Source organism: Bacteroides sp. ET225, assembly GCF_024733745.1.
Taxonomy (GTDB): Bacteria; Bacteroidota; Bacteroidia; order Bacteroidales; family Bacteroidaceae; genus Phocaeicola; species Phocaeicola excrementipullorum.
Genome location: NZ_JANRHN010000004.1, coordinates 114777 through 172447, shown reverse-complemented (window position 1 = coordinate 172447; position 57671 = coordinate 114777). Strand labels below are relative to the sequence as shown.

General features: G+C 48.6%; 43 protein-coding genes and 1 tRNA gene (2 of these 44 cut by a window edge). 18 read left to right on the top strand and 26 right to left on the bottom strand.

Translation table 11 applies throughout. The features are described from left to right. Together NW212_RS03390 and NW212_RS03385 are read right to left on the bottom strand one after the other, a co-directional pair. Nucleotides 1-1681, bottom strand: partial view of a TonB-dependent receptor gene (locus tag NW212_RS03390; RefSeq protein WP_258337230.1) — the 5' portion only. 1310 nt of this gene lie to the left of the window's left edge; the window shows 1681 of its 2991 coding nt (coding positions 1-1681); it begins with the start codon at nt 1679-1681; the stop codon falls past the left edge of the window. Between the two features lie 194 nt (nt 1682-1875). Next, nucleotides 1876-4056, bottom strand: coding sequence for a glycoside hydrolase family 97 protein (locus NW212_RS03385; RefSeq protein WP_258337229.1), 2181 nt, complete (start codon nt 4054-4056; stop codon nt 1876-1878). 372 nt (nt 4057-4428) lie between these two features. Here NW212_RS03385 and NW212_RS03380 point away from each other — a divergent pair, with 372 nt between their 5' ends. Genes NW212_RS03380 through NW212_RS03370 form a run of 3 tightly spaced genes read left to right on the top strand, consistent with a single transcriptional unit; the run spans nt 4429 to nt 7752 of the window. Beyond that, the gene (locus NW212_RS03380; RefSeq protein WP_375337940.1) at nt 4429-6024 is read left to right on the top strand and encodes a DUF6377 domain-containing protein; all 1596 of its coding nucleotides are present in this window, start codon (nt 4429-4431) and stop codon (nt 6022-6024) included. 32 nt (nt 6025-6056) lie between these two features. Next, nucleotides 6057-7424: an MFS transporter gene (locus NW212_RS03375; protein ID WP_258337228.1), complete on the top strand. Its 1368-nt coding sequence runs from the start codon at nt 6057-6059 to the stop codon at nt 7422-7424. A gap of 16 nt (nt 7425-7440) precedes the next feature. Continuing rightward, complete coding sequence (locus NW212_RS03370; protein ID WP_258337227.1) at nt 7441-7752, top strand: hypothetical protein; 312 nt, start codon at nt 7441-7443, stop codon at nt 7750-7752. On the opposite strand, the gene NW212_RS03365 is transcribed toward NW212_RS03370, so the two are convergent. The 4 genes from NW212_RS03365 to NW212_RS03350 form a co-directional block, all read right to left on the bottom strand. After that, nucleotides 7718-10399 carry a 4-alpha-glucanotransferase gene (locus NW212_RS03365; protein WP_258337226.1) on the bottom strand — a complete coding sequence of 894 codons (2682 nt, stop codon included), beginning with the start codon at nt 10397-10399 and terminating at the stop codon, nt 7718-7720. The two genes, NW212_RS03370 and NW212_RS03365, sit on opposite strands and share 35 nt — an antisense overlap. 274 nt (nt 10400-10673) lie before the next feature. Then, on the bottom strand, nt 10674-12638 hold the full coding sequence (gene gyrB, locus NW212_RS03360; RefSeq protein WP_258337225.1) for a DNA topoisomerase (ATP-hydrolyzing) subunit B: 1965 nt from the start codon (nt 12636-12638) through the stop codon (nt 10674-10676). A 171-nt stretch (nt 12639-12809) separates the two neighbouring features. Further along, entirely contained in the window at nt 12810-13064 is a 255-nt protein-coding gene (gene rpsT, locus NW212_RS03355) for a 30S ribosomal protein S20 (protein WP_258337224.1), read from the bottom strand. A gap of 43 nt (nt 13065-13107) precedes the next feature. Further along, nucleotides 13108-13179: transfer RNA gene (locus NW212_RS03350), tRNA-Glu, on the bottom strand. Between the two features lie 422 nt (nt 13180-13601). Here NW212_RS03350 and recO point away from each other — a divergent pair. Beyond that, nucleotides 13602-14330 carry a DNA repair protein RecO gene (gene recO / locus NW212_RS03345; RefSeq protein WP_258337223.1) on the top strand — a complete coding sequence of 243 codons (729 nt, stop codon included), beginning with the start codon at nt 13602-13604 and terminating at the stop codon, nt 14328-14330. A 72-nt stretch (nt 14331-14402) separates the two neighbouring features. On the opposite strand, the gene NW212_RS03340 is transcribed toward recO, so the two are convergent. The 13 genes from NW212_RS03340 to rsmH form a co-directional block, all read right to left on the bottom strand. Continuing rightward, nucleotides 14403-14852 carry a GatB/YqeY domain-containing protein gene (locus NW212_RS03340; protein WP_258337222.1) on the bottom strand — a complete coding sequence of 150 codons (450 nt, stop codon included), beginning with the start codon at nt 14850-14852 and terminating at the stop codon, nt 14403-14405. Between the two features lie 17 nt (nt 14853-14869). Next, nucleotides 14870-16180, bottom strand: a complete 1311-nt coding sequence (gene ftsZ / locus NW212_RS03335) for a cell division protein FtsZ (protein ID WP_258337221.1) — start codon at nt 16178-16180, stop codon at nt 14870-14872. Nucleotides 16181-16217: 37 nt separating this feature from the next. Beyond that, a complete protein-coding gene (gene ftsA / locus NW212_RS03330) occupies nt 16218-17786 on the bottom strand; it encodes a cell division protein FtsA (protein WP_258337220.1) in 1569 nt (522 codons plus the stop codon). Nucleotides 17787-17789: 3 nt separating this feature from the next. Beyond that, on the bottom strand, nt 17790-18527 hold the full coding sequence (locus tag NW212_RS03325) for a cell division protein FtsQ/DivIB (RefSeq protein WP_258337219.1): 738 nt from the start codon (nt 18525-18527) through the stop codon (nt 17790-17792). Next, entirely contained in the window at nt 18524-19897 is a 1374-nt protein-coding gene (gene murC, locus NW212_RS03320; RefSeq protein ID WP_258337218.1) for a UDP-N-acetylmuramate--L-alanine ligase, read from the bottom strand. The genes NW212_RS03325 and murC overlap by 4 nt, the downstream gene beginning before the upstream one ends. Continuing rightward, nucleotides 19887-21020, bottom strand: coding sequence for an undecaprenyldiphospho-muramoylpentapeptide beta-N-acetylglucosaminyltransferase (gene murG, locus NW212_RS03315; protein ID WP_258337217.1), 1134 nt, complete (start codon nt 21018-21020; stop codon nt 19887-19889). The genes murC and murG overlap by 11 nt, the downstream gene beginning before the upstream one ends. Nucleotides 21021-21093: 73 nt before the next feature. Continuing rightward, nucleotides 21094-22350, bottom strand: a complete 1257-nt coding sequence (locus NW212_RS03310) for an FtsW/RodA/SpoVE family cell cycle protein (RefSeq protein WP_258337216.1) — start codon at nt 22348-22350, stop codon at nt 21094-21096. Nucleotides 22351-22367: 17 nt separating this feature from the next. Then, entirely contained in the window at nt 22368-23702 is a 1335-nt protein-coding gene (gene murD / locus NW212_RS03305; protein ID WP_258337215.1) for a UDP-N-acetylmuramoyl-L-alanine--D-glutamate ligase, read from the bottom strand. A 6-nt stretch (nt 23703-23708) separates the two neighbouring features. Next, the gene (gene mraY, locus NW212_RS03300) at nt 23709-24977 is read right to left on the bottom strand and encodes a phospho-N-acetylmuramoyl-pentapeptide-transferase (protein ID WP_258337214.1); all 1269 of its coding nucleotides are present in this window, start codon (nt 24975-24977) and stop codon (nt 23709-23711) included. A gap of 24 nt (nt 24978-25001) precedes the next feature. After that, on the bottom strand, nt 25002-26462 hold the full coding sequence (locus tag NW212_RS03295) for a UDP-N-acetylmuramoyl-L-alanyl-D-glutamate--2,6-diaminopimelate ligase (protein ID WP_258337213.1): 1461 nt from the start codon (nt 26460-26462) through the stop codon (nt 25002-25004). 4 nt (nt 26463-26466) lie between these two features. Next, a complete protein-coding gene (locus NW212_RS03290; RefSeq protein WP_258337212.1) occupies nt 26467-28599 on the bottom strand; it encodes a penicillin-binding transpeptidase domain-containing protein in 2133 nt (710 codons plus the stop codon). After that, a complete protein-coding gene (locus NW212_RS03285) occupies nt 28596-28952 on the bottom strand; it encodes an FtsL-like putative cell division protein (RefSeq protein WP_258337211.1) in 357 nt (118 codons plus the stop codon). Before NW212_RS03285 ends, NW212_RS03290 begins: the two co-directional genes overlap by 4 nt. Nucleotides 28953-28955: 3 nt before the next feature. Further along, nucleotides 28956-29870 carry a 16S rRNA (cytosine(1402)-N(4))-methyltransferase RsmH gene (gene rsmH, locus NW212_RS03280; protein WP_258337210.1) on the bottom strand — a complete coding sequence of 305 codons (915 nt, stop codon included), beginning with the start codon at nt 29868-29870 and terminating at the stop codon, nt 28956-28958. 357 nt (nt 29871-30227) lie between these two features. Here rsmH and NW212_RS03275 point away from each other — a divergent pair, with 357 nt between their 5' ends. From NW212_RS03275 to NW212_RS03265, 3 genes are all read left to right on the top strand, one after another. Then, the gene (locus tag NW212_RS03275; protein WP_258337209.1) at nt 30228-31046 is read left to right on the top strand and encodes a 1-acyl-sn-glycerol-3-phosphate acyltransferase; all 819 of its coding nucleotides are present in this window, start codon (nt 30228-30230) and stop codon (nt 31044-31046) included. Between the two features lie 21 nt (nt 31047-31067). Next, complete coding sequence (locus NW212_RS03270; protein ID WP_258337208.1) at nt 31068-32057, top strand: GNAT family N-acetyltransferase; 990 nt, start codon at nt 31068-31070, stop codon at nt 32055-32057. Between the two features lie 373 nt (nt 32058-32430). After that, nucleotides 32431-35460, top strand: coding sequence for a chondroitinase family polysaccharide lyase (locus NW212_RS03265; protein WP_258337242.1), 3030 nt, complete (start codon nt 32431-32433; stop codon nt 35458-35460). 91 nt (nt 35461-35551) lie between these two features. Here NW212_RS03265 and NW212_RS03260 read toward each other — a convergent pair whose 3' ends face one another. From NW212_RS03260 to dnaE, 3 genes are read right to left on the bottom strand one after another with little or no spacing between them, the layout of a single operon-like run. After that, on the bottom strand, nt 35552-35887 hold the full coding sequence (locus tag NW212_RS03260) for a hypothetical protein (RefSeq protein ID WP_258337207.1): 336 nt from the start codon (nt 35885-35887) through the stop codon (nt 35552-35554). Between the two features lie 36 nt (nt 35888-35923). Then, nucleotides 35924-36238 (bottom strand): thioredoxin, encoded by a 315-nt coding sequence (gene trxA / locus NW212_RS03255; RefSeq protein ID WP_258337206.1) that lies wholly within the window; start codon nt 36236-36238, stop codon nt 35924-35926. Nucleotides 36239-36278: 40 nt separating this feature from the next. Further along, entirely contained in the window at nt 36279-40076 is a 3798-nt protein-coding gene (gene dnaE, locus NW212_RS03250; RefSeq protein ID WP_258337205.1) for a DNA polymerase III subunit alpha, read from the bottom strand. A 279-nt stretch (nt 40077-40355) separates the two neighbouring features. On the opposite strand from dnaE, the gene NW212_RS03245 reads away from it, so the two are divergent. Beyond that, nucleotides 40356-41018, top strand: coding sequence for a DUF4627 domain-containing protein (locus tag NW212_RS03245; RefSeq protein WP_258337204.1), 663 nt, complete (start codon nt 40356-40358; stop codon nt 41016-41018). Between the two features lie 86 nt (nt 41019-41104). Here the strand turns inward: NW212_RS03245 and NW212_RS03240 are convergent, their stop codons facing one another. Then, nucleotides 41105-42652 (bottom strand): sulfatase, encoded by a 1548-nt coding sequence (locus tag NW212_RS03240; protein ID WP_258337203.1) that lies wholly within the window; start codon nt 42650-42652, stop codon nt 41105-41107. A gap of 117 nt (nt 42653-42769) precedes the next feature. Beyond that, entirely contained in the window at nt 42770-44017 is a 1248-nt protein-coding gene (locus NW212_RS03235; RefSeq protein ID WP_258337202.1) for a glycoside hydrolase family 88 protein, read from the bottom strand. A 94-nt stretch (nt 44018-44111) separates the two neighbouring features. On the opposite strand from NW212_RS03235, the gene NW212_RS03230 reads away from it, so the two are divergent. From NW212_RS03230 to NW212_RS03220, 3 genes are read left to right on the top strand one after another with little or no spacing between them, the layout of a single operon-like run. Further along, entirely contained in the window at nt 44112-44522 is a 411-nt protein-coding gene (locus tag NW212_RS03230; protein ID WP_258337201.1) for a hypothetical protein, read from the top strand. An 8-nt stretch (nt 44523-44530) separates the two neighbouring features. Beyond that, a complete protein-coding gene (locus NW212_RS03225; protein WP_375337939.1) occupies nt 44531-48553 on the top strand; it encodes a two-component regulator propeller domain-containing protein in 4023 nt (1340 codons plus the stop codon). A 49-nt stretch (nt 48554-48602) separates the two neighbouring features. Further along, the gene (locus NW212_RS03220) at nt 48603-50144 is read left to right on the top strand and encodes an arylsulfatase (protein ID WP_258337199.1); all 1542 of its coding nucleotides are present in this window, start codon (nt 48603-48605) and stop codon (nt 50142-50144) included. Between the two features lie 76 nt (nt 50145-50220). On the opposite strand, the gene NW212_RS03215 is transcribed toward NW212_RS03220, so the two are convergent. Further along, nucleotides 50221-50559 (bottom strand): translation initiation factor, encoded by a 339-nt coding sequence (locus NW212_RS03215; protein WP_258337198.1) that lies wholly within the window; start codon nt 50557-50559, stop codon nt 50221-50223. Nucleotides 50560-50672: 113 nt separating this feature from the next. Between NW212_RS03215 and NW212_RS03210 the strand changes: the two genes are divergently transcribed. From NW212_RS03210 to NW212_RS03195, 4 genes are read left to right on the top strand one after another with little or no spacing between them, the layout of a single operon-like run. After that, nucleotides 50673-51326, top strand: a complete 654-nt coding sequence (locus NW212_RS03210) for a redox-sensing transcriptional repressor Rex (protein WP_258337197.1) — start codon at nt 50673-50675, stop codon at nt 51324-51326. A gap of 4 nt (nt 51327-51330) precedes the next feature. Beyond that, a complete protein-coding gene (locus NW212_RS03205; protein ID WP_258337196.1) occupies nt 51331-51948 on the top strand; it encodes a fumarylacetoacetate hydrolase family protein in 618 nt (205 codons plus the stop codon). Beyond that, the gene (gene ispF, locus NW212_RS03200) at nt 51945-52424 is read left to right on the top strand and encodes a 2-C-methyl-D-erythritol 2,4-cyclodiphosphate synthase (protein ID WP_258337195.1); all 480 of its coding nucleotides are present in this window, start codon (nt 51945-51947) and stop codon (nt 52422-52424) included. The genes NW212_RS03205 and ispF overlap by 4 nt, the downstream gene beginning before the upstream one ends. Before the next feature lie 4 nt (nt 52425-52428). Further along, on the top strand, nt 52429-53424 hold the full coding sequence (locus NW212_RS03195) for a glycosyltransferase family 2 protein (RefSeq protein ID WP_258337194.1): 996 nt from the start codon (nt 52429-52431) through the stop codon (nt 53422-53424). Nucleotides 53425-53577: 153 nt separating this feature from the next. On the opposite strand, the gene NW212_RS03190 is transcribed toward NW212_RS03195, so the two are convergent. After that, on the bottom strand, nt 53578-55203 hold the full coding sequence (locus NW212_RS03190; protein ID WP_258337193.1) for a sialidase family protein: 1626 nt from the start codon (nt 55201-55203) through the stop codon (nt 53578-53580). A gap of 247 nt (nt 55204-55450) precedes the next feature. On the opposite strand from NW212_RS03190, the gene NW212_RS03185 reads away from it, so the two are divergent. From NW212_RS03185 to NW212_RS03175, 3 genes are all read left to right on the top strand, one after another. Then, complete coding sequence (locus NW212_RS03185; RefSeq protein ID WP_258337192.1) at nt 55451-56272, top strand: AraC family transcriptional regulator; 822 nt, start codon at nt 55451-55453, stop codon at nt 56270-56272. A 74-nt stretch (nt 56273-56346) separates the two neighbouring features. Then, nucleotides 56347-56967 carry a CatA-like O-acetyltransferase, family 2 gene (locus tag NW212_RS03180; RefSeq protein WP_258337191.1) on the top strand — a complete coding sequence of 207 codons (621 nt, stop codon included), beginning with the start codon at nt 56347-56349 and terminating at the stop codon, nt 56965-56967. A 244-nt stretch (nt 56968-57211) separates the two neighbouring features. Continuing rightward, on the top strand, nt 57212-57671 hold the beginning of the coding sequence (locus tag NW212_RS03175; RefSeq protein WP_258337190.1) for an MATE family efflux transporter. The gene runs 830 nt beyond the window's last position; only the first 460 of its 1290 coding nucleotides appear in the window; the start codon lies at nt 57212-57214; its stop codon lies beyond the right edge, outside the window.

Sequence of the window (57671 nt, the reverse complement as noted above, 5' to 3'; positions counted from 1 at the left end):
AGTAGCGCTGTTCTTCTTCGTTATATTCATATCCGCTTACGGCAGTATCCCGTTCAGGCATGACATTTGAGCGGTTCGTGTTCAGATCGGCAAAATAGAAATGCTGGTAAGAGTAGCCGGCCGTTACGTCTACATGGCTCTTGATAGCATCAATCTGCTTTTGATAGTTCAGATAAAAATCCAGAAGCTGGTTGCGGCGCAAGTTGTGCCATGTTGCACCGCCGCCGTAATTGGGGAAGTTGGTGTTGGTGGATGTGCGGTATGAATTAGGAACGTCATAATTGTCGCCGTCTGTCATTGCCACGTCATAGCCCAGATTCAAGTTGACGCGCAGGTCCTCCAGACCATGAATCTTATAGTCCAGCTGGATGTTTCCAAGGCTGCGTTTTGTTGTTCCTGCATTGTTAACGTCGTATAATAAAGAGAGCGGGTTGTGTCCGGCCAGCGTTGTACCTGTCCACTGCCACCAGCCGTTATATGAGCCGTCTGTGCTGTTTACCGGCTTGGTAGGGTCGAAATAAGCTGCTCCGCCCACAGCACCCGAGTCGGCGAAGGTGTTGTTGTTTATAGTTCCCTTTACGTTGATGTCAACGCTCAGATGTTCATCAAAGAATTTCGGACTCAAGCTGATGGAGCCGGTGTAACGTTCGTAGTCTGAGGTTTTCAGCGTACCACGTTCTTTGTTGTATCCGAAAGAAACGCGGAAAGGAAGGAATCCTGCTTTTCCCGACACGCTGATGTTCTGGTCGGTAGCTAAACCGTTCTGAAATATTTCGTCCTGCCAGTCGGTAGCTTGGTCGGGATATTGATTCAGCAAGTTATATACTGATGATTCGGTTCCCCAGAAGTTGGTCATTACTTCACGGTATGTGGCGGCATCCATCGTGTTCATTCTGTTATAGGGATTACGCAAGGTGTAAGTGCTTGAGTAAGTCACTTTCAGCTTGTCTTGCGTGCCTTTTTTGGTTGTAATGATGATGACGCCGTTGGATGCGCGCGAACCGTAGATAGCTGTGGCGGAGGCATCTTTTAACACGGTGAAGGTTTCAATGTCATTCGGGTTGATGGTACCTAATGCCGAAGGAGTTCCTGGGGCTGCATCATTGGCTACAGGAATACCATCGATTACAATCAGCGGGTCGTTGCTGGCATTCAGTGAAGAGCCTTGGCGGATACGGATGGTAGAACCGCCGCCCGGCTGGCCGTCTGGTTGCGAAATGGAGAGGCCCGGTACTTTTCCCATAAGCAATTCCTGAGGAGAAGTAACCGCACCGCGGTTCATTTCTTCTGCTTTGATGGCCACGACGGAACCGCTCAGGTCACTCTTTTTAACAGAACCGTAACCGATAACCACTACGTCATCCAGCAGCTGGCTGTCATCTTGCAGAACCACGCTCATATTGGCAGCAGCAGGAAGTTCCTGTGTCTTGTAGCCGATGAACGAGATTACAATGATGTCGCCTTTCTTTGCTTTGAGAGAGAAGTTTCCGTCGAAGTCGGTGATTGTGCCGTTGGTAGTGCCTTTTATCACTACGCTGGCTCCGATGACGGTTTCGCCAAGATTGTCTTTCACATTACCGTTTACGGTAATCTCTTGTGCAAAAGCCTGCACTGTCAGCAGCATTCCTGCAAGCCATAGCAGGAAGAATCTGCCTGATTGTTTGATTGCTTTTGTTTTCATGTTATTAAATTAAGTTAGAGTTAATGTTTTATACCTCCTGAAGAGAAAAAATGTTCAGCCTATTGAAAATTTTCGTGCTGCCGGTGAAAAAGGATTCTACTTCCAGCCAGAAGCGATGCATCCGCCTTCTGACCGGAAGTAATGGCATTTCCTGAGAATCAATCTTTACCCTAAATCAGTAATTGTATCTGTTTTTATTTGATTTCTTTGATAGAGATGGCATATCCGCCTCCAACCGCAGCTTTCAGTGTCAGCTTGGTCTTGCTGGTCACTTTCTTCTTTGTGATGGTGTAGGCTTGGGGATTTTTGTCCCAGCTTGCATCTTTTGCATCAGCATAGATGGTTGCTTCATATTTCTTGTCCGGATCAAGGAAGTCGAAGGACAGTTTGGACGTATGTCCGTTATAGCCTGCTGAGCATCCAACGAACCAGTCGCCTGAATTTTTCGCGTGCCGTGCGATGGTGATGTATTCACCCGGTTCAGCTTCCAGGTATTTCGTTTCCTGCCAGTCAACGGCCACATCCTTGATGAACTGGAAGGCATCCATGAAGCGTTCGTAATTCTCCGGAATATCGGCTGCCATCTGTAGCGGACTGTACATTGTCACGTACAGTGCAAGCTGGCGTGCCAGTGTGGAGCGTACGCGTGAATGGTTGGTCGGATTCATTTTGCTGCAGTCTGTTTCGAAAATTCCCGGTGTATAGTCCATCGGGCCTCCGATCAGCCGGGTGAACGGAAGGATGGTGGTATGGTTCACATTGTTTCCTCCGAACGACTCGTATTCAGTTCCCCTTGCCGATTCATTGCCGATGAGGTTGGGATACGTGCGGCATAGTCCGGTAGGACGTACAGCTTCGTGTGCATTTACCATAATCTTGTGGTCGGCTGCCTTCTTTACGGCATACATGTAATGGTTTACCATCCATTGTCCGTAGTGGTGTTCTCCTCGCGGGATGATGTCGCCCACATAGCCGCTCTTTACAGAGCTGTATCCATTGTCTGCCATAAACTGATATGCTTTGTCCATGTGGCGTTCGTAATTGCGTACGGAAGAAGAAGTTTCATGGTGCATCATCATCTCGATGCCCTTGCCTGCCGCATAGCGGTGGATTTCTTGTACGTCAAAGTCAGGGTAAGGTGTTACGAAGTCGAACACATAATCTTTGCTCTTTCCGAACCAGTCTTCCCAGCCTTGGTTCCATCCTTCAACCAGCACGGCATCAAATCCATGTTTGGCGGCAAAATCGATGTAGCGTTTTACGTTAGCCGTGTTGGCCGAATGCTTTCCGTTCGGCTTGGCCTGCGAATAGTCGGTCTGCCCCAGTTTCACGCTGTATACGTCATCCGTATAGGCCCACGAACCTTTTCCGGTGATCATGTCCCACCATATGCCTACATACTTTACCGGATGAATCCACGATGTGTCTTCTATTTTGCACGGCTCGTTCAAGTTCAGTGTGATGCGTGAAGCCAAAATGTCGCGTGCGTCGTCGCTGACGATTATTGTGCGCCACGGTGAGTTGCATGGTGTCTGCATATATCCTTTGTCGCCTTTTGCGTCAGGAGTAAGCCATGATTCGAAGATCATGTTCTTGTCATCCAGGTTGAGGCTCATGCAAGCGTAGTCAACCAATGCGGCTTCGTGCAGGTTTATATAAAGTCCGTCGTCTGTCTTCATCATTAAGGCCGTCTGCACGCCGGTCGGAGAGAAAACGTATTGAGAAGAATTTTCAGTGACGGCTGTTTTCATTTTTCCTCTGATTTCAGACAGGCGGGAAGTGGTGTAATCGTATTCCTGAGTGTCATAGTCGCCCGGAATCCAGAAAGCAGTATGGTCGCCAGCCATGGCAAACTGCGAGTGTTCTTCCTTGATGACGAAATAGTTCAGATTTTTCTGCTGCGGAAATTCATAGCGGAAGCCTAGGCCGTCGTTGAACAGGCGGAAGCGGATGATTATGTAGCGGTCGTTTTCCGGCTGGTCCAGTGTAACTTCCAGTTCGTTGTAATGGTTGCGTATAACACTTTCTTCTCCCCATACCGGACGCCACGTTTCATCAGTGCTGGAAATGCGGGTATTCCGAATTTTGAATCCGTTCATCAGATTGGCCTTTTTGTCAAGCTGATCCTTGTCTTTTCTTTCTGTCCACTCAAAGTCGGTTTTTTTGTTCGCGTCTTCCTTTTTCAGCTCCAGTCCGAGCGTGCTTGGCTTGATAACCGTTTTATCTTTAAAAGTAAGGTCGTAAGTCGGGCATCCCTTTTCGTTAAGACTGAAGTTCATGACCAGGCTTCCGTCGGGTGATGTCAGTTTTTGCGCGTTTGCAAAGAAGATGTATCCGCAGAGCGCAACAAAAGTAAAAGTTCTTTTAAGGTTCATAGTTCTTTCTGGTATTAGCGTAAAAAACAATTTCTGAAAGCAAAATTATATCTTACATAAGACATCTGTCGGAATAATGATGAAAATATAAATGAGATTAAATGATATATTATTGTTAATCAGTGTTTTGACGCTTTTCTGACAGGCTGTAAATATAAATGATTTATAACTTTATACCCCGGGAAATAGGGGTATTTTTATTGTGCCATGAACAAGTAATGAAAAAAGTTTTCTATCTTTAGAGCCGGAATTCAGTTCTTTTATGCGATGCCGGTCTGTTCGTCCTGAAAATGTCAGCATTGTTTTCAGCGACCGTTTCCGAACCGCATGACAGAAGAGTGTGATAGATACCTTAAAATCCTTGATTATTCGATGAAACGGGTGAATGTATTAATTTTATTATTGCTTTTGTGCGGCGGAATTTCCAGAATGCAGGCCGATGCGCCAACGCATGGAGCATTGAACAGACTTGATGAGGTAATGGCGGGGAAGACCTTCTGTCAGGAACGAAGAGAGGATTCTATCCGTGTGCTGAAATTGCGTCTGACGCGTGCCGAAGATGACATGGAACGTTATGAACTGTGCAATTCTCTTTTTGAGATCTATCTGCATTACCAGGCAGACTCTGCTCTCCAATACATACAGAAGAAACTCAGCTTTATAAAGCCTGCCGACCATCCCTCGCTGAAAAATGAGATTCTGGTGAACCGTGCGGAAGTGATGGGAGTGATGGGTATGTACATCGAAGCCTTGGAAGCTTTGCAGCGGGTGGATTCCAGAACCTTTGATGCCAGACAGCTGATTTACTTTTACAGCACATACCGGGCTTGTTACGGATGGCTGGCAGACTATACGGTGAACTCCGACGAAAAGCAGAAATACTTTGAGCGGGCTGATATCTATCGGGATTCTGCGATTTCCGTCCTGCCCGTGAGCCCCGAACGCAGGCTGATGGAGGTTGAAGTGATGTTGAGGAAGGATGAGCCTGGAAAGGCGTTGAAAGTGCTTGACAGCTTGGAAAACTATTGTCCGGACGATAAATACCGGGCTTATCTGTTTTTTACGGAATCGTTGGCTTGGGAGCAATTGGGCAACCGCGACAAAGTTATCGACTGCTTGGTTCGTACGGCTGCCGTTGACTTGAAGATGGGCGTGCGTGAGTATGCCGCTTTGCCTAAGCTGGCGCGGCTGATTTATGAAGCGGGCGATCTGGAGAGGGCTTATCGCTATCTGAAATGCTCGATGGAAGATGCCGTTGACTGTAATGCCCGGCTGCGTTTTATGGAAGTAACGGAGGTCTATCCGATTATAGATAAGGCATATGTGGAGAAAGAAGGGCAGGAACGGCGAATGAGCCGGATTCTGTTCTGGTGCATTACTTCGCTGGCTTGTCTTCTTGTAGTGCTGGCGGTGTATCTTTATTATGGCATGAAAAAACTGTCGACGATGAGGCGGCATCTTTCGAACGCAAACGATGAGCTGCATGAAGTGAATGAAGAACTGGTGCAGACAGGAAAGATAAAGGAAGTGTATATTGCGCGTTATCTTGACCGGTGTGTCGAGTATCTTGACAAGATGGCTCAGTACCGCCGTTCGCTTGAAAAGCTTGCCATGGCATCCAGGCTGGAAGAACTGTTCAAGGCAATACGTTCGGAACAGTTCTTGAAAGATGAAAGGAAGCGTTTCTATAACGAATTTGACCGTTCGTTCCTTGATCTTTTCCCTGACTTTATAGAGGATTTCAACGGCCTGCTTGTTGAGGAAGGGCGCATTTATCCGAAGTCGGGCGAAATATTGAATACGGAACTTCGTATTTTCGCCCTGATTCGTCTGGGCGTGACTGATACTGCCCGGATTGCACACTTCTTGGGCTATTCGTTGGCTACTGTATACAATTATCGCAGCAAGATCCGTAACAAGGCTGCAGGCGACAAAGACCGCTTTGAGCAGGAGGTTATGAATCTGTAAGGGTTGACACTAAGATAATCAAATAAAAGACGATGAAAATTCCTGATTTAAGTTTCTGGAAGCTGTGGAACATCAGCTTCGGATTTTTCGGTGTGCAGATTGCTTACGCCTTGCAGAGTGCGAACATTAGCCGTATTTTTTCAACGTTGGGTGCAGATCCCCACAGTCTGAGTTATTTTTGGATTCTTCCGCCGCTTGCGGGCATCGTGGTTCAGCCTATTATCGGAGCATTGAGCGACCGGACGTGGTGCCGTTTCGGGCGGCGCATTCCTTATCTTTTTGTAGGGGCGCTGATAGCCGTTCTGGTGATGTGTCTGCTGCCTAATGCCGGAAGCTTCGGCATGTCGGTTTCCGCGGCCATGGTTTTCGGCCTGTTTTCTCTGATGTTTCTCGACACCTCCATCAACATTGCGATGCAGCCTTTCAAGATGATGGTTGGAGATATGGTGAACGAGAAGCAGAAAGGATTGGCCTATTCCATCCAGAGCTTTTTATGCAATGCCGGAAGTCTGGCCGGATACCTCTTCCCGTTTATCTTTGCGGCCATAGGAATCAGCAATGTAGCTCCGAAAGGCATAATTCCTGATTCGGTTATCTTTTCGTTTTATATCGGTGCCGTAATCCTTATTCTTTGCGTTATCTATACAACCGTGAAAGTAAAGGAATATCCTCCCGAACTGTATGCAGCCTATCACGGCATCAAGGAGGAGGAGAAGGCGGAAAAGACGAATGTGTTCAAACTGCTGGCCCATGCGCCCAAAGCATTCTGGACGGTAGGGCTGGTGCAGTTCTTCTGCTGGTCGGCTTTTATGTTTATGTGGACTTATACCAACGGAACGGTTGCTGCAAATGTCTTTGACACTCCGGTAGTGGAGCAGATCAAGGACGGGGTGACTCATCTGGTTCTTGACACGCAGTCGGTGCAGTATCAGACCGCAGGCGATTGGGTCGGCATCCTGTTTGCGGTGCAAGCTGTCGGTTCGGTGATTTGGGCGGCCGTGATTCCTTCCATCGCAAACAGAAAGTTTGCCTATTCGTTGAGTCTGGTGTTGGGCGGCATCGGCTTTATTTCTGTTTTCTTTATGCACAACCAGTATGCGCTGTTTTTCTCTTTTCTGCTGATAGGCTGTGCATGGGCTGCCATGTTGGCTCTGCCTTTTACCATTCTGACCAATGCGCTGACAGGAGGTCACATGGGTACCTATCTCGGATTGTTTAACGGTACTATCTGTGTGCCTCAGATTGTGGCGGCCATAGCCGGCGGCTGGGTGCTGGGCATGTTTGCTGACGAAGGGGCTATTGCTCCGGAAGTGAATATGCTGGTTCTTGCCGGTGTGCTGCTGATTGTCGGAGCCTGCTGTGTCGGGATTATCCGGGAGTCGGATCATGCGGAGGCTTGAATGAGATGAAATAGATGTGGATGTGTTTCTGCTTTTGCCTGTGCGCTTGTTCAGGCAAAAGCAGACATCAAGCTACACCGCACCTGTTGTCGGGCAGTATGGCTTTCCTGTGAAAGTGGAGTGGCATGTGGATGACCGTACGCTGGATGGAATGCCGGCCGACACGTTAAAAACCGATCTTGTATTTTCAAACATGTCTTCAGGGAGTAATGTTCCGTATCGGTTGTATTATTTGAAGCATAAAAGAATGCCCCAAAAGCCTGTTCTGTGGATGGCTTTTGGGGCATCGTTCTTTATCCTCGGTGGCTTTCAAGAATCATTTCCTTGATTTCTTCATTGAAGAGCTTCTGTTCCATCAGGTCTTCCAGCGTGATGTGCATCCGCCACCTCCAGTAATGATGCGGGTTTGCCGGAACATTGATGCGTTCTGCCTGGACATCCGGATTCCGCAGTTCCTCGCTGATGCTTGTCCAGTCTTGCCAGGTGAGAATGCACAGCATGGAAGGACTGTACAGGTGTTCATACACAATGTCCTTGCATAGCCAGCCCGGAGCATGTTCCGGAACTTCTCCCCAGCGGCGCATTTCGTGGTGATAGAAACGTTCTGTCACTTCAGGCGATTCTTCCCACCATCCTCTCAACGTCGACATGTCGTGCGTGCCTATGGTGCATACGGAGCAGTACGGATATTCATACACATGTCCGAATTCGTGCTGCGGATTCTTGGGCATCCGCTGAATCTCCAGTGAGAGAATCTGAAGCTGTTTCATGACCCATGGCACACAGTCGGGCACCATTCCCAGGTCTTCTCCGCAGGTCAGCATCGGCGTCGATTGGGTGAGGATCGGGAGTTTCTTCATCGCTTCATTATACCAGAATTCATTGTGGCGCTGGTAGAAGTAGTGATTATACAAATGGTTGAATGCGTCTTGCGCCTGTCCGTCCAGTTGCCTGTAGACAAAATTATTCTGTACGGCTATTCTGGGGTGATACATCTCTGCATTTTTCCGGTCGGGCACGAACAGCACATCACTGATAAGCGAATAGAGCTTTTCTTTGAGCGCGATGCTTTCCTCATCGGTTTTGTCCTTGAAGTAGGCCTCCACTTTCCGTTGTGTGTCGAACTTCGGGCGCATGGTGTAGATGTCATGATGAAGATGCTGTACGAATGTATTGCGCACCATGTCGCTCTGTTCGCCGAACACCGTGTTCAGTATGTAGTCATTGATGAAAGGTTTCGTCATGAATTCCTTGTCAAAATTCAGTCCGAAACTTCTTATTTCGTCCGCACTCATGGGAAGGGCAGGCGAGAACTGTCCCAGGAGCCCATGCACCGAGTGGACAGGTATTTCCCAGATACGGAAGAAGCCGAGGATATGGTCGATGCGGTAAGCGGTGAAATATTCCGCCATTTTAGAGAAGCGTTTTCTCCACCACAGATAGTTGTCTTTTTCCATGTCGTCCCAGTTGTAAGTGGGGAAGCCCCAGTTCTGTCCGTTTACGGAGAAAGCGTCAGGCGGCGCTCCGGCCTGTCCGTTCATGTTGAAATAGTGCGGCTCCGTCCATGCTTCTACGCTTGTGCGGCTTATGCCGATGGGAATGTCCCCCTTCAGAATGACTCCGTTCTTCCGGGCGTGTACGGCGGCAGCCAGCAGTTGCCTGTGAAGCTGGTACTGGATGTAATAATGGAACGCTATTTGCGTATAGGCCTCGTTTTCGGGGGCGCACAGTCTGGCGATATCCTCCTTGCTGTAAGAAGCGTGTTCCGGCCATTCTGTGAAGTCGGCCGTTCCGTATGTATCTCTCAGATGGCAGAAAGCGGCATAGGGCATCAGCCATTCTTTATTTTGTTCGAAAAACTCCTTGAAATCTGCGGAGGCCAATACTTTGTCTTTTTCCTGCCCGTACACAATGCTCAGGTATTCGCGCTTCAGTTTGTTTACGGCCTCGTAGTCTACCTGCGGAAGGGCGTTCAGCAGCTTGCGCTCTTTTTCCATCCGTTCGGCCGTTTCGGGGTCTTCAATCGGGCTGAGCTGGCGCAGGTCGGTATACATCGGGTGGAAAGCATAGATGGAAATGCTTTTGTACGGATAGGAGTCGAGCCATGTTCCGGTCATCGTCGTGTCATTGATAGGCAGAATCTGCACGGCTTTCTGTCCTGTACTTTCCGCCCATGTAATCAGGGTCTTGAGGTCGCCGAAATCTCCCACGCCGAAGCTTCCTTCCGAGCGGAGGGAGAAAACCGGGATGGCACATCCTGCGATGCGTGGAGCCGGCAGAGCGAAAAAGACTTCTGCTTCGGGCACGATATAGGTTTCGCCCCGTTGCAGAGGGCGGGTGTGGAATATCCGGTTGGGGCGTGCCTCCCATTCAACCACTGCACCTGTCTTGATGCTGACAGCCACGAACTTGTATTCGAAGGGTGTCTGCAAGGTTGAGGCATCGAGCGTGATCTGCCAAACGTTCGGCTGGATTTCGGTCATCCTCAGCGGACGGCAATACTCCCAGTTGCCCAGGGCGCTGCAGCTTCCGATAAGCCCGAGTGCCTGCTCTTTCGGAGTCAGTCCGGGGCAGAGCGCACGGAAGGTGATGCAGTTGCCCACCTTGTCGGGAAGCACGTTGGGGCGGCACGGGGTTGGCTGCATGCTGTTGAAAGCCGAGCTGTAGCGGAAAGCGTCGCCTGGCAGATCTCTCCAGCAGTCGTCGACTGCGTAATGAGTCTGCTGTGCGTTTCCTGAGTAAAACGAGTGGGGGATCATTCCCAGTTCTTTCCGTATGATTTTACCGTCGCGTACCACGCAGTAGCGGTAAGTGATGAGTTGTCCTTCAGTCGGATTCGTGTAATAGCATTCGCCCCGCCATTCTATTCCGTCGCGTGTAGAAAGCTCTATAATGTTGAGTCTGTCGTCGTTCAGTATAACGCTTAGACTTTCTCCCCATAGAGTCCGGTACTGGATGTGGAAAGTTAGTTTCATATTTTTCTGAGGTATTGAAGGTTTGTTTTATATGTGATTGTTCAAAAATAATGAATTTAGTTGACAATTCTTTTTTATGGGGCGTAAAATATAAAACGAAAATCTTGCAAATCCGCTTTGTGGACGGCTGTACGGCCTTTCTGCCGGAATTAAAATATAAAGGGAAAAGTGTGCGCATAAAAAAATCCGGAAGCCTGCTTCCGGATTTTTGCTCTCTTTTGCAAGATGCGAGAGGCTTTACGTGTAAGTATTAAGTGAGTATTAAAAGTCGCTTTTATGCGTCGATGTTCGCATAAGTAGCGTTCTTTTCGATAAATTCCCGGCGGGGAGCCACATCGTCACCCATCAGCATCGAGAAGATGTAGTCGGCATCAGCCGCATTTTCGATGTGCACCTGTTTCAGGATGCGTGTTTCCGGATTCATGGTCGTTTCCCACAGCTGTTCCGGATTCATTTCACCCAAACCTTTGTACCGCTGGGTGCGGATGCCTTGTTCGTTTCCTTCGCCGTATTTCTGGATGAATGCCTGGCGGGCTTCGTCCGTATAGCAGTATTCGCTGATTTTTCCCTTGGTGCATTTATACAGGGGAGGAGTTGCGATATACAGATGTCCTTCCTGGATCACTTCGGGCATATAGCGGTAGAACAGCGTCATGATCAGCGTATCGATGTGCGAGCCGTCGACATCGGCATCGGTCATGATGATCACCTTGTTGTAGCGTAATTTTTCGATATTCGCCTTCTTGCTGTCTTCTTCTCCGTCTACGCCGAAGCGGACTCCCAGCGCCTGAATGATGTTGTTCACCTCGTCGCTTTCGAATGCCTTGTGCCACATCGCTTTTTCTACGTTGAGGATTTTTCCTCTCAGCGGGAGGATGGCCTGGAACTGACGGCTGCGTCCCTGTTTTGCCGAGCCGCCTGCCGAGTCACCTTCGACAAGGAACAGTTCGCATTCTTCGGGGTTTCGGCTGGAGCAGTCGGCCAGTTTTCCCGGCAAGCCGCCTCCGCCCATCGGGCTTTTGCGCTGCACCGACTCGCGTGCCTTGCGTGCCGCGATGCGTGCCGTTGCCGCAAGAATCACCTTGTCGACAATCGTCTTGGCCTCTTTCGGATGCTCCTCCAGGTAGTTTGTCAGCGCTTCGCCTACCGCCTGGTTCACGGCTCCGCTCACTTCGTTGTTGCCGAGCTTCGTCTTGGTCTGCCCCTCGAACTGAGGTTCTGCCACCTTTACCGAGATTACGGCAATCAGCCCTTCGCGGAAGTCTTCGCCCGAAATCTCCACCTTTGCTTTTTCCAGAGCCTTGCTCTCTTCGGCATATTTCTTCAGTACGCGGGTCAGCGCCGTGCGGAAACCGGCCTCATGCGTGCCGCCTTCGATGGTGTTGATGTTGTTTACGTATGAATGGAGGTTCTCGCGGAAGCCCGTATTGTACATGATGGCGCATTCGATGGGCACGCCCTGCTTTTCGGTGTTCAGGTAAATCACGTCGTCGATGAGCGGCGTATTGTTCGAGTTCAGGTAGCGCACGAACTCCTTCACTCCTTCCTCAGAGTGGAACACGTCGTGCTTGAACGAGCCGTCCTCTTCCTTCACGCGCTTGTCGGTGAGCGTGATGGTGATGCCCTTGTTCAGGTATGCCAGCTCGCGCATGCGGGCTTCGAGTATGTTGTACTTATATTCTGTGGTGGTGAAGATGCTTCCGTCCGGCCAGAAAGTCTGCCGGGTGCCCGTGATGTCGGTCGTTCCCACTTCCTTTACTGCGTAGAGCGGTTTTCCGCATTCGTATTCCTGCTGGTATATCTTTCCGTTGCGGAACACGTTTGTGGTCATGTGGGTTGAGAGCGCGTTCACGCACGACACGCCCACACCGTGCAGACCTCCCGACACCTTATAGGAGCCTTTGTCGAACTTTCCTCCGGCATGAAGCACGGTCATGACAACTTCGAGCGCCGACTTCTTTTCCTTCTGGTGGAAGTCGACAGGTATGCCTCGTCCGTTGTCCTGAACGGTGATTGAGTTGTCTTCGTTGATGGTTACTTCTATATGGGTACAATATCCGGCGAGGGCTTCGTCGATCGAGTTGTCCACCACCTCGTAAACCAGGTGGTGCAAACCTTTTTCACTGATATCTCCGATATACATTGCGGGGCGTTTCCGGACGGCTTCCAGCCCTTCCAGCACCTGGATGCTGCTGGCCGAATAATTGTTTCCTCCGCTCTTCATCTGTTCTTCACTCATTGTTAATTAGGTCTATGTTTTTAAGCGTTCAAAGTTACGAAAAATATTGGAGAAAACCGCAGGCTGAAGGTTTTAAAAAACACGAAAAGCCCTTGTGCTCTTAGCGGTTCTGCAAACGCAAAAAGGCCGGATTGATAAATCCAGCCTAGATATCTTTGTAGTAATGGTGTGTTAAGCCAGCTTGCTGATGTGCTTAGCCAATTTTGACTTCAAGTTGGCCGCCTTGTTCTTGTGGATGATGTGGCGGTTAGCCAGCTTGTCCAGGATCTTCTGTACACTCGGATACATTGCTACAGCTTCTGTCTTGTCTGTAGTGGCGCGAAGTTTTCTTACAGCATTACGCATTGTCTTGGCATAATATCTGTTGTGCAGTCTTCTCTTCTCAGCTTGTCTGATTCTTTTGATAGATGATTTGTGATTTGCCATCTCGACTAATCTTTAAATATGTTCTTGATTTTGTTTGTTTATGTAGCCCGTGGGGGAATCGAACCCCCCTTTCAAGAATGAAAATCTTGCGTCCTAACCGATAGACGAACGGGCCATCCTAGCCTTTCGGGAAGACTCCCGGAAGTAGCGAGGGTATATGCTTCTCGTTTGCGGATGCAAAGGTAGGAAGTTTTTTCTTTCCTCCAAAATATTTGAGGACTTTTTTTATCCGTTTGTATGTTGGCGGCCTATAAATCTGTGCCGTATGCCTGCCAGGCATGTTTTTTCTTGTGGGGCAGGACATTGTTTATCGGGCGATTGTTCGTATATTTGCGGGTGCGTATGGGGCGGATGAGCGGCCGCTTGCGGTGCCTTTCCGGCAGAGCCGAAGATCCCGGCGGCATAAGTCTGCCTCTTCACTGCAGTGAGGAGAACGTATCACTGCAGTGAAGACATCGTATTGCTCCAGTGAAGAGATCGTATCACTCCAGTGAAGAGGTGTCTTTAGCGCGGAATCTTGAAAATTTCTTATAGGTAATGTTGCAGAAATTGCATGGAGTTGTGCTGTATGTGGTGAAATACAGCGACAAGTCGAACATCGCACACATATATACCGAGCAGGACGGGCAGGTTTCTTTTCTGATTCCCGCTGTCCGCCGTTCGCGCAAGTCGGCGGTCAATCCGGTTCTGTTCCGCCCGTTCTCGCTGGTGGAGATTGAAGCGGACATACGCCTCAAGTCCGGCCTGCATCCCATCCGCGAGGCAAGAATCTGGTATCCGCTCGACAGCCTGCCCTATCATCCTTATAAGATGGGCATATCCATGTTTCTTGCCGAGTTTCTGTACCGCACGTTGCAGGAAGAAGACGGCAATGCCCCTCTGTTCGCCTATCTGGTGAATTCCATTCGCTGGCTCGATGCTTGCGGCCGTGACTTTTCTAATTTCCATCTGGTCTTTCTCCTCCGCCTGACCCGCTTTCTGGGCTTTTATCCCAATCTGGACGATTATGTTTCCGGATGGTGCTTTGACTTGCTGAACGCCTGTTTTGTAGACGGGACGCCGTCGCACGGGCTTTTCCTTTCCGCTGAAGAGTCTTCCAGAATCATTAATCTGATGCGCATGAATTATGAAACGATGCGTCTGTTCGTTATGAGCCGGAATGAGCGCAACCGCTGCCTGGACGTTATCGTAGCGTATTACCGTCTTCACTTGCCTGCCTTTCCGGAACTGAAGTCGCTTTCTGTGCTGAAGGAGCTTTATGGCTGATAAAAGACAGAGGGCGCAGAATGTGATTGCTCATGCATTCTGCGCCCTCTGCGCCAGCTTTTGTCCGGAAACTTATCCGAGCAGTTCCTTTACTTTGGCTGAGATGGCCCGTCCCTCTGCCACTCCGGCGAGTTCTTTGGTTGCCACTCCCATCACTTTGCCCATATCTTTTCCGCCGGTAGCCCCTACGCGGGTGATGATGTCTTTCAGTCTGGCCTCCAGTTCCTCGGCCGAAAGCTGTTTCGGCAGGTAGGTTTCAATAACCCGTACCTGTGCCATTTCTTCTTCCGCCAGCTCCTGGCGTCCGGCCTGCATGTATCCTTCAGCAGAGTCTTTCCCTTGTTTCACCAGTTTCTGCATCAGTTTCAGTGCCGTTTCGTCGCTGAGCGTGTCGTTGGCTCCCGGAGCGGTTTTGGCTTCTAGAAAAACTTTCTTTACATTGCGCAAGGTTTCCAGTCTTACCTTGTCTTTTGCCTTCATGGCTTCCTTGATATCATTGCTGATCTGGTCAAATAAATCCATAGTGTTTTGAGTTTGTTTTAAAAAAATATTTTCTGTGGGTCGGAAGAATCTTCGCTGCTTCCCGATTCTGCGGGAGGCATTTCTTCTATGTTGGCTTTAGACTTGATGCTGTCCAGCGCCTTCTTGGTCCGGTTGTAGGTCGGCGTTGTTTCAACTACGCTGATGATGTCATCATTGTCCAGATCCTCTTGTGAGAATATGTAAATCTTGAGGTCTTTTTTTCTTCTGTCGTTTTCCAGCATGCCCTTGTAGACATTGGCCCGTCTGGTAGTGTTGCTGTCTTCCCTTTGCTGCTGTTCTGCCAGTCTTCTCTGTTCTTCCGCGCTGTGCTTTTGCGCAACGGCTTCCATGCCCGGCACGTCCTTTATTCCGAATCCTGTGGCAAGGATGGTAAATTTGATCTTGTCGCCCAGCTTTTCGTCGGTATAAAGTCCCCATTTGGTTTCGACATATCTCTCGAAGCGGCTCATGAACTCGTGGATTTCATCCATTTCGCCCATCATCAGTTCGCTGCTCGGGTTATAAGTGATCACGAAGAGCACTTTTTTTGAGTTGAAGATGTCGTTGTTGTTCAGCAGCGGGGAGTTGAGCGCATCGGTTATGGCCTGGCTGACCCGGTTCTCTCCTTCTCCGTATCCTGTGCTCATGATGGCCACGCCTCCGTCTTTCAGGACAGTTTGCACGTCGTTGAAGTCAAGGTTTATCTCACCCTTGAGCGTGATGATTTCCGCGATGCTCTTTGCAGCCACAGACAGCGTGTCATCGGCTTTCCCGAATGCGTTTTTCACGCTCAGGTCAGAGTACACGTGCCGCAGGCGTTCGTTGTTGATGACGAGCAGTGCGTCCACGTTTTTGCTCATTTCTTCCACGCCGTCGAGTGCCTGGTCGATTTTCCGGTATCCTTCAAACAGGAAAGGAATCGTGACGATGCCTACGGTAAGAATGCCCATATCCTTTGCGGTCTTGGCGATGACGGGAGCGGCTCCGGTTCCCGTACCTCCTCCCATTCCGGCCGTAATGAATGCCATGCGGCATCCGTCGCTCAGCATTTCCTTGATGTCATCCATGCTTTCTTCGGCTGCAGCACGCCCTCTGTCAGGCTTGTTCCCGGCTCCCAAGCCTTCGCTTCCCAACTGGAGTTTGTGGAGGACGGGCGATTCGTTCAGAATCTGCTTGTCTGTGTTGCAGACTACGAATGTGACATCGTGTATGCCTTCTTTATACATGTGGTTGACAGCATTTCCTCCTCCGCCGCCAACGCCGATCACTTTGATTATATGTAGAAAATCCTTTTCAAAATCGAAAGGCACTCTTTTTTCTTCTGGCATAAGAATATCGTTTATTTAAAATCAATAATTGGTTAAATCATTCGTCCAACAAGTCTTTTGAGATTTTGTTGGCTCCGTCCGAAAACTTGTTGGCTCTGTCTTCCAGAAAGTCCTTCAGCTTGTCGACAAACGTTTTCGGCTTTTTGCTCATCTTCTTTTTCAGTTCGTCAATTTCCTCCTGCTTTTCGCTGACATTCATTTCGATGGCAAGTTCAAGCTGTTCTTGCGCCTTGTCATATTTGTTCTTGCTCAGGTATTTTCTGGTTTCTTCCAGCAGCGCTTCGCATTCTTTCACTTTTTGAAGGCGGAGAGCTTCTTCCTTTCTCTTTGCTTCTGCTTCCTTTCTTCTTCTTTCCTCTTCTTCCTGCCTCCTCTTTTCTTCCTCCATCTCCTGCTGGGATTTCAAGTCATTGCCTGTTCCGGAGAAGAGCTCTGCAGATTTCGTGGGATCGATTTTGCAGCAGTTGTCCTTTCCGGCAGAAAGCACTCCGATGATTGTGTTGCACGTGCCGTCGTTGGGGAGTTCTTCGCTGTTTTCCAGCGAAATCTTGCTTCCTTTGGCTATGCGGACCTTGTCGCTGTGCATCGTTTGTCTGAACGCTTCGTCGATGTTGGGCATGTTGGCTCCTCCGCCTGTGATGACGATGCCGGCCAGCAGCTTGTCGCTGTAGTGCGAGAACTTGATCTGGTTTTCGACATTCAGGATGATTTCCTTGATGCGCGCCTCGACGATTTCTTCCAGCTCTGCGGCCTTGATGCTCGTCTGGTCGTCCAGCGAGTAGGTGATGTCGTTTTTCTCGCCTTCTTTCGGAGCTTCTGTGTAGGCGCTTGCAAACCTCAGTTTCAGTTCTTCTGCGTCTTCTTCATCGATTTGCTTGTCGCTGCTGATATCTTTCGTCACGTTGTTGCTTCCCAGCGGGATTACGGCAAGATGCCGCAATATGTTGTTCTTGTATATGGCAACAGTTGTGGTTTCCGCTCCCAGGTCAACCAGTGCGCATCCCGAACGTCTTTCATCGCTGGTGAGTACGGCTTCTGCCGTTGCGACCGGCGAAATGATATATCCCGCGATTTCGCATTTGGCCAGCTTGAAGCATTGCTTTATTTTGTCTTTCAGCGTCCGCCGTGCGATGATGTTCAGGTAATGGCCTTCGATGCTGTCTGTAGAAATTCCCACGGGATCGATACGCAGTTCTTTCCCTATCAGGTATTCTTGAGGCACTACTTCCAGGATATCTTTGTCCGGCAGAGCCATTTCTCTGTTTGCCTTCATCATGGAGTCGGTGAGCGCCAATGAAATCTTCGTTTCATCGTTGAATTGTCTGAAGACGCGGTTTTCAACGCTGTACATTGATTTTCCTCCAATCCCTACATAAGCCTTCTTGATTGATGCGCCAAGCTGTTCTTCAAGGCTTCTGATGATTGATGTGAGGCATTGCAGGGTTTTGTCTGAATTATAGATGACACCTTTTCTTATACAGTCGGAAGAGTGTTCGCTGGCATGCGCGAGAATCTGAATGCATCCGTCGGCCCTTTTCCTTCCTGCCAGGCCGATGATTTTTGTTGATCCCAGTTCGATTGCTACTATAAAGTCTGTTACTGCCATATCTTATTTCTCTTTTTTTGTTCCGATAATCTGGTTTTTGAATTCTATGCTTATGCGCTGGTACTTATTCCAACCGACATGATTCAACGCTTTTTCATAAAACGTTTGCAATTTACTGAATTTTTTGTCATAATCTTCAGCTTTTCCTAAAAAAAGAATGTGGTTGCCTACTCTTGGCACAATTTCTATCTCTTTTTGCGGAGTAATGTTGATTTGTTCTACCTGCGCCTTCCAGAACGGGTTGTCCTGAAGGTATTTGCCGAGTGCAAAGAGTTCGCCTTTCGCAAACTTTTTGTCGATGAACCCTGTGGCTACAGCTACGTGCACCGGCTGGCTCAGGACAGACATGATTTCGCCTTTGTTGTCGATGTAGTAGTTGTCCCCATTGTCGCTCATTATGCGCAGCAGGGGTATGCGCTGCCTGATGTCAATATTGACTTTATTGCCTGATGTCAGATAGCATTGCGCTTCGCTGACGAACGGGTATTTTGCTATGGTTTCTTCAAGAAGTCGTACGTTGATGCTCCCTGCAGGTTTTCCCTGTGGCAGCAGTCTTTTAGATTTCAGCAGCTCTTCAATACCTTTTTTCGTGACAAAGTTATAGTTGACGCTGTCTTCCACAGTCAGTTCTATACCCTCGCAAATCTTGTCGTCCGGTTTGCGGTTGAACAGGGTAACAGCTACTACAATGTAGCATGAAACCGCCAGCATCACAAATATCAGAAGAATCCGTTTTATCATCTGTCTTTTAATAGTTCATAGATTTGTGGAACATAATTGTCGATATCGCCTGCTCCCAATGTGATGAGCACCTCAATCTTCCGGGCTTTCAGCACGTCAAGCAGTTCTTCTTTTGTACACATCGTCTTTTCTATGCCCGGACGCAGGTTGTCATAAATCAGTTTGCTGGTAACTCCGGGGAGAGGCTGCTCTCGGGCCGGATAGATATCAAGCAGAATCACCTCGTCGAGCAGAGAAAGACTGTCGGCAAACTCTTTGTAGAAGTCACGTGTGCGCGTATACAGGTGAGGCTGGAATACGGCAGTCACCTTTTTGTCGGGATAAAGCATCCTGACGGACTTTACGCTCTGGCTTATCTCGGCCGGATGATGAGCATAGTCGCTCAGAAATACAATCCTGTCATTCTTTATCTTGAAGTCGAATCTTCTGTCTACTCCTTTGAATCCGGGCATGGCAGCCTTTATTTCTTCAGCCGTTGCGCCTGCTATTTGTGCCAGCGCCATTGCTGCCACTCCATTTTCAATGTTTACATAAACCGGCACTCCAAGACGGATGTCTGCAATATTTCCCAAAGGGGATATGTAGTCGAACATGATTTCACCGTTCCCGATACGTATATTCTCGGCATGGAAATCTCCTTCTGTTGCCGAATAGGTATAAACCGTTACTCCCGGCTGTACGTCGGGTTGCAGGTCGATACCTTTCTTTATGATAAGACAGCCGTCTTTCCGGATAAGTGACGTGTATTTGCGAAAGCTTTCCAGATAAGCTTCATGCGTGCCATATATGTCCAGATGGTCAGAGTCGGTGGCAGTGATGACCGTTGCATACGGAGTAAGCCAATGGAAGGAGCGGTCGAATTCGTCGGCTTCAATTACAACGTATCTGCTGTCTGAAAGCAGAAGGTTTGTCCCGTAATTCTTTGATATGCCTCCCAGAAAGGCATTGCATCCCACATGTGAACGGTCTATGAGGTAAGCCGCCATGGTTGAAGTGGTTGTCTTCCCATGAGTGCCCGCCACACATATTCCTTTTTCGGTGCGGGTCAGCATTCCCAATACCTGTGCGCGTTTGTGGATTTCAAACTTGTTGTCTTGAAAATAACAGAGTTCTTTATGTTCTGCCGGTATGGCCGGAGTATAGACCACCAGGGTTGAAGATGCATCTCTGAAATCTTCAGGAATCAGCGATACGTTTTCTTCATAGTGGATATCGGCTCCTTCTTCCTGAAGTTTGTGCGTAAGCTCGCTTGGCGTTTTGTCGTAGCCGGCCACTTTCTTTCCTTTTGAAAGAAAGTATCTTACGAGTGCGCTCATTCCGATTCCGCCTGCACCGATGAAATATACCGCTTTTATTGAATTAATGTCCATGTTCTTCTTTATATTTTAATGCCAGTTTGCATACCTCTTCGGCTATGACATCCGCCGAATTTTTGAAAGCCAGCCTGGTGATGTTTGTACTAAGTCTTTTCAGGGTTTCCGGTTCGTTCACGGCGCGTATGGCCGTATCGATCAGTTTCTCTTCCGCTTCGCTGTCCTTTATGTAGAGGGCTGCTTCCTTGTTTACCAATGCCAGTGCATTTTTAGTCTGGTGATCCTCTGCCACATTGGGTGAGGGAACCAGTATAACCGGTTTCCCCAACAGACAAAATTCAGAAATTGATCCGGCTCCTGCACGGCTGATGACAAGATCAGCAGCAGAGTAGGCGGCGGCCATGTCTGATATGAAGTCTGTGGTATGCAGCATAGGCATGCTGCCGGCTTCTTTTACGGCAGCCTTGGCTTCTTCAATGTATATTTTGCCAGTCTGCCATATAAACTGTACATCTGACTGCCTGATTTTGTTCAAACTGTGCATGACGCAGTTGTTGATGGTGCGCGCTCCCAGGCTTCCTCCGACAATCAGGATTGTTTTCTTCTGCGGGTCCAGGCCGAACATGCGTGTGGCTTCGCTTTTATTTATCTTTTCGTCAAGCAAGTTCTGCCGGACCGGATTTCCTGTCAGGATAATCTTGTCTTTTTCGAAGAAGCGTTCCATTCCTTCATAGGCGACGCATATTTTCTTCGCACTTTTTGCAAGAAGCTTGTTGGTAACGCCTGCATACGAGTTCTGTTCTTGTATTAAGGTCGGAATACCTGCTGCTGCGGCTGTCTTCAGCGTTGGTCCGCTTGCATACCCGCCGACGCCTACGGCTGCATCCGGCTTGAAGTCTTTGATGATCTTCTTTGCCATTCGTTGGCTTCGGAAAAGTTTGATGAGGACACTGACGTTCTTCAGCAGATTCTTCCGGTTGAATCCGGCGACAGGCAGTCCGATAATCTTGTAGCCTGCAGCGGGGACACGTTGCATTTCCATTCTGCCTGATGCCCCTACGAAAAGAATTTCAGAGTCAGGGTGTTTCTTTCTGATGGCATTGGCTATTGATATTGCAGGGAAGATGTGTCCTCCTGTTCCTCCTCCGCTTACTATAATGCGCAAACTGTTCTTTTCCATAATTGTTGTATTATTCACTACAAATTTACAAAAAGAAGTTCGAATGTTCTTTAGACAATTGTATATTTATGCTTCAAACCGGCTGTCCGGCGTTTGCGTCCTGATTTTCCGGTGCTACAGGTTCCGCATTCTGCTCAGGCTGTATGCCGAGGGTTTGCTGTTCTTCTTTCAGCCTCTGCTGTTCGTTTGCATATTTGCTTATGCTGAGAATCATTCCTATATAGATACAGTTGATAAGGGTAGAAGTTCCTCCTTTGCTTATTAACGGCAGAGGCTGTCCGGTGACCGGCATGATTCCCACCGCAACCAGCATATTGAACAAAGCTTGTATGACAAGCAGTATGCCGATTCCCATGATAAGAAACATGTGATAAGGCTTGTCGCACTTGTTGGCGATCTTGCCGATTCGCATGAGCAGAAGAATATAAAGCAGGGCTACGAATGCTCCTCCTATCAGTCCCATCTCTTCGATGATAATGGCATAAATAAAATCGGAGTAGGCCTGCGACAAGAAATCACGCTGGACGCTGTTTCCCGGACCTTTCCCGAGGATGCTGCTTGTCGCGATTGCTATATTGGCATGTGCAACCTGTGCGTCATTGTTCAAGTCATATTGGGCAGCGGGAATCTGTTCGTTGTTTGAGAAGTCGCTGATACGTTCTTTCCATGTGATTGGGCGTTCGATGCCAATCGCTTTCCATGCGCTGGCGGGAACACACCAGATGACACTGAAGGCAAGAATAATTCCTATGATCCCGATGCCGGTCAGCTTAGCCATCTGTTTGAACGGGATTCGGGCTACAAGCATCAGAACATAAACAGATACCGCCAGCAGGACTGCTGTCGAAAGGTTTTCGGTGATGATCAGTGCACAAGTTCCTCCCGTAACGCCAAGAATGAATCTGAACGCTTTTTTGTCTTCTCCGTTTTCTGTGTACATTTTGCTCAGAATGAATGCGACGGTAATGATGGTTGCCATCTTTCCCAGTTCCGACGGCTGAAATTGGATGATGCCCAGATCAATCCAGCGTTTGGCTCCATTGGTGGCGATTCCCATGATCAGCACGATAGCAAGCAATATCCATGAAATGGGGAGAAGTACAATAAATGTCTTGAACCATCTGCAAGGGATATTGTGGACGATCCATACCACAAAAACTCCGACCAGCAGCATGGTCAGATGATTCGTTATCGGTGCCCAGTGATCTCCGGTCTTGAAAGACAGGGTGCTTGACGCACTGAACACTTCGATAATCGAGATCAGGCACAAGAACAGGAAAATAATCCATACAGCCTTGTCGCCTTTGAAGAAATTCTTTAACAGATCCATTGTATTGTCAGTGATGTTTACAGGTTTCTAACACATTCCTTGAACTGTTCGCCCCGGTCTTCGTAGCTTTTGAACAAGTCGAAGCTTGCGCAGCACGGACTCAGCAGAACCGTTTCTCCCGGTTTTGCCATGCTGTAAGCGGCATCAACGGCGTCTTTCATGCTTTGCACATCGGCTGTCGGCAGGCCGAAACTGTCGAAGAATGCGTGCAGTTTTTCGTTGTGAAGTCCCAGAAATATCAGTCCGGTGCATTTTTCTTTTACCAGATCTGCTATTTCGTTGTAATCGTTCCCTTTATCTTTTCCTCCAAGAATCAGAATTGTTTTAGTCTTCATGCTTTGAAGCGCATACCAGCATGAATTTACATTGGTGGCTTTGGAGTCGTTGATATAGTCTACCCCTCTAACCCGGGCCACCTTTTCCAGTCTGTGTTCAACCCCTTTGAAGTCTTTCAGCGCTTCGCGGATGCATTCTTTCCGGATGCCTGCGATGTTTGCGGAAATTCCTGCTGCCATTGAGTTGAACAGGTTGTGGGTTCCGGTCAAAGCCAGTTCCTCTTGCTCCATGTTGAATGCAATCGGCCGGGTAAAACAAACTTTGTTCTCTTCTGAAAAAGCAGCCAGTCCGTCTTCCTTCTTCTCTGCGAACGGGAAATAGCGTCCGTGTATGCCATATTTGTGCAGCTCGCGCTGTATGATAGGGTCATCGTTCCAGAATACAAATGCGTCGTCATCCGTCTGGTTTTGTATGATGCGGAACTTGGCATCCACGTAATTCTGCATCTCATAATTGTAACGGTCCAGATGGTCGGGAGTTATGTTCATGAGCACGGCGATGTTGGCATGGAACTTATACATGTTGTCGAGCTGGAAGCTGCTTAGTTCAATTACATAGTAATCGTAGTTGCATTCAGCCACCTGGTATGCCAGACTTTGCCCAATGTTTCCTGCCAGTCCCACGTTCAGGCCCGCTTTCTTGAAGATATGATAAATCAGTGAGGTCGTAGTGGTTTTTCCGTTGCTTCCCGTGATGCAAATCATTTTGGCATCCGTGTATCTTCCGGCAAATTCTATTTCAGAGATGACAGGTATGCCCTTTGCTTTCAGTTTTAGAATTAGCGGCGCATCGTTCGGAATGCCCGGACTCTTGATCGCTTCATCCGCATTCAGAATCAGTTCCTCTGTGTGTCCGCCTTCTTCCCATGGGATGTCCCTTTCGTCAAGCATCTGCTTGTATTTGTCCTTGATGAGGGAAGCGTCGGAAACAAACGTTTCAAATCCTTTTTTCTGTGCCAGGACAGCGGCTCCTGTACCGCTTTCTCCGGCTCCTAATATGACAATTCTTTTTGCCATGGCTTTTTACCTTATCTTTAAAGTTATAATAGTTATCGCTGCCAGTACAATGGTTACAATCCAGAAGCGGACTGTAATTTTTGATTCGTGAAATACGCTTTGCGGGCGTGTGAACATATAGGTACAGTTCGGGTCAAGCTGCGCCATTGTTGTGCGGAAGTGATCGTGGATGGGTGTGCGCTTGAAGATGCGCTGTCTTTTTCCATGCTTCTTGCCGTACTGGAAATACTTTACTTGCAGAATGACTGAGAGATTCTCCACCAGAAAGACCCCGCAGAGAATCGGAATCAGCAGTTCTTTATGGATGATAATGGCGAAAACGGCTATAATGCCCCCAATGGTAAGGCTTCCGGTATCGCCCATGAACACCTGTGCTGGAAATGCATTGTACCATAAGAAACCGATCAGCGCCCCGATGAATGCGCAGATGAAGATAACCAGTTCTTCGCTGCCCGGGATGTACATGATATTCAGGTATTGCGCATATTCAATATGGCTTGATACATAAGCCAGTATGCCGAGCGTGACTCCCATGATGGCCGAATTTCCAGCCGCCATTCCGTCCATGCCATCGTTGAGATTGGCTCCGTTTGATACGGCTGTGACGACAAAGATTGTGACAAGTACGAATACAATCCACCCTGCAGCCTGTGTATGCTTTCCCATGAATCCCACGAAATCCGCATAATCCAGGTTGTTGTTCTTGAAGAACGGTATGGTTGTTTTCGTAGATTTTTCATCCTGGTTTTTATGCACAACGTCTACCACCCGTCCGTCTTGCTGTATCTCGATGTTTTCTCTGATTACCACATCGGGGCTCAAGTAGAGGGTGAGTCCGACAATCAGTCCCAGACCTACCTGTCCGATAATCTTGAATTTGCCGTGCAGACCTTCCTTGTCTTTCCGGAACACTTTGATGTAATCATCCAGAAATCCCAGCGTGCCGAGCCATATGGTGGTTATCAGCATCAGAATCATGTAGATGTTGTGGAGCTTGCCCAGCAGCAGGCATGGAATGAGTATGGCCACGATAATGATGATTCCTCCCATTGTAGGCACTCCCACCTTGTTGACGTTGAACGGATCAATGGATGCGTCACGTTGCGTTTCGGTGATCTGCTTCCTTTTCAGCATATTGATGAAATACTCTCCGAAGATTGCCGAAATCAGCAGGGCAAAGATGATTGCCATCAATGAACGGAATGACACGTAGCCGAACATACGCGCCCCCGGAAAATTGATCTGCTCCAGGTATTGAAATAAATAATATAGCATGTCTATCCAAAAATCGCTTTACCGTTAATACTTTTCGTTGCTGAAAATGTCTTTTAAAACCTCTTTGTCATCAAAGTGGTGCTTTACCCCCTTTATTTCCTGGTAATTCTCGTGTCCTTTTCCGGCAATCAGAATCACATCTCCGGGTTCCGACAGCATGCACGCCGTGCGGATCGCTTCTTTTCTGTCGGCAATGCTGAGCACTTTTCTGCTGTCATCCTTGTCAAGGCCGGCCAGCATGTCGTTGATGATATCCTGAGGCTCCTCGAAACGCGGGTTGTCTGATGTAATGATGACCTTGTCGCTGCGTCTTGCCGATTCTTTTGCCATCAGCGGCCGTTTGCCTTTGTCGCGGTTTCCGCCCGCTCCTACGACGGTGATTACCTTTCCTCTTCCTCTGAGCACCTCATGGATTGTGTCGAGGACATTTATCAGAGCGTCAGGCGTATGTGCATAGTCAACGATGGCGGTATATCCTTTGGGTGATCTCAGCGCATCGAATCGTCCGGAAACAGGATGGAGTGTGCTGAGCAGCAGCAATACGTCCTCAGGCTTCTTGCCCAGGATACAGGCAGCGCCGTAAACGGCCAACAGGTTGGATGCATTGAAGCGTCCGATAAACTGCACGTTCACTTCGCGGTTATTGATGTCCATCAGCATGCCGTCAAATCCATCCTCAAGAACTTTGCCCTTGAAGTCGCAAAGCGTTCTGAGCGAATAGGAGTATACTTTTGCCTTTGTATTCTGAACCATGACCATACCGTTTCTGTCATCGGCATTTGTCAGGGCGAAAGCCGTTTTAGGCAATCCGTCGAAGAATGCCTTTTTTGCCTTCAGGTAGTTTTCGAATGTTTTGTGATAGTCCAGATGGTCGCGGGTGATGTTCGTGAAGATGCCTCCGGCGAACCGCAGCCCTCCGATACGTTTTTGGGCTATCGAGTGCGAGCTGACTTCCATGAAGGCATATTTGCAGCCTTCATCTGCCATGCGTCCCAGCAGTTTGTTCAGCGTGATAGGGTCCGGAGTCGTATGGTCGGTGGGTATGGCTTCTCCGTCGATATAATTGCATACCGTGGAGATAAGTCCGACCTTATAGCCGAATTTTCTGAACATATTATATAATAAGGTAGCAATTGTCGTTTTCCCGTTTGTTCCGGTTACGCCTATGAGGTCGAGTTTTGAGGTGGGATCGCCGAAGAAGTGAGTCGCCAGTTTCCCTACCGCCTCTTCGGTGTCGGCCACCTGGACATAAGTGACGTTGCTGTCCGGGGAATCAGGCAGATTTTCGCACACTACGGCCGATGCACCGTTTCCGACAGCTTTGGCTATATAGGCGTGGCCGTCTGTCTGCGTACCTTTGACGGCAACGAACAGATTGCCGGCCTTGACATTACGCGAATCTATTTCGATGCCTGTTATATCCTTTCCGGCATCTCCAAGTATTGTCTTTATCGTAATCGCTTTGAGGATCTCTTTCAGTTCCATTTCTTTAGTTTTTAAGTGTCAGTGTAATTGTTTGTCCTTTGCGCAAGTATGAGCCGGGCGCGATGCTTTGAGCCGTAACCTTTCCCATTCCCGAAAGCCGGACATGCAGGCCCTTGCTTTCGAGCAGGTAGACAGCGTCCTTTGCCCCCATTCCTTTTACGTCCGGGACAAGCTGTTTGTTGTAGGCCGTCTGTTTCAGGTCGGCGTAATTGGTGGTATTTACGGCTTTGCCCCATATAGGCGCATTGCTTGCAGGTATCGAGCTGCTGTTGCTGTTTATGTTCAGTGCCTGAAGCACTTGTGCGGCTTCACCTATATCTCCGTTTTTGATGTCGGGGATCAGGATTGCGGCAGAATCCTTTGCATTGCTCAGGTCAATGTACAGATGTTTGGCGTAGATCCGTTCGGCGATGCGGCTGAACACACTTCCTGCCTGTACGCCTCCCGAAGGATATCCGCCGGGATCTTCGATAGATACAATGCAGCTGTACTGAGGGTTTTCTGAAGGGAAGAAGCCGCAGAAGCTGACGAGATATTTGGTCTTTCCGCTTTTATACCCTTTGGTTCCTTGTGATATTTGCGCTGTTCCGGTTTTTCCAGACACATGAAACTGCTTGCTTCCGGCCTGTTTGGCAAGTCCTTCGGCAACCACTTTCTGCAGCATGGTCCGGATTTGCTCCAATGTCTTGTCGGAACAGATTTTCGGGTTGACGATCTCTGTCGGATATTCTTTGATGATTTCTCCGTCTTTTGATATAGCTTCCACGAACTTCGGCTTCACCATTACGCCGTTGTTGGCGATGGCATTGTAGAAGTTCAGCAGATAGATGGGCGGAAACATGGTTTCATAGCCGATACTCATCCATGGGAGAGTTGTCTTTGCGAAATAGCTTCTTTCTTTCGGTCCGCGTATGCGCGGGCTTGCTTCTCCCACGAATCCGAGATTCAGCGGCTTGTCGATGCTCATTCTTCTCAGTCCGTCGATAAACTTCTGCGGGTTGTTTCCGTAAAACCTGTCGATGATTGTCGATACGCCCACGTTCGACGAATATCCAAGGATGTGCGTGACATCGATTTTCCCGTATCCTCCATGATGCCAGTTCCAGTCCTTCATATTGCTTCCGTGCATGTTGACGATGCCGTTTCCCGTATCCACCACATAGTCGGGAGTGATATATCCGTCTTCGAGCGCCACCATGATGGAGGCCGTCTTGAAGGTTGATCCGGGTTCCATCAGGTTGCTTACCGCATCGTTTCTCATTTCATAATAACTGCCGTCATTGCCCCTGCGCATGTTGACGTTGGCTCTGACTTTCCCGGTAGCCACTTCCATGACAATGGCCACGCCGGATTGCGCGTTGAGGTTCTTCAGCTGGTCGACGAGCGCTTTCTCGGCGATATCCTGCATGTCTACGTCAATGGTGGTGATTATGTCGCATCCGTCTACGGGGGGGACATCCACAATGTCTACGTAGGTTCCTCTGACCTTTTGCCTGTGCATGGCACCATCCTTGCCTCTCAAGATAGAGTCGTAAGTAAGTTCAAGTCCGTTTTTTGCTCCCATGGTGGCATCTGCATACACGTCGCCGAGCGTGCGTGCGGCCAGCGAGCCGAAAGGCTTTTTCCGCTGGTTGTATGCCAGTTCGTGGAAGCCTCCCTTGTTCTTGTTCAGGTTGAATACGGGCAGCTTCTTCACTTCCTTGTATTCGATGTATGAGATCCGTTTCGGATAAAGCAAGTAGTTCCGGCTTTTCTTTTTCCTTCCGTTCAGGATGTGCCGTCTGAATTCTTTCGCGCTTTTGTCCGGAAATATCTGGTGCAGCCCTTCGCAGATTTCTGTCAGATGGTTCATGAGCGTCGAATCGTTTCCTGCGTTCTGCGCCGCCACAAAATCCATATAGATTCTGTATTCGGGCAGGCTGCTGGCCATCAGCTTTCCGTCGGACGAGATGATATTTCCCCTTGTGGGCGGAATCTTCTTGGTTTCGCTCACGTAGCGGTCGGCAACCTCCATCCAGTAGCCCTTTTCCGCGAACATGATGATTATGGCTTTGACTATGACGGTTATCACAAGAATCCCCATGATGAAGATGAACCCCGTGTAACGCAGCAATATCTTGTCTTTGTTGGATGTCATTTCTCTGAGTCTTTGATTAAGAACGGTGGTGTGGTTGATGTTTCAAGCGGTGTCCCTTCTGCCGTGATGTATTCTTCGATGCGCGACTGCCTGCTCCGTTCGGTCAGTTCGGACGAAACCGTGAGCGCATCATACTTTATATCGACCAGCTCTCTCTTCAGTTCGTCTATTTCGATCATTTCCTGCTGGCTGGAGTACCGGTTGTCGATGTACACGATGATGAACACCATGACCAGTATGACCAGCGTCGTTTGCCGGCGCATGATGCGTACGAGCAGCTCTCCGCCCATTACCGTTTTCCACGTAACGTGCAGGTCCTGCTTCTGCTGTGTCTTGTCGTCTTGTCTTTCCATGTCTTATAATTTTTCAGCAATTCTGAGTTTTGCGCTTCTTGAACGCGGGTTCCGGCCGGTTTCCTCTTCCGAAGGCGTTATCACTTTGTTGTTGACAAGCCTGAACGGAGTTTTCCGGTTTCCGAAGAAGTCCTGTTCAGCCTTTCCCTCCACGTTTCCGGTTTTCATGATGTTTTTCACCATGCGGTCCTCAAGCGAATGGTAAGTGATGACGGCCAGTCTTCCTCCCGGCTTCAGCGCGTCTGTGGCGGCATACAGCATTTCCTTAAGCGCCTCCATTTCCTGATTCACTTCTATGCGGAGTGCTTGAAACGCTTTGGCAAGCTCTTTCTTTTCTCTTTCCTTTCCGAAAAGCGGTCTGACGATTTCCAGGAAATCATTGATGGTGGCAATGTTTTTTCCCGCTCTTGCCTTGACCAGCGCTGCAGCCAGCTTGCGGCTGTTTTTCAGTTCGCCGTACAGGAAAAACAGATCGGCGAGGCGGTCCTCCTCGTAAGTGTTCACAATGTCGGAAGCCGTCATTCCCGCCCGCTTGTTCATCCGCATGTCGAGCTTTCCGTCGAAGCGGAAAGAAAATCCGCGTTCCGAATCGTCGAAATGATGCGATGAAACTCCCAGGTCGGCCAGAATGGCGTCTACTTCCGGCACGCCGTAATAGCGCAGGAAGTTGTGGAGGTAGCGGAAATTGCTCCGCACAAACGTGAAGCGCCCGTCGTTGATGATGTTCTTTTCAGCGTCGGCATCCTGGTCAAAACTGAACAGGCGGCTTCCTTCTCCCATATTCCGGAGAATCTCCTTTGAGTGCCCTCCTCCTCCGAAGGTTACGTCTACATAAATGCCGCCCGGATGAAGGTTCATGCCCTGTATGCTTTCATGCAGCAAGACAGGTATGTGGTAGGTTGGTTCTGTTCCGTCCATAGTTGCCGTTTTTGTCAATTTTCCACCTTATTATAGAATTGAGCCGTAAAATTAGGCATTTCTATACAATCGGGCACCATTTTTCAGCAAGAAATTTTCCGGAAGTTATCAACACCTTGTCAGTATCCGGACACATCCGTGCCTGGCGGCGGGAAGTGCTGCGGCGTGCCTGGAAATGGCATATTCTCCGGCCTGCGTGAGAGCTTCCCGTGCCGGGGCGACGGTTCGCTTTTTGTGTCCTGCATGTTACGGAAAAAAGAAAAACGATTTTTTTAGGCGTACAAACTGCATTTCTTGTAAGAAAAATGTGTGATTTTTCAAAGAGATGAGTTACATTTGCAGGGTAAATGAAAGAATATGGCTGAGAAATCAATGTTTTTGGTTGATATCGACAAGGTGGTGAGGGAGAAAGCCGGAAAGAAGGCCGATCGCATTCCCCGCTTTCTCATATCATATTTGAAACGGATTGTACATCAAGATGAAATCAACGCTTTCCTGACGCGCGTGGCCGACAAGACCGGCGTTGACTTCCTGGAAGCCTGTGTGGAATACCTCGACATCAGGCTGGAAGTGGAAGGCATCGAGAATCTGCCCGCCGAAGGGTTGTGCACGTTCGTGTCGAACCATCCGCTGGGCGGGCAAGACGGCATCGCTTTGGGATATATTTTGGGGAAACATTATGGCGGCCGCATCAAATACTTGGTCAACGATCTGCTGATGAACCTGCATGGGCTGGCACCTCTCTGCATTCCGATCAACAAGACCGGGTCGCAGTCGCGCGATTTTCCGGCGATGGTAGAGGCGGGATTCCGTTCGGACGCGCATATCATCATGTTCCCGGCAGGCATCTGTTCGCGCAGGCAGCATGGGGTAATCAAGGACTTGCCGTGGAAAAAGACGTTTGTGACCAAGAGCGTGGAGGCGCATCGGGATGTGGTGCCTGTTCACTTCGAAGGCCGGAATTCCAATTTTTTCTACAACCTTGCCAACGCATGCAAGTTTCTGGGGATCAAGTTCAACATAGCCATGCTGTATCTGGCAGACGAAATGTATAAGAACCGTCACAAGACATTCCGGGTGGCTATCGGAAAACCGATACCGTGGCAGACCTTCGACAAGTCGAAAACGCCTGCCGAATGGGCCGACTATGTGCGTGAACTGGTATATAAACTTTGAATTAAGAGAGATAAAAAATATATGGAAGAAATTATTGCGCCGATTGACAAAGAGATTCTGAAATCGGAACTGACTGAAGATAAACGGTTGAGGTTCACGAACAAAAGCAACAACGAGATATACATTGTTACGTGGAAGAACGCGCCTAATGTCCTGAAAGAAATCGGACGTTTGAGAGAAATCGCTTTTCGTGCGGCCGGAGGCGGAACGGGCAAGCCGCTTGACCTGGACGAATACGACCTGATGGAGCATCCGTATCACCAGCTGATCGTGTGGAATCCCGAATCGGAAGAAATCCTCGGAGGATACCGCTATTTCCTTGGCGACGAGGTGGAGTTCGACGAAAAAGGAGAACCCATCCTGGCAACCGCACACATGTTTAAATTTTCGGAGAAGTTCCTGAAAGAATATCTTCCTGCTACAATCGAGCTGGGACGTTCGTTCGTGACGCTTGAGTATCAGTCAACCCGGGCCGGCTCGAAAGGCCTGTTCGCTCTCGACAATCTGTGGGACGGGCTGGGCGCTCTTACCGTGGTGATGCCCCACGTGAAATACCTGTTCGGCAAGATGACGATGTATCCGAGCTACAACCGTTTCGGCCGCGATATGATTCTGTATTTCCTGAAGAAGCATTTCGGTGACAAGGACGGACTGATCATTCCGGAAAACCCGATTCTGATAGAAACCGATCCGGAGATGCTCGAAAAGCTGTTCTGCCACAATTCCTTCAAGGAAGACTACAAGGTGCTCAACACCGAAATCCGGAAGCTGGGATACAACATCCCTCCCCTTGTGAATGCCTATATGGGCCTGTCGCCCACGATGCGCATGTTCGGCACGGCGATAAACGACGGTTTCGGAGATGTGGAGGAAACCGGCATCCTCATCGCGGTGGACGAGATTCTCGAAGAAAAGCGCGTGCGCCACATCGAATCCTTCATCAAGGAGCATCCCGAGGCGCTGGACATCACTTCTTCCTTCAACGCGATAGTGGGAAGAGTCAAAAAGTAAGCAAGTCTGCACACCCATATCCGTTTCAGGCGGTCTTTCCCGTTTTTCCGGGAGGGCCCGCCTGAAATGCTTCATGCCCCGCCGGAAAGTTCCCGAAGCCGGCTCTATTTCTTCATTCCGCATTGTGGTTTCTATGTTTCACGTTGTGGAATTCAGAAACCGCAGTGTGAAATGTATATTCCACGTTGTGGAACAAAGAAACTCTTCCGGCATCTGGAGCTTCGTTCGGGCGCGAAATGAAAATTCTCATTTTCTCCCTTTCAATATTTCTGTTTCACCGAAGAAATGTTATCTTTGCAATTATTAATTTATTGGCAGAATCTTCGCTATGAAACGGAAAAATTTTATTAATTGGGCATTCTCTTTATGTCTGATGGGGCTGGCGGATCCTGTATCCGCACAGGTGGTAAAGAACGAGCGGCTGTTCTCGTTCGAAGATGGAGTGCCGGCGCAAATGAAGGTTGAGGCTTCGTCGCTGGCCATCTCGGATGTACATTATAAAGACGGTACGCATTCGCTCCGCTGGACTTACCAGCCCGGCGCGACACTGGCTCTGGAAAAAGATCTGAAGTTTGAGGAAAAAGATCCGACGGGAAAAGATACGTACCTGTCGGCTTTCATCGTATGGGTATATAACGAAAAGGCTGTCGACAAGAAGATTACCTTCCAGTTTCTGAAAGACGGAAAGGTATGCACCTCTTTCCCTTTCGGAATCAACTTTACCGGATGGCGCGCCGCCTGGGTCTGCTATGAGCGCGACATGGAGGGGAAGCCGGAAACGGGCATGGATGAACTTCGTGTGCAGGCTCCGGATGTGGCAGGCGAACTTTTCATCGACCATTTGATTACAGCGGTCAAAGTGGACGCCCGCCAGCAGGCCGCGGACGTGCAGGTGCCTTTCGTGCATAAGGGAACCACAAATCACTGGCTGGTTATCTATCCGCACTCGCTGTGGACTTCCGATCTGCCGCTGAACCCCGTGTCGGAGAGGGAAAAGGCTGACATGCATCTGATGGAGAAGCGTTTCCGCGACCTGGTCTATCTCCCGGGAAAAGTGAACCAGAAGCAGCTGGACAAAATCAGAAAGCAATACGGAAAATATCGCATCGTCTATAAGGACGGAAAGGTGAGCGGCATGCCGATCTTCATGGTGCGCCAGGCGGAGGCCTACGAACGTATGCTTCCCAACTGGGACAAGGATATGTTTACTAAGCTCGGCATGGAGATGAAGGCTTACTTTGACCTGATGAAGAATATCGCTACGGTTTATCTGAACGCCGAAGATCCGGAAATCAAGCAGGAAATGCGTGAGAAGTTCATGGCGATGTACGATCATATTACCGATCAGGGTGTGGCGTACGGGAGCTGCTGGGGAAACATCCATCATTACGGATACAGCGTGCGAAATCTTTATCTGTCTTATTTCCTGATGAAAGATGTCCTGCGTGAAGAGGGGCGTCTTCAGGAGGCTGAAGCCACCATGCGGTGGTATGCCATCACCAATGAGATTTATCCGAAGCCCGAAGGGAACGGCATTGACATGGATTCGTTCAATACCCAGACTTCGGGACGCATTGCGAGCATCCTGATGATGGAGGATACGCCCGAAAAGCTCCGTTACCTGCGCGCTTTCTCCCGTTGGATCGACTACGGATGCCGTCCGGCTCCCGGTCTGGCCGGTTCGTTCAAGAGCGACGGAGCCGCCTTCCACCATTGCAACAATTATCCGGCTTATGCGGTCGGAGGCCTTGACGGAGCTACCAATATGATTTATCTGATGAGCGGAACCACGTTTGCCGTGTCCGAACTGGCGCATCAGACGGTGAAGGATGTGCTGCTCGCTATGCGCTTTTATTGCAACCGTGTGCAGTTCCCGTTGTCCATGTCGGGACGGCACCCTAACGGAAAAGGCAAACTGATACCGGGACAATATGGCATGATGGCCATAGCGGGCACGCCCGACGGAAAACAGAAGTATGATCCGGAAATGGCGGCGGCCTATCTTCGCCTGTTGAACGCTTCGGATGTGAAGAGCGGCGAAGAGCCGGACTATCTTCCGAAGAAGATGACCGGAATGGAAAAGAAGATGAAGCGCGAACTGGCGGCCGCAGGCTTCAAGCCGGAGGCAGACCCGCAGGGAAATCTGGCTCTGGGCTACGGTTGTGTTTCCGTGCAGAGAAGAAGCAACTGGGCGGCGGTGGTAAGAGGCTCCTCGCGCTATCTGTGGAGCGCCGAGCATTATCTTGATGCCAATTTCTACGGACGCTACCTGGGATACGGAAGCATGCAGGTTCTGACGGCACGCCCCGGCCAGTATGTGACGTTTTCTTCAAGCGGATGGCAGGAGAACGGTTTCGACTGGAATCGCATTCCGGGCACTACTTCCATCCATCTGCCTTTTGACCAGTTGCGCGCAAAGGTGCTGAATGTGGATACATTCTCCGGATTTGAAGAAATGCTTTATTCTGACGAAGCTTTTGCCGGCGGACTTTCTCAGGAGCATGAAAACGGAAACTTCGGAATGGTTCTGCATGAGCATGACAAGTATAACGGTTCGCACCGCGCCCGCATTTCTTATCATTTCTTCGGCGACAAGATTGTGGCTCTCGGTTCTGACATCGAGAATGTGAACAAGGATTATCCGACGGAAACCACCGTGTTCCAGCTTGCGGCCATTACTCCCGAGGAGAAGGCTTACTGGGAAGGATATGCAGGAACCGGAAACATTTTCCTTGCACCGAACGGAGCGGGATATTATGTGAAGGGAAATACGAAGTTTGAAAAGAATTTTCCGCAGACTACGGTGGGAGAGCGCAGCGTGAAACCGACTTCCGGCGATTGGGTGTCGCTTGTGTTTGATCACGGAAAGGCTCCGAAAGGCGCATCGTATGAATATGCCGTGCTGCCTCAGACTGATCAGGCTTCGTTGGAAGCCTTTGCGAAGAAGCCGGCCTACAAGGTGCTCAAACGCGACCGCAACGCGCATATCGTGTCTTCTTCCGAGGAGAAGCTGACCTCATACGTGTTGTTTGAAACTCCGCGTGCGGCATTGCCGGGAGAATGGATTGAAAAGACCGACACTTGTTGCCTGGCCATGGTGAAGGAAACAGGCAAGCAACAGCTTCTGCTTACCGTCGCCCAGCCGGACTTGGCCCTATATCGCGGGCCGAGCGACGAGGCTTTCGACAACGAAGGCAAACGTATCGAGCGGAGCATTTATTCGCGTCCATGGAAATTCAACGAAAGTCAGGAGATTCCTGTAACCGTAACTTTGAAGGGCCATTGGGAGCCGGATACAGACCTGCAGAACGTGAAGGTCATTTCAGCAGACAGAAAGCATACGGTGTTGCAGTTTGTGTGCCGCGAAGGAAAAAGCTATGATGTGAAGCTGGTGAAGAAATAAGCAGAAAAAGAGCAGAGGCGCAAAGATGCGGAATGTCAGATTCCAGAATCTTTGTGCCTCTGCTTCTATAAAGGTTTCACGGAAAGGCTGGTCAGGCCATGTCTTCCAGCTGGTTTCCGTATTCCATTTCGCCTTGCACTACAAAGTAGACAGCTTCCGGGTCAAATGGGCCCATTCCGTCTTTCTTGGCCTCTTTCATGATGTAGTCCACTATCTCATCCTGGTCGATGTTGATATATCCCTCTTCATCTGGTTGTGCGTCCAGACATCCGCTGGTTGTGTAATAATCAACAATTACGTCGAGGATGTAATAAAGGTCGTCATCCGTAAACGAGTCCTTCATTTCTTGCGGAAGGTAGTTCTTGATGAATTGGATTGTCTTTTCATCATCTTCGTCTTCCAGCAAAAAATCGTTGTCCATGCCCATAATTATAGTTTGTTTTTAGTTGATAGAATTCGTTGCTTAGAGCAGAGCGTCCACCTTAGCCTGGAGAGCCGATTTGCCAGTTGCTCCCACCTGTTTGTCAACCACTTCACCGTTCTTGATGAAAACTACGGTTGGAATGCTGCGCACGCCGAAACGCGCGGGCAGATCGCTGTTCTCGTCTACATCGCATTTGCCGATGTTCACTTTGTCCTTGTATTCTTCTGCCAGTTCCTCGATGTAAGGAGCGATCTGGCGGCACGGACCGCACCATGTAGCCCAGAAATCAAGTACCACCGGTTTCCCTTCGGCTACGATTGCTTCAAAATTGTCATCTTTAATGTTCAATGCCATAACTGTATGTTTTAAAAAAGATTTTGTCTACAAATATAGGCTAATTTATTTTATACTCCAACTGCGGCTGCTCTTTTAAATAGTTGATCAGATCTTTTTGGGCTGATACCTTTACCGCGTGCGAGCTCAGGTTTATACGCATTTGTCCGTTGTCGTCGTAAACAAGGAAGCAGAGCTCTGCCTTTCCGGGGTTGGCTTTCACTTTTGACGAGAATTCCACCACCAGCTGGTCGTTGAGCGCCGACAGAGGGATGCTGACCGTAATCTTGTTGATGGCATTCTCCTTTACGTCTGAAAGCAGCTCGATTGTGCTGATTTTCACTTCCCATTCGTCCTGCCGCCATTGTTTGGGCTGGCATTTGCCGTGCATGAAAAGAAACATGCCCTCGGCGAAGTAGTTCTTCTTTTCCACCCATTCGTTTCCGAAGAAGGCGAATTCAGCCGATCCGGAGTAGTCTTCTATTTTGGCTATGCCATAAGGCGTGCCTTTTTTTGTAAGCCCTTCCCGAACTCCTGTCACGATTCCTCCAAGAATCAGATTCTGGTTCTGCAGGGGAGTGAGGTCTGCGAGCTCCGCCATGTGTACGTTGCATACGTTCTCGAGAATGACGGCAAAATCGTCCAGCGGGTGTGCGGAGAGATAGATTCCTACCAGTTCACGTTCTTTGTTCAGGCGTTCCAGGTCGGTCCATTCAGGCGCATGGATGATTTCCGGAGTGGCGATTTCTATCTCAAAGGTATCTCCGAACAAAGAATTGGTGGCCGACGATTTGTCTGCCTGATATTTGGCTCCATACCGCACCAGCGTTTCCACGAAGGTTTCTTCCTTTGAGTTTTTCAGGAAGAAGTCCTCGCGCCTGATTTCCTGGAAGCTGTCGAACCCTCCCGCGAGTGCAAGGTTTTCGATGTTTTTCCGGTTGCAGGCCGAGAGATTCACACGCTGGACGAAATCGAAGATGCCTTTGAATGGCCCGTTCTTTTCGCGCTCGTTCAAGATGCTTTGCACGGCAGCTTCTCCTACACCTTTGACGGCTCCCAACCCGAAACGGATATCGCCGTGGTGGTTGACAGAGAATTTCAGGTTACTTTCGTTCACGTCGGGACCGAGCACACGTATTCCTGTAGCCTTGCATTCGTCCATCAGCTTGGTGATTTCGGTGATGTTCGAGATGTTGCGGCTCATGGTGGCGGCCATGTATTCCGAAGGGTAGTTGGCTTTCAGATAAGCGGTCTGATAGGCTACCCACGAGTAGCAGGTGGCGTGTGACTTGTTGAACGCATAGGAAGCGAATTTTTCCCAGTCGGCCCAGATTTTTTCCAGCACCTGAGGGTCGTGCCCGTTTTTCTTTCCGCCTTCGATGAATTTCGGCTTCATGTGGTCCAGCTTGTCGCGCAGCTTCTTTCCCATCGCCTTTCGCAAAGCGTCCGATTCGCCTCGCGTGAAGTCGGCCAACAGGCGCGACAGAAGCATCACCTGCTCCTGGTAGACCGTGATTCCATAAGTGTCCTTCAGATATTTCTCCATGATGGGAATATCGTATTCGATCGGCTTCCGTCCGTGTTTACGGTCGATAAAGTCGGGGATATAGTCCATCGGTCCCGGACGGTAGAGCGCATTCATGGCGATAAGGTCTTCGAATGTAGACGGCTGGAGTTCGCGCAGATACTTCTGCATCCCTGCCGATTCAAACTGGAACGTTCCGATTGTCCGCCCGTCGCTATACAGCTTGTAGGTGGCTGGATCGTCAATGGGTATTTCGTCGATGTTCAGTTCGATGCCTTTGCTTTGGCGGATATTCTCGATTGCTTCCTTTATGATGGACAAGGTCTTGAGTCCCAGAAAGTCCATCTTGATAAGCCCGGTGTCTTCGATGACAGAGCCTTCATATTGGGTTACAAGCATTTTCTCTCCTGTTTCCTTGTCATCGGCCGTGCTTACGGGCACCCAGTCGGTAATGTCATCCCGGCAAATGATGGTTCCGCAGGCATGGACGCCCGTGTTCCGCACGTTCCCTTCGAGCATTTTAGCATATTTGATGGTGTCGCGCAGAATGGGATTGGGTGAAGCTTCTGCTTCCTGAAGTTCCGGAACATATGCGATGGCGTTGGGCAGATTCAGCTTTTTGTCGGGAATCTTGTCGGGTATGAGCTTGCAGAGTCTGTCGGATTCCGGCAAGGGAAGTTTCTGAACGCGGGCCACATCCTTGATGGCCAGTTTGGTAGCCATTGTGCCGTATGTGATGATATGCGCCACCTTCTCCTGTCCGTATTTTTCGGTTACCCAGTTCAGCACCCGCCCGCGTCCGTCATCATCGAAGTCTACGTCAATATCGGGAAGCGAGATACGGTCGGGGTTCAGGAAACGCTCGAACAGCAGGTCGTATTTGATGGGGTCGATCTGCGTGATGCCCAGGCAGTATGCCACAGCCGATCCGGCAGCTGATCCACGTCCCGGTCCTACAGATACATCAAGCTGGTTGCGTGCCGCGTTGATAAAGTCCTGCACAATGAGGAAGTACCCCGGGAAACCCATGGTTTTCATGATGTACAGTTCGAATTTCAAGCGCTCCTTGATTTCATCGTCCATGTCTGCTCCATATCTTCTAACAGCACCTTCGTAAGTCAGCTTTGCCAGATAGTCCGCCTCGAGCTTGATGCGGTATAGCTTTTCATATCCTCCGAGGCGTTCGATCTTTGCTTTGGCAGCCGCTTCGTCCATCACCACATTTCCGTTTTCGTCACGGGTGAATTCGTTGAACAGGTCCTCCTCTGTGAATTTTTTCCGGTATTCTTCTTCTGTCCCGAAATCCTCTGGTATGGAGAAAGTAGGCATGATCGGCGCATGGTCGATGGAGTAGAATTCCACCTTGTCGCATACTTCCGTCGTGTTGGCCAGCGCTTCGGGTATGTCTGCAAAGATTTCGTTCATTTCTTCGCGTGTCTTCATCCATTCCTGCTTGGTATAGAGCATGCGGTTCGGGTCATCGAGGTCTTTTCCCGTACTCAGGCAGATCAGCCGGTCGTGTGCTTCGGCATTTTCTTCATCCACAAAATGCACGTCATTCGTGCAGACCAGTTTGACGTTGTATTTTTTTGCGTATTCAACCAGCTTCTTGTTTACAGTTTGTTGGAGTTGGTACGTTTCGTGATTGGCCCGGGGTACGCTAGCCTTGTGGCGCTGCAGTTCCAGGTAATAGTCATCTCCGAACAGGTTCTTGTACCACCGGACGGCTTCTTCTGCTTCTTCAAAGCGTCCGGCAGTTATTTTCCGCGGCACCTCTCCTCCCAGGCAGGCAGAGCAGACAATCAGACCTTCGTGATATTTCTCAAGTTCGGTCCGGTCGGTACGCGGTCGCATATAGAACCCTTTGGTCCATGCCTTCGACACCAGTTTGATCAGGTTGTGGTATCCTTTCAGGTTTTTAGCGAGCACCACCAGGTGATAGCCGCTCTGGTCCTGTTTCCCTTCCTTGTCTTCCATCCGCCGGCGCGCCACATACATTTCACAGCCGAAGATTGGCTTGAAAAGTTTTTTTTGGGCTTCTTCCAGCTTCTGTTTGCAGCTTGCTATTTCAGCTTGGGGCTCTTCTGCTGCTTCTTTTCCGCTTTCTAGCGCGGCGATACGCTTTTTCAGGTCCTTGATTTCGGAGTTCGTGCCTCCGTTCTTTTTGTTTACGTAGTTGAAGAACTCCTTTATCCCGAACATGTCACCGTGGTCGGTTATGGCAATCCCCCGCATCCCGTTTGCGATGGCCTTGTCTACAAGACGCGGAATCGAGGCTTGTCCGTCGAGAATCGAATATTGGGTATGTACGTGCAAATGAACAAAATCTTCCATGATTCAGAGTGTTTATGTAAGCAGACAAAGATACTCATCTTTTGGAGAACGGGCAATAGCGTTGGGGATTTATTAGGATGGTAAGGGAAACTTATGGGTTAATGATTTGAATATCAGATGTGTGATCCGGGTATCGTAAATTCGGCAATTATCCTTTGGGCTTAAAAAGAATTTAACTGCTTATTCATTATTATTAAGCTAAAAAAGAGGGATAGTTTGGCAGGATTCTTCTCTTTTTTACTAACTTTGCGACAAATCATAAATAAATTTGAATTGCTTATGAAAAAGACATTTGTTTTGGCAGCATTGTCATTTCTTGCTATAGGGATGAATGCTCAGAATCTTATCAAGAATGGTACGTTTGACACGCCGTTGAACGCTGAAACTTATGAATCGGTTCCGGCTTCGGCTGATTGGTTCGTGATGGACAAAACAAGCGGAGCAACCACTATCACTCCTGTGAAGGATGATGAGAAACATGGAAATGCCGTTCAGATAGAAAATACGACAGACAATTCTTGGTATAAGGCTTTTCTGGCTCAGCGTCTGGAGGGTGCAGAAAAGGGTGTTTATACGTTGTCGTTTGAAGCGAAAGCTTTGACCGAAGGTGCTCAGGTGCGCTTCTTCATCTGTGATTCAAAGCTTAAGACTTTTATCATGCGCGATCAGTTTGATCTGACAGACGAGTCTTCTAAGAATCAGTCGGCTACCGCTTTCAGCCGTGTCATCAACAAGCCGGGAAAATGGATGAAGGTGACCGCAAAATTTGATCTTGCGAAGACTGTCGACAATTTTGCGAGTGTGAAAAGTGTGGAGGCTAAGGGAAATAAAATTACTGAATCCGCCATCTCTGATGAAATGCTGAAAGACTTGATTGTTGTAATCGAGTTGCAGAAGAAAGATTCAAAAATGATGATTGACAATGTGACGCTGCAAAAGTAATTTTAGTTGTTGCATAGACAAAGAAAGCCGGTTCCCGAAATGGAGCCGGCTTTCTTTGTTCTTTCATCTTTCTTCTGATCTTCAGGTCAGTATGGGAGCAAGTCTGAAAGGATCTTCTCGTTGTACCATGGGTCTTCGATGTCCTTCAACTGCTGTGCAAGCTCTTTGTAGAGTTCTTTCACGATTTCCGGGTGTTCTTCCGGAGAGAGGTTTTTCAGTTGGTAGGGATCGTTTATGTCATCGAAGAGAAGCGTGCGCTGAAGCTTCTTGTCCTTGTCGATGTAGAGTGCCAGCGTGTAGTGAGCCGTCTTGATTCCTCTTGATTTCGGGAAGTAGGAAATCACTTTTCCGTCTTTGTCCTTGTCGCCGTCGATGTTCTGGATATAAACGGCACCGGTCGGTCGGGCGATTACGTTTGTAGAGTCTTCGAAGAAAAGCGGAGCGTAGTTGCTTCCCTGTACGGTGGCGGGAATGTCCTTATCCAGCTTGCAGAGTCCGAGCAGTGTCGGCATGATGTCCGGCGATGAGAGCAGCAGGCTGTCCACATGCGGACGGATATGCCCCGGATAGCGCACGATGAACGGAATGTTCATGGATTCGGCATATGGTGAATTTTTCGGATCGTCGGTAAATTGGCTGCACATGGTTTCTCCATGATCGGAAGCGAACACCACAATCGTGTTTTCATCAAGATTCAGCTCTTTCAGGCAGTCCAGAATCTGTCCGAACGCGCGGTCCACGCCGGTTACCGAAGCAAAATAGTAGGGGGCAGAAGCTGCTTTTGCACGTTTCTTGTCGGCATTTGGCCGTATGAGCAGACTGTCGGTAGGCAGATTTTTGTAAAGATTGAAATCCTCTTCCATACAGTCGTCGAGCGAGCGGTAAGGGCTGTGGGGAGGGTTCATTCCGACCATGATAAAGAACGGTTTGCTGGCATCGCGTTGTCCGTTTTCGTTTTTCAGGTAAGATATTACCTGTTTAGCTTCGTGGATGGGCGACCATTCTTTCGGGTCATGCCGTTTGCCTTCCGTATCCCAGTAGTGCGGATTCTTGTGCTCGTCGAAAGTGCCGTAAGAATACCAGTAGTTGAAGCCGTGCCGGCGTTCCTTCGGGGTATAGGCATCCCATGTCGGGTTTCTGTCTTCCACGTAGTGTCCCGGATTAGCCGGATCGTTGGGAGTGGGGAAGTCAGCATGCAGTTTTCCGAAATAGGCGCATTCGTATCCGTTCTTGCTGAACACGTCGCTCACACATTCCACGTCAGTGCGGAGTGAGCTGATCGGCCGGTCGGAGTTGCAGTTCAAAGGGATTCCGCTCTTGTTGGGATACATTCCGGTAAGCAGAGAGCCTCGGTGGGGGCTGCTCAGAGGGCAGTTGCTCATGGCTGAGGAAAGCACGAGCGATTCTTTTGCGAACCGGTTGAGGTTTGGAGTATGGGTCGGGTCGCCCTCAAAGCGCACGTATTCTTTGAATTCCGGTTCGTTCCAGATGCCGAGAGCCATGTTCCGGAACTGGTCTGGGAACACGTAAATTACGTTGGGTTGCGTCTGTTCCACTGTTTTTTGTGAACTTCCGCATGCTGCCAGAGCGAGCAGTCCGGCTCCTCCCAGCAGTGTGTATGACAGATGTTTCATGGTGGTTTGATAGATTGAATTTATTTTTAATGCAAAGACACAAAGGCACAGAGAAAGATGTATGATTCTGTGTCTTTGTGTCTTCGTTTCTGATTTACTGCGTGTTGCAGGAGAATGTTACTGAACAGAGTCTTTTTCTGTTACGAAAGAGAATGGCTGGTTGTTTTCAAGATCTCTCTTGCGTATCAGTGCCTCTTCGTAATAGTAGTCTGCATAGTTCAGCGGAACGTCGATTTCCTGTCCGTGAGGAATGCTTCCTACCGAGTGCATCAGGATGAAGTTTCCGTTTTCGCCCACTTTGGCTTTATAGTCCGGTCCGGCCAGATGAGTTACAATTGTGTCAGCCAGCGCTTTGTAGTTCTTTCCCTGGCAATAGCCGTCCATTTCATACAATGCCGAAGCGATGCAGGCAGCTGCTGAAACATCTCTCGGCTCGTTCGGAATCTTCGGAGCGTCGAAGTCCCAGTAAGGAATCAGATCCTTCGGGAGATTCTTGTCGGTGAGGTAGAAGTTCAGCGTCTTTTCAGCCTGGTCGAGATAACGCTGGTCGTGGGTATACCGGTAGCAGGTGGTGAATCCGTAGATGGCCCATGCTTGTCCGCGAGCCCATGCTGACTCGTGCGCATAGCCTTGTGCTGTCTGGCGGCTTCTTACGCTTCCGTCTTTCAGTGCGTAGTCAACCACGTGATAGCAGCTGTTGTCTGCGCGGAAATGGTTCTTCATGGTCTGGTCGGCATGAGAAACCGCAATCTTGTGGAACGTAGAGTCGCCCGACAGACGGGTTGCTTCGAACAGCAGTTCCAGATTCATCATGTTGTCGATGATAACCGGGCATTCCCATCCGCGTTTTCCTTGCCATCCTCTGTCGGCATCCCATGACTGGATGACGCCTGCGTTCGGACGGAAGCGGGTGGAGAGTGATTTTGCTGCTTCTACGATGACATCCTTATATTCGGGCTGTCCGCACAGACGGTAACCGGTCAGATAGCTGCATCCGATCATGAAGCCCACGTCGTGGTGCCACTTCAGGTATTTTACCGAGTCGAGCGCCTCCGTATATTTTTCAGCGAGATTTTTCCATTTTTCGTCCTTTGTCAAGTCATAGTCCAGCCACATGCTTCCGGGGAAGAATCCGCTTGTCCAGTCGTCGATGGGGACATAAACGATGTTTCCGAGCGTGTCGAGCGTGCGGGGATTCAGGCATTTCCCGCTTTTTTCGATGATGTCAGTCTGGATTGTGTGCTGAGCTACGATGTTGTTGATCTCTTCAGTCAGGAAGTCGGGTTTTGCTTCCTGTTTCGGCTGGCAGGCGGCAAGTGCGACAGCTGCCAGAGCGGCGATTCCTAAATGGTTTTTAATCTTCATAAGGTATTAATTTTGATTAATATTTCTCGTTTGGTCAAAGGTAGGCTTATTCACGGGAGGACGGGGGATAAAATCGTCCATAAAAAAGGTATAAATGTGTTTCGGGCTGTGCTTTCCATATGAAAAGGTGATGTTTTCGTTCAGGCTCAAAGATAAGCAAAACTTTTTAAATGTGCAAGAGGATGCCGCGCTTGCCGATGGCAATCTCTTGCCGGCGGAAATGTTTGCCGGGTCAGCTTGCGGAAGTTGGGCGTTCAGGTTGTGCGGAATGAGCCGTCAGATTGAGGAAGATGAGCCGCGAGTTTTGCATCGTGATTCCTTCGGCCGTTACGGTTGTTGCGGCTGGCCTTCCGCCTTTTTAGATAGTAAATTGTTTGATAACGATTTTCGTTCACCTGAACCTGGAGAAGGCCGCGGCCTGTCGTTTCATGGTGAATTTGGCAGTTCCGAATTTTTTTCTTATTTTCGCATTGTTGTAGTTGAACTTTTTTCACTGACTTTTTGATGGGCTTTATCTATCGTTTCATATATGCCGTTCTCTTTTGTGCTGTCTTGCCTTTTGTGGCTGCGGAAGCGCATGACGTGACATTCAACCGTCTTTCTACGGAAGACGGGCTGTCGCAAGTGTCTGTTAATGACGTGTATGTTGACGAGAATGGTCTTGTGTGGATTGGTACCCGTGAGGGGCTGAACCGCTACGACGGGAACGGCATTAAGGTTTTCCGGATGGAAAAGGACAATCCCTACAGTCTTTTTTCAAACCAGGTGCTGAAAGTGACCGGCGACCGCAAGGGCCATCTTTATCTGCTTTGTGTGGACGGGCTGGCCCGCTTTGACATGCAGACGGGGAGATTTTCGGTGGTTTATCGGGGACAGGTATCGGCGGTGCTGTATCACGGCGGGTTGTATGTGGGGTGCGACGAGCGCCTGTTCCGCTACGATGAAGGAAAAGGTGAGATGGAATTGTTTTATACTCTGCCTTCGGGAAGCGAACGCCTGACGGCTCTGCGCATTGATTCGCAAGGGAATTTATGGATGGGGACGGAGGCTCATGGACTTTTCTGCCTGTCTGCCGGAAAGGTGTTTTCGCACGAAATCAAGGGTGGACGGATTTCCAGCATTTTTGAGGATACAGCGGGAAGGCTGTGGGTCGGGACTTGGGAAAACGGGGCTTACCGGAAGTCGCCCAAAGGGGATTGGGATAATCTGAGAACCGGACACAACGGGCTTTCTTCCAACTTTGTGCGCTGCTTCTGTGAAGATAACAAGGGAAATCTGTGGATAGGAACTGCCGAAGGGCTTGACTGTCTGCATCCTGACGAGGAAGTGGCCTTTCATCACTATCAGGCTGGTCGTGCGCCTTACGGGCTGTCGCATGAATCGGTGTGGTGTATGGTGAAAGACGCGCAGGGAACCATCTGGGCCGGAACGTATTTTGGCGGAGTGAACTATTTCAATCCTGAATATGCCGTCTATACCGTTTTCGGGAAGGCGGCTCACGAAGCCGACGGGCTGAGCAGTCCGATTGTCGGCAACATGCTGGAAGATAAGCGGGGGAACATATGGATCTGTACAGAAGGAGGCGGCCTGAACATGCTTGACCGGCAAACGGGGAAGTTTCGCTGGTATGTTCATTCGGCATCAGCCAACAGCATATCCCACAATAATGTGAAAGCAATCTGGTATGATGAAGGCACTGACCAAATATGGCTGGGGCTTCATCTGGGCGGGCTGAACAGGCTGGATATCCGCAGCGGAAGGTTCTTTGCCTATCGTCACGAGGCGGGCAATCCTGCAACCATTCCTTCTGACATTGTCCGTGATATTTTGCCATACGGAGATAGCCTGGTTGTGGCCACCCAGCAGGGGGTCTGCCTGCTGTCGAAAGCCACGGGAAAATGCCGGCAACTGTTCGGCGAGAGTCCTGAAGACGATAAAATCCGGATGGTTGCTGATCTGGAGCTTGACCGGACAGGCGTGCTGTGGATGGCCGTTACGGGCGAAGGCGCCTTTTCCTATAATTTCAAGACTGACAGGCTGGTGCATTATCCTTATAGAGAAGGACAGCCGGGAGTGAGCAACAGCAACGTGAACAGCATTTTCTGTGACCATGCAAACCGGATATGGTTCGCCACTTCAGGAAGCGGGCTGGACTGTCTGGACCAGTCTGACGGGACATTCCGAAACTTCGACGCCGCACGCAACGGGCTTTCGGGTGACTGCATTTATAAGATTTGCGAGAACGACGACAGAGAGCTGCTTCTGATAACCAACTGTGGCTTTTCGCGCTTTGAGCCTGCCACCGAAAGAGTGCGCAACTATGTGGCTGAAAACGGTTTCCCGCTGTCGGCAGTCAACGAAAACGCATTGTTCGTTTCGAAAGAGAAGGAAGTCTTTTTGGGAGGAATGACGGGTATGGTCATGTTTCCGTTGAAGGGGCTGGACCGTAGTCCTCTGCCATATACCCTGGTTTGGTCAAAACTGATTGTGAACGGAAAGGAGATTTTGCCGGGCGACAAGACCGGGTTGCTTGCAGATGCGCTGAATTATACTTCCGAGATCACGCTGAAAGCTGATCAGAATATGTTCAGCCTGTATTTTTCCGCTTCAAACTATGTTCCCGAAAACAGGGAGCAGATTGAATACAAGCTCGAAGGCTTTTCGGAAGAATGGACTCCGGTACGCGAACAGCCTGTAATCACCTACACGAACTTGAATCCGGGAACCTATACTTTGTGCGTGCGTTCGGCCAACCCGCTCACACTCAGCAAACCGATAACGATGAAGATTGTGGTCAAGCCTCCTTTCTATGCCACCTGGTGGGCGTATATAATTTATGTGCTTTTGGCGGGCGGTATCTTGTGGTATCTGATGCGCATGTACCAGACCCGTGTCAAGCTCCAGGCATCGCTGGCATACGAGCAGCGTCACTTGCAGGACATAGAGCGGTTGAATCAGGCGAAGCTCCGGTTCTTTACCAGCATATCACATGAATTCCGCACTCCGCTTACGCTGATCATCGGTCAGCTTGAAAGGCTGATGCAAATGCCTCAGATTCTTCCTTCGGTTTATTCGAAGGTGCTTTTGGCCTATCAGAGCAGCGTGCAGCTGAAGGAGCTTATCAGTGAACTGCTGGATTTCCGCAAGCAGGAACAGGGCAAGATGAAGCTGAAGGTTAGCCGGATGAATCTGGTTTATTTCCTGAACGAAACTTACTTGCTTTTCCAGCCATATGCCGAGAGCAAGAAAATCTTTCTTGAGTTTGTTTCTGAATGCGATGATATTGAAGTGTGGTTCGACTGGCAGCAGATGCGCAAGGTGATCAATAATCTGTTGTCGAATGCCATCAAGCACGTGTTGCGTGAGGGCCGCGTGACATTGCGTGTATGGAGAACCGACGGGAAAGCCTGGTTTTCAGTAGAAGATACGGGCTCGGGAATCTCGCCCAAAGACATCGGAAAGATATTTCTCCGTTTCTATCAAAGTACGGAAGATACGGAAATCAATGCAGGAACAGGAATCGGTCTGGCGTTGACAAAAGGTATCGTGGAGCTGCATCACGGGCAGATCAATGTAGAGAGTACCGAAGGCAAAGGCGCGAAGTTTACCGTATGGATTCCGGAGGGAAATGACATGTATGAGCCGGACGAAATAATCGAAACGTCAGAACATGCCGTAATCCGGCAGATGACGGTAGACGGCCCGAAATACAGTCTGAATCCGGAACAGGTGGAAGTGCTGAAAGCTGGAGTAATGCCCAACAGTGACGGGTCGCGTCCGCATATGCTGATTGTCGAGGACAATGAGTCGATACGCAAGATGCTTGCCGGCCTGTTTGAAAGCATCTACGATGTCGCTTTGGCTTCGGACGGTATGGAAGCTTTGGAAAAAGTGAAAGAGAATCCGCCTCAGATTGTGCTGAGCGACGTGCTGATGCCGCGCATGTCGGGTATCGAACTGGTGAAGGAGCTTAAGGGAAATCTTGACACCTGCCATATTCCCGTTGTTCTGCTTACGGCACGCACAGAGGTAGAACAAAACCTTGAAAGCCTGAAGATTGGAGCCGACGATTATATCACTAAGCCTTTTGACTCCAGATTGCTGATACTTCGATGCAACAACCTTGTAAACAACCGGAGGAAACTTCAGGAGTATTTTACCAAGCAGCCCGCCGCAGAAACTCCGGTGCTGGCAACCAATCCGTTGGACAAGAAGTTCCTGGATGAAGTGATAACCATTTTTGAGAAACATCTTGATGATTCGGCTTTTACCATCGATATGCTTGCCCAGCAGATGCTTGTGTCGCGTACGCGCATGTATGCGAAAATTAAGGCCATTACAGGACAGACTCCGAACGACTTCTTCATTACACTCCGCCTGAAAAAGGCTGCCTGCCTGCTGAAGAACAGTCCGGAATTGAATATTACTCAGATTTCAGACCAGACCGGGTTCAGTTCGCCGCGCTATTTCAGCAAAGTGTTCAAGAAGGCTTATCTGGTGACGCCGATGGCCTACCGCACCGGGCAAGACCAATAAACGTCTGAAGCGGGAAAGCAGAACTTTTACATTTTAAACCTTTATATTTATGAAACAAAACTTATTGTTGGGCATTTCTGCAATGTCCGGTCTTGCGGCTCTTACGGGATGTGGACCACAAGCCCAAAAAGAACAGACCGTTGACTTGAAACGTCCGAATGTTATTTTCATTTATTCGGATGATCTGGGAATCGGCGATTTGAGTTGCTATGGAGCTACTAAGATTTCTACCCCCAACATCGACAGCCTGGCGAACCAGGGGCTTCTGTTTACGAATGCGTATGCCACTTCAGCTACAAGCACTCCTTCGAGATACGGAATGTTGACAGGTACTTATCCTTGGAGGAAAGAAAATACAGGCATCGCTCCCGGAAACTCGGAACTGATTATTGATACAACCTGCGTCACATTGGCCGATATGTTCCATGAGGCTGGTTACCGTACTGCTGCTGTAGGTAAATGGCATTTGGGATTGGGACCTGTTGGCGGTACGAACTTCAACGGGCTCATCAAGCCGAATACGCAGAGCATCGGATTTGACTATGAATTCATCATTCCGGCTACAGTGGACCGTGTGCCCTGTGTGTTTGTGGAAAACGGACGTGTGGCAGGGCTTGATCCTTCGGATCCGATAACGGTGAGCTATGACCATAAGGTGGGTGACTGGCCAACCGGAAAGGAAAATCCGGAACTTGTGAAGCTGAAGCCAAGCCAGGGACACAACAACACCATTATTAACGGTATCCCGCGTATCGGATGGATGACAGGTGGAAAGTCGGCTTTGTGGAATGATGAGGAGATTGCCGATGTGATTACCGCCAAGGCTAAAAACTTTATTTGCGAATCGGCGGATACAACTTTCTTCCTCTATATGGGAACTCAGGACATCCATGTTCCGCGCATACCTCATCCGCGTTTTGCAGGAAAGAGCGGCTTGGGAACACGCGGTGACGTGATTCTTCAGCTTGACTGGACAATCGGCGAAATCATGCACACGCTCGATAGTTTGGGCATAGCCGACAACACTCTCTTTATCTTTACAAGCGACAACGGTCCGGTTATCGATGATGGGTATCAGGACCAGGCTAGGGAAATGCTGAACGGACATACGCCGATGGGCATCTATCGCGGAGGCAAATACAGTCTTTACGAAGCCGGAACACGTATCCCGTTCATCGTACGCTGGCCGGCACGCATCACGAATCCCGGCAAGCAGGAAGGACTCTTCTCGCAGATTGATGTGTTCGCGTCAATGGCCGAAATTCTCGGTGTGCCATTGCAGGACGGTGTGGCATTCGACAGCCATGCGCGTGCAAAGGAATTGTTGGGCGAGGATCAGGCAGACCGCGAATACGTTGTAGAGCAGAACCTGGACAACACGTTGGCTATTATCAAGGACGGGTGGAAATATTTTGAGCCGAGTGACAAGCGTAAATATGAAACCTGGACTAAGACGGAACTTGGACATAGTCCGAAACCGCAATTGTATAATCTGAAGGAAGATCCGTCGGAAAAGAATGATGTGGCCGACAAATATCCGGAGAAGGTGAAGGAACTCGCCGCATTGCTTAAGGAAGTGGTCGGCAATTGATATGCAATTGAGAATTGATGATTGGCTGTTGGCGGTGAAGCACACGCAACGGCCAATCATTTTCTTGTTGGCTCTGTCACTTCGTTTGAGTGTATCCGTCTGTTTTCAGAATCTCAATGACCCGTTGTTTCAGTTCGCCTTGAATCAAGATTTCTCCGTCTTTTACGGAACCTCCCACTCCGCATTTAGTCTTCAGCAGCCTGCCGAGTTCTTTCAGATCGTCTTCCCGTCCGGTGAATCCGGATACCACGGTTACGGTTTTTCCTCCTCTTCCCTTCTTTTCGATGCTGACTCTCAGTCTTTGCCTGTTTTTTTCGGGAGTTTCTTCCTCCTCTTCCGCTCCGTCATCGTAGCGGAAATCAGGATTGGTTGAATATACGATGTTCAGCCGGTCTTTCCAGTCATTCTTTTTCATGCCAAATAATCTTTAAAGAGTTTCAAAGGTAAGAACATTTTTCATTATTCGTTTATTGATTTGCTCAGAAAAACGTATTTTTGCAATGATTTGTTATGAAAATAGATGCATCGATGGCAGAACGAGTAAATAAGAATAACGGGAAAATACCTGAGCCCACATTGCGCAGGCTTCCGTGGTATCTTTCGAATGCAAAACTGATGAAAGAGAGAGGGGAAAGGTATGTTTCGTCCACACAGATTTCTCGTCAGATCAATATCGATGCCTCGCAGATAGCGAAGGACCTTTCGTATGTGAATATTGCCGGTCGCACGAGGGTAGGATATGAAATAGACAGGCTGGTCAGCGTACTGGAAGATTTTCTTGGCTTCACCAACATGCATCGGGCTTATCTTTTCGGTGTGGGAAGTTTGGGAGGTGCTTTGCTCCGCGATTCGGGCTTGTCGCATTTTGGTTTGAAAATAGTGGGGGCATTCGATGTCAATCCGGAACTGGTGGGGACGGAAATAAACGGTATTCCCATTTATCATACCGATGAGTTTGAGGAGCGGATGGAAAAGGACAAAGTGAAAATCGGAGTGCTTACCGTGCCCATAAATATTGCTCAGGAGATAACAGACAAGATGGTGGCAGGCGGAATCAAGGCCGTGTGGAACTTTACGCCGTTCCGTATCCGTGTGCCCGAAACCATTGTGGTGCAGAACACTTCGCTTTACGCGCATCTGGCCGTGATGTTTAATCGTTTGAACGAACTTGTAAAGAAATAGATCAATGAAGATAATAGCTGTAGGCATGAACTACAGACTCCATTGCGAGGAGTTGCATGCCGGAGAACCAGTGCCGGAGGATCCGGTAATTTTTATGAAACCTGATTCGGCCATTCTGAAAGACGGAAAGCCCTTTTTCATTCCCGACTTCTGCGGGCAGGTGGATTATGAAACGGAACTTGTAGTGCGTATCAGCCGTTTAGGCAAGAATATTTCGGAGCGTTTCGCCCGCCGCTATTATGATGCAGTGACCGTCGGCATTGATTTCACCGCACGGGATCTTCAGCGGAAGTTACGTGCAGAAGGGAAACCTTGGGAACTCTGCAAAGGGTTTGACAATTCTGCTGCTATTGGTGAGTGGATTCCTGTTGAGCGGTTTGCTGATATTCAGAACATCCGTTTCCGTTTGGATATTGACGGAAAAACGGTTCAGCAGGGAAATACATGCGATATGATTTTCAATGTAGACCGGATTATTGCTTATGTAAGTCAGTTCTGCACGTTGAAAATCGGTGACCTGCTTTATACGGGAACCCCGGTCGGAGTGGGGCCGGTGCAGATTGGGAATCACTTGGAAGGTTATCTGGAAGATGAAAAAGTATTAGATTTCAATATACGATGAAGATAAGAGTTGGATTTGGTTTCGATGTCCATCGGCTGGTGCCGGGACGTGATTTGTGGCTGGGAGGTATCAGGCTGGAACATGAAAAGGGACTCTTGGGACATTCGGATGCCGATGTGCTGATTCATGCCATTTGCGATGCCCTGTTGGGAGCTGCCAATATGCGTGACATAGGCTATCATTTTCCCGACAATTCCTCGGAGTTTGAAAATATAGACAGCAAGATTCTTTTGAAGAAAACCGTCGCTTTGATAGCGGGGAAAGGCTATCGGGTAGGAAATGTCGATGCAACGGTGTGTGCCGAACGTCCTAAACTGAAGGCGCATATTCCCGCTATGCAGAACATTCTTGCCGAGGTGATGGGAGTGGAGGCAGATGATGTGTCTGTCAAAGCCACCACTACAGAAAAATTAGGTTTTACCGGGCGTGAAGAAGGTATCTCCGCATACGCAACGGTATTGATAGAAAAGGATTGATACAATGAATCCGAAGTATTCCATAATTATTCCCGTATATAACCGTCCCGAAGAGGTTGACGAGCTTCTTGAAAGCCTTTCGCGCCAAACATTCAAGGATTTTGAAGTGGTGGTGGTGGAGGATGGATCTTCAGTGCCATGCAAGGCTGTAGTTGACAAGTATTTGCCCGTGATGGATATACGTTATTACACCAAGCTGAATTCCGGGCCGGGAAAAACCCGCAATTACGGTGCAGAGCGTAGCAAAGGAGCATATCTTATCATACTGGATTCTGATTGTATTTTGCCGGAAGGATATCTTCAGGCGGTTGAGATCGAATTGGAGAAGGAACCGGCTGACGCTTTCGGGGGACCTGACCGCGCACATGCTTCGTTCACTCCCGTGCAGAAAGCTATCAACTATGCCATGACCTCCTTTTTTACTACAGGCGGCATTCGCGGGGGAAAGAAAAAAATGGACAAGTTCTATCCGAGGAGCTTCAATATGGGGGTGAGATCCGATGTGTACCGATCCTTGGGAGGTTTTTCTGATATGCGTTTTGGAGAGGACATTGATTTCAGTATCCGTATTTTCAAGAACAATTGCAGATGCCGCTTGTTTCCCGAAGCATGGGTCTGGCACAAACGTCGTACAGATTTTCGCAAGTTCTTCAAGCAGGTGCATAATTCAGGCATTGCGCGCATCAATCTTTACAAGAAATATCCAGAATCTCTGAAGTTGGTGCATTTGCTTCCGGCTGTTTTTACGGTCGGAGTGGTGCTGGTGCTGCTTGCTGCTCTCATCTGTCCGTGGAGTCTGCTTCTTCTTCTATTTTTCGCATTGGTGATTTTTCTGGACTCTTCCGTACGGAACAAGAGCTTGTGGATAGGTATCCTTTCGGTTGGAGCCGCTTTTGTCCAGCTTACCGGGTATGGAACGGGGTTCCTTTATGCTTGGTGGAAGCGGTGCGTGCTCCGGAAAGAGTCTTTTTCTGCTTTTGAGAAAAGTTTTTATAAATGATCTGTGAGTTTTTTATAGAAGTCCCCGTTTCCTTTCGTCTATTCAGAAGGAAACGGGGACTTCGGCTTTTCGGTGTTTAAGTCATCAACAGCCCGAGGTTTAAGAACCTATGTTTCGTCCGGCATCTGCTGAAATCTTAATCACAAGAGCCTATTATGGTATGATGTCTTTCAGTTTTATACTTTGGAAAGTCATGTGTGCCACACTGCTTTCGTACAATATTCCTATTGTTTCTTTGTCAATCATTGTGAGGCATGAATACCCCCAGTTGTCTTCTTCATCTAACAGAAGCTGATGTTCCGGACTCCACGTCTTTCCACCGTCGGTACTTATTTTGATAGTCATGTTTCTTCGGGCATTGGTGGTATTGGGGTTTGAGAAAATCAGCAAGTCTTTGCCCAGCACATTGTCTTCGGCTTTTACGCTGATGAGACTTGCCATACATACGGGCTCAATCAGTGCCGTGCGCGACGATTCATGTTCTTTCCACGTCACACCCAAATCGGTCGTGGTATATACGGCACGGCTTCCTCCCCGGTTGTCTCGCATGTTGAGCATGAGCGTGCCCGGTGTGACTTCTGCCACTTGTGCTTCTGTCGTGTTGGTGCGGGCAAGGTTATGAATATGCCATGTTTCTCCTCTGTCTTTGCTGTACATGATTCCGGCATTCGGAATGCGTGTTTTGTCGATGTATTGGATGGGGAATACCAATGTGCCGTCTTGCATGGTGATTCCACGTCCGGGACCTTGCAATAAGAAATGCCACTCCGGGAGTTTGACCTGCTCGGTAATGTTGATGGGAGCCGACCATGTTTTGCCGTCATCTGTACTCTTTGTCATGACTAATTGTGCCGTATGGTTTAAGTCCATGCCGGGTTGTGAACTCCACCATGCACGTTGGTTTCCCATTCCGTGTGTCCATGCTGCTACAATCCAGACCGTATTTGTTTTTGTATCGACTAGAATCGACGGGTCGCCAACCCCGTTTTGCGCCGAGGGCAGTCCGTCGTATTCGCCAAATGACAGGGGCAAACGCATTTTTTCCCATGTTCTGCCACCGTCTGTGCTTCGGCTCAAACCGATGTCAATATGTTCTTGCAGATCCGCGCTGTTGTTATAACGTACATCGTATACACCTAAAAGCGTGCCTTTATTGGTTGTTACTAATCCGGGAATTCGGAATGCTGCCGAACCGTTATCGCCTGCATGACGTACACCTATACCCATTCTGCGGACGGTGGTATCGCCTGAAACAGTTTTTACAGGCAGAGGTTTGCCGTCGGCTTCGGCTGAAATGAGAGAAGCGGCCAGTGTGGTACTTATAGGTGCATCGTCTTTCATTTCTATGCTTACCCAAAAGTAATTTATTCCGGGGTATAATTTTTGTTTGCCATCAAGTTTTATGGTGCTTTCTACAACTTCAGACTCCGATTTTTTAATGGAGTAAGAAGGATTGGCGGCAAGTGTTTTCCCGGGATTGTTGCTCGAAATGTATTTGACAGGAGCAAATCTTCCTTTGTTTCTGTCTTGCAGTGCTTCTGTTCCGGCATAATATAGTTTTATCGATTTTATTTTGTTGATATCTGCGTCCTTCGCGAAGTTTACGCTAATGTTGTCTAACACCTTTGTTCCAGTTGATGTGAGGCGCATATAAAACAAAACGTTGTCGTGTCTTTCGATGAGTATTGGTATTTGTGGCGATTTTACCAGTAAGGTATCTGCTCCCCATGTTGCTAATGTGGAGAATAGGAATAAAGCGAATGGAAAAACTTTTTTCATGAGCAATTAGAAACTGTCGTTTAAAAATTAAAGTTTAAAAATAAAAGGAGTGTTTCCTCTTTCCGTGAAATGATTATTCCCAGCTTGCAGACTTGAATAATTATGTATTCAGCGGAATTAAAAGAAACGCTGTGGCAAGTTATCAAGAAAATCTTTAATGTGCAAGGGAGGAAACGAAATGTTTCGTTTGCAGCTATATTTTTGCTTGTGATCAATAAGAAACGGCAAAAAGCCTTACCTTTGTAAAATGATTCAAGAGGATTTCAGATTTTACAAGCCTTGCAAGGAGTTACAACCTTACGTCAGGTATTATTGGGTATTCAAAAGCGATCAACCGCTGAATACCCTTACTTTTCCTATTGGTTGTCCTCAAATCATTTTCCATAAACAAACACCGCTTTATATCCCGGAACTGGGAGTCTCTCAATCAGAATTTACCGTTAGCGGTCAGGTAAATTATCATTCACATTTATATGCGGATGATAATGTGGAAATGATAGTTGCTGTATTTCAGCCATACGCCCTGAAAGCCTTCTTGAATTTGCCCATATCCTTATTGCACAATCAAGAGGTTTCCGGTTATGACCTTGAAAACAAGCATTTGAAACGACTGGCTGCACAAATCTTCGACTGCGAAAATACAAGTTTATGTATTAACGTAATAGAGCAATGGCTGTTATCCCAAATAGCAGGTGCATTGACCTTAAAAACAGAATACAACATCAAAAGAATAACTGCCGTTATAAGACAACTGCTCATAATGCCGGAAACTTCTGTCAAGGAATTGACTTCTATTGCCTGTTTAAGCAAGAAACAGTTTGAGCGTCTGTTTAATGAACTGGTAGGTGCGAATCCTAAAGAATATGCAAGAATAGTCCGTTTCCAGAAATCATTGAAACTGTTGCAGCATTATCCGGAAGATGCAAATCAGGCTCAGCTGGCATATCAATGCGGTTACGCTGACCAGTCGCATTTTATCCGGGAGTTTAAACAATTCAGCGGTTATACACCATTGTCTTTGCTGAATGTATGCAAACCTTATTCCGATTTGTTCAACAACCCTATATAATGTCCCTTTTATTCTATCCATCGTTCGATAGTCGGTTTACCTTTGCACTTATTCAATTTAAAATGAACGATAGAATGAAAGAAGTAAATCCAAAAGATACGACCCGTGCCTATGCATTTGAAATGTGGATGAATGCACCCATGCCCATGCTCACCTTTTTCAAGACAATAGATGTTACCCGCCTTGCCCGCATCAGCAAACGGACAAGATTGAAATTCAATATGCTGATGTGTTGGTGTATCGGGCGGGCAGCAAGTAATATCAAAGAGTTCTATATGCTTCCTGTTGGTAAGAAGTTAATGCAATACGACAATCTTGCAGTCTGCGCCATTGTAGCTAATCGGAATGGTGAGGTTAGTTCCTGTGATGTTCCTTTCTCTAAAGATTTAAGACAATTCAATGCGGATTATTTGCTGCTTACCAGGCAAGTTGCCGAAAACTGCCAAAATCATGACTTGACGGATAGCATGGTGATTGGCACATCAGCCCTTGCTGGGTATGAGATAGACGGGGCAGTAGGCATGTACAGCGGAGTGTTCAATAATCCGTTTCTGATTTGGGGCAAATACAAACGGCGTTTATGGAAACGGACGCTGGTTGTTTCCTTTCAGTTTCATCATACCCAGATGGATGGCGCACATGCTTCCCGTTTTTTGGAAAACCTACAAAAAGAAATTGAGAATTTAAAGGTATAATCAAGAACAAATGTTACCTTTGCAAAGGTAACAGAAAAAAATAGAATTGTTCAACCAATATGAAATGGCAAGTGTGCATATAGCTGCGCTTAACGGATAGCATTTTGTTATAGCTATTCAGCAACGGACAGGTCTATAACAGGGTTTGTCCTTTCTTGTTTTGCCATTATTCCAAATTCATAATTATGCGATGTGTCATGCCGCCTTATGCAGCAGGACTTGTCGCATCTTATCAAGTTGAACAATGAACTATACATATAAACATATTTGGCTCATCAACTTTCCTGTAATGATGAGCATCCTTATTGAACAACTTATCAATATCACCGATGCCATTTTCTTGGGGCATGTGGGAGAAATAGAATTGGGCGCATCCGCCCTTGCCGGGATTTGGTATCTGGCTATCTACATGCTCGGCTTCGGTTTCAGTTTGGGCTTACAGGTCGTTGTCGCACGGCGCAACGGTGAGCAGCATTATTCCGAAACAGGAAAGACATTCTTTCAAGGATTGTTTTTCCTGTCGGGACTTGCTGTCTTTTTGTGTCTGTTCTCCAAACTGTTTTCTCCGATTATTCTAAGTCGGCTGATTACTTCTGCGGAAGTCTATCATGCCGTGATTGATTATTTGGATGGGCGAATTTGGGGACTGTTGTTCTCTTTTCCGTTTCTTGCCCTGCGCTCTTTCTTGGTCGGCATTACCCGTA

Coding starts and splice junctions, on each gene's coding strand:
- NW212_RS03385 (WP_258337229.1), bottom strand. CDS start 4,056: ATGAACCTTAAAAGAACTTTTACTTTTGTTGCGCTCTGCGGATACATC.
- NW212_RS03380 (WP_375337940.1), top strand. CDS start 4,429: ATGAAACGGGTGAATGTATTAATTTTATTATTGCTTTTGTGCGGCGGA.
- NW212_RS03375 (WP_258337228.1), top strand. CDS start 6,057: ATGAAAATTCCTGATTTAAGTTTCTGGAAGCTGTGGAACATCAGCTTC.
- NW212_RS03365 (WP_258337226.1), bottom strand. CDS start 10,399: ATGAAACTAACTTTCCACATCCAGTACCGGACTCTATGGGGAGAAAGT.
- gyrB (WP_258337225.1), bottom strand. CDS start 12,638: ATGAGTGAAGAACAGATGAAGAGCGGAGGAAACAATTATTCGGCCAGC.
- rpsT (WP_258337224.1), bottom strand. CDS start 13,064: ATGGCAAATCACAAATCATCTATCAAAAGAATCAGACAAGCTGAGAAG.
- recO (WP_258337223.1), top strand. CDS start 13,602: ATGTTGCAGAAATTGCATGGAGTTGTGCTGTATGTGGTGAAATACAGC.
- NW212_RS03340 (WP_258337222.1), bottom strand. CDS start 14,852: ATGGATTTATTTGACCAGATCAGCAATGATATCAAGGAAGCCATGAAG.
- ftsZ (WP_258337221.1), bottom strand. CDS start 16,180: ATGCCAGAAGAAAAAAGAGTGCCTTTCGATTTTGAAAAGGATTTTCTA.
- ftsA (WP_258337220.1), bottom strand. CDS start 17,786: ATGGCAGTAACAGACTTTATAGTAGCAATCGAACTGGGATCAACAAAA.
- NW212_RS03325 (WP_258337219.1), bottom strand. CDS start 18,527: ATGATAAAACGGATTCTTCTGATATTTGTGATGCTGGCGGTTTCATGC.
- murC (WP_258337218.1), bottom strand. CDS start 19,897: ATGGACATTAATTCAATAAAAGCGGTATATTTCATCGGTGCAGGCGGA.
- murG (WP_258337217.1), bottom strand. CDS start 21,020: ATGGAAAAGAACAGTTTGCGCATTATAGTAAGCGGAGGAGGAACAGGA.
- NW212_RS03310 (WP_258337216.1), bottom strand. CDS start 22,350: ATGGATCTGTTAAAGAATTTCTTCAAAGGCGACAAGGCTGTATGGATT.
- murD (WP_258337215.1), bottom strand. CDS start 23,702: ATGGCAAAAAGAATTGTCATATTAGGAGCCGGAGAAAGCGGTACAGGA.
- mraY (WP_258337214.1), bottom strand. CDS start 24,977: ATGCTATATTATTTATTTCAATACCTGGAGCAGATCAATTTTCCGGGG.
- NW212_RS03295 (WP_258337213.1), bottom strand. CDS start 26,462: ATGGAACTGAAAGAGATCCTCAAAGCGATTACGATAAAGACAATACTT.
- NW212_RS03290 (WP_258337212.1), bottom strand. CDS start 28,599: ATGACATCCAACAAAGACAAGATATTGCTGCGTTACACGGGGTTCATC.
- NW212_RS03285 (WP_258337211.1), bottom strand. CDS start 28,952: ATGGAAAGACAAGACGACAAGACACAGCAGAAGCAGGACCTGCACGTT.
- rsmH (WP_258337210.1), bottom strand. CDS start 29,870: ATGGACGGAACAGAACCAACCTACCACATACCTGTCTTGCTGCATGAA.
- NW212_RS03275 (WP_258337209.1), top strand. CDS start 30,228: ATGGCTGAGAAATCAATGTTTTTGGTTGATATCGACAAGGTGGTGAGG.
- NW212_RS03270 (WP_258337208.1), top strand. CDS start 31,068: ATGGAAGAAATTATTGCGCCGATTGACAAAGAGATTCTGAAATCGGAA.
- NW212_RS03265 (WP_258337242.1), top strand. CDS start 32,431: ATGGGGCTGGCGGATCCTGTATCCGCACAGGTGGTAAAGAACGAGCGG.
- NW212_RS03260 (WP_258337207.1), bottom strand. CDS start 35,887: ATGGGCATGGACAACGATTTTTTGCTGGAAGACGAAGATGATGAAAAG.
- trxA (WP_258337206.1), bottom strand. CDS start 36,238: ATGGCATTGAACATTAAAGATGACAATTTTGAAGCAATCGTAGCCGAA.
- dnaE (WP_258337205.1), bottom strand. CDS start 40,076: ATGGAAGATTTTGTTCATTTGCACGTACATACCCAATATTCGATTCTC.
- NW212_RS03245 (WP_258337204.1), top strand. CDS start 40,356: ATGAAAAAGACATTTGTTTTGGCAGCATTGTCATTTCTTGCTATAGGG.
- NW212_RS03240 (WP_258337203.1), bottom strand. CDS start 42,652: ATGAAACATCTGTCATACACACTGCTGGGAGGAGCCGGACTGCTCGCT.
- NW212_RS03235 (WP_258337202.1), bottom strand. CDS start 44,017: ATGAAGATTAAAAACCATTTAGGAATCGCCGCTCTGGCAGCTGTCGCA.
- NW212_RS03230 (WP_258337201.1), top strand. CDS start 44,112: ATGTGTTTCGGGCTGTGCTTTCCATATGAAAAGGTGATGTTTTCGTTC.
- NW212_RS03220 (WP_258337199.1), top strand. CDS start 48,603: ATGAAACAAAACTTATTGTTGGGCATTTCTGCAATGTCCGGTCTTGCG.
- NW212_RS03215 (WP_258337198.1), bottom strand. CDS start 50,559: ATGAAAAAGAATGACTGGAAAGACCGGCTGAACATCGTATATTCAACC.
- NW212_RS03210 (WP_258337197.1), top strand. CDS start 50,673: ATGGCAGAACGAGTAAATAAGAATAACGGGAAAATACCTGAGCCCACA.
- NW212_RS03205 (WP_258337196.1), top strand. CDS start 51,331: ATGAAGATAATAGCTGTAGGCATGAACTACAGACTCCATTGCGAGGAG.
- ispF (WP_258337195.1), top strand. CDS start 51,945: ATGAAGATAAGAGTTGGATTTGGTTTCGATGTCCATCGGCTGGTGCCG.
- NW212_RS03195 (WP_258337194.1), top strand. CDS start 52,429: ATGAATCCGAAGTATTCCATAATTATTCCCGTATATAACCGTCCCGAA.
- NW212_RS03190 (WP_258337193.1), bottom strand. CDS start 55,203: ATGAAAAAAGTTTTTCCATTCGCTTTATTCCTATTCTCCACATTAGCA.
- NW212_RS03185 (WP_258337192.1), top strand. CDS start 55,451: ATGATTCAAGAGGATTTCAGATTTTACAAGCCTTGCAAGGAGTTACAA.
- NW212_RS03180 (WP_258337191.1), top strand. CDS start 56,347: ATGAAAGAAGTAAATCCAAAAGATACGACCCGTGCCTATGCATTTGAA.